At 63.0% G+C, this 56,299-nt stretch carries 54 protein-coding genes and 3 tRNA genes (1 of these 57 cut by a window edge); 21 read left to right on the top strand and 36 right to left on the bottom strand.

Translation table 11 applies throughout. The features are described from left to right. The 6 genes from Q4G20_RS09235 to Q4G20_RS09210 form a co-directional block, all read left to right on the top strand. Positions 1-1,223, top strand: the 3' portion of a protein-coding gene (locus Q4G20_RS09235; RefSeq protein WP_303343151.1) for a GGDEF domain-containing phosphodiesterase. Its footprint begins 163 nt before the window's first position; only the last 1,223 of its 1,386 coding nucleotides appear in the window; its start codon lies off the left edge, out of view; it ends in the stop codon at positions 1,221-1,223. Between the two features lie 57 nt (positions 1,224-1,280). Beyond that, on the top strand, positions 1,281-3,122 hold the full coding sequence (gene yidC, locus Q4G20_RS09230) for a membrane protein insertase YidC (RefSeq protein ID WP_303343150.1): 1,842 nt from the start codon (positions 1,281-1,283) through the stop codon (positions 3,120-3,122). 60 nt (positions 3,123-3,182) lie between these two features. After that, positions 3,183-3,407, top strand: coding sequence for a hypothetical protein (locus Q4G20_RS09225; protein WP_303343149.1), 225 nt, complete (start codon positions 3,183-3,185; stop codon positions 3,405-3,407). Continuing rightward, positions 3,404-4,054 (top strand): ribosome biogenesis GTP-binding protein YihA/YsxC, encoded by a 651-nt coding sequence (yihA, locus tag Q4G20_RS09220; RefSeq protein ID WP_303343148.1) that lies wholly within the window; start codon positions 3,404-3,406, stop codon positions 4,052-4,054. The genes Q4G20_RS09225 and yihA overlap by 4 nt, the downstream gene beginning before the upstream one ends. Positions 4,055-4,117: 63 nt before the next feature. Beyond that, complete coding sequence (gene argB / locus Q4G20_RS09215; protein ID WP_303343250.1) at positions 4,118-5,017, top strand: acetylglutamate kinase; 900 nt, start codon at positions 4,118-4,120, stop codon at positions 5,015-5,017. Positions 5,018-5,092: 75 nt separating this feature from the next. Further along, positions 5,093-5,611: a histidine phosphatase family protein gene (locus Q4G20_RS09210; RefSeq protein WP_303343147.1), complete on the top strand. Its 519-nt coding sequence runs from the start codon at positions 5,093-5,095 to the stop codon at positions 5,609-5,611. A 139-nt stretch (positions 5,612-5,750) separates the two neighbouring features. Here the strand turns inward: Q4G20_RS09210 and Q4G20_RS09205 are convergent, their stop codons facing one another. The 10 genes from Q4G20_RS09205 to Q4G20_RS09160 all read right to left on the bottom strand — a co-directional run bounded on the left by Q4G20_RS09205 (position 5,751) and on the right by Q4G20_RS09160 (position 15,687). Then, positions 5,751-6,539, bottom strand: a complete 789-nt coding sequence (locus tag Q4G20_RS09205) for an amino acid ABC transporter ATP-binding protein (protein ID WP_303343146.1) — start codon at positions 6,537-6,539, stop codon at positions 5,751-5,753. Positions 6,540-6,542: 3 nt separating this feature from the next. Next, on the bottom strand, positions 6,543-7,997 hold the full coding sequence (locus tag Q4G20_RS09200) for an amino acid ABC transporter permease (protein WP_303343145.1): 1,455 nt from the start codon (positions 7,995-7,997) through the stop codon (positions 6,543-6,545). Between the two features lies 1 nt (position 7,998). Beyond that, positions 7,999-9,255, bottom strand: coding sequence for an amino acid ABC transporter permease (locus tag Q4G20_RS09195; protein ID WP_303343144.1), 1,257 nt, complete (start codon positions 9,253-9,255; stop codon positions 7,999-8,001). A 104-nt stretch (positions 9,256-9,359) separates the two neighbouring features. After that, the gene (locus Q4G20_RS09190; protein ID WP_303343143.1) at positions 9,360-10,385 is read right to left on the bottom strand and encodes an amino acid ABC transporter substrate-binding protein; all 1,026 of its coding nucleotides are present in this window, start codon (positions 10,383-10,385) and stop codon (positions 9,360-9,362) included. A gap of 129 nt (positions 10,386-10,514) precedes the next feature. Then, positions 10,515-11,234, bottom strand: coding sequence for an ATP12 family chaperone protein (locus tag Q4G20_RS09185; protein WP_303343142.1), 720 nt, complete (start codon positions 11,232-11,234; stop codon positions 10,515-10,517). Continuing rightward, entirely contained in the window at positions 11,231-11,887 is a 657-nt protein-coding gene (locus Q4G20_RS09180) for an HAD-IA family hydrolase (RefSeq protein WP_303343141.1), read from the bottom strand. Before Q4G20_RS09180 ends, Q4G20_RS09185 begins: the two co-directional genes overlap by 4 nt. Beyond that, positions 11,884-12,933: an RluA family pseudouridine synthase gene (locus Q4G20_RS09175; protein WP_303343140.1), complete on the bottom strand. Its 1,050-nt coding sequence runs from the start codon at positions 12,931-12,933 to the stop codon at positions 11,884-11,886. Before Q4G20_RS09175 ends, Q4G20_RS09180 begins: the two co-directional genes overlap by 4 nt. A gap of 134 nt (positions 12,934-13,067) precedes the next feature. Beyond that, entirely contained in the window at positions 13,068-14,381 is a 1,314-nt protein-coding gene (locus Q4G20_RS09170; RefSeq protein ID WP_303343139.1) for a replication-associated recombination protein A, read from the bottom strand. 49 nt (positions 14,382-14,430) lie between these two features. Then, entirely contained in the window at positions 14,431-15,021 is a 591-nt protein-coding gene (locus Q4G20_RS09165) for an acyl-homoserine-lactone synthase (protein ID WP_303343138.1), read from the bottom strand. 54 nt (positions 15,022-15,075) lie between these two features. Beyond that, on the bottom strand, positions 15,076-15,687 hold the full coding sequence (locus Q4G20_RS09160; protein WP_303343137.1) for an autoinducer binding domain-containing protein: 612 nt from the start codon (positions 15,685-15,687) through the stop codon (positions 15,076-15,078). 347 nt (positions 15,688-16,034) lie between these two features. Between Q4G20_RS09160 and Q4G20_RS09155 the strand changes: the two genes are divergently transcribed. Beyond that, positions 16,035-16,463: a VOC family protein gene (locus Q4G20_RS09155; protein ID WP_303343136.1), complete on the top strand. Its 429-nt coding sequence runs from the start codon at positions 16,035-16,037 to the stop codon at positions 16,461-16,463. Further along, complete coding sequence (locus Q4G20_RS09150; RefSeq protein ID WP_303343135.1) at positions 16,460-17,227, top strand: VOC family protein; 768 nt, start codon at positions 16,460-16,462, stop codon at positions 17,225-17,227. The genes Q4G20_RS09155 and Q4G20_RS09150 overlap by 4 nt, the downstream gene beginning before the upstream one ends. Positions 17,228-17,312: 85 nt before the next feature. Here the strand turns inward: Q4G20_RS09150 and Q4G20_RS09145 are convergent, their stop codons facing one another. Then, positions 17,313-18,290 (bottom strand): helix-turn-helix domain-containing protein, encoded by a 978-nt coding sequence (locus Q4G20_RS09145; RefSeq protein ID WP_303343134.1) that lies wholly within the window; start codon positions 18,288-18,290, stop codon positions 17,313-17,315. 122 nt (positions 18,291-18,412) lie between these two features. On the opposite strand from Q4G20_RS09145, the gene Q4G20_RS09140 reads away from it, so the two are divergent. Continuing rightward, positions 18,413-19,405 carry a hypothetical protein gene (locus Q4G20_RS09140; RefSeq protein WP_303343133.1) on the top strand — a complete coding sequence of 331 codons (993 nt, stop codon included), beginning with the start codon at positions 18,413-18,415 and terminating at the stop codon, positions 19,403-19,405. A 77-nt stretch (positions 19,406-19,482) separates the two neighbouring features. On the opposite strand, the gene Q4G20_RS09135 is transcribed toward Q4G20_RS09140, so the two are convergent. Then, complete coding sequence (locus Q4G20_RS09135) at positions 19,483-20,457, bottom strand: serine hydrolase (RefSeq protein ID WP_303343132.1); 975 nt, start codon at positions 20,455-20,457, stop codon at positions 19,483-19,485. A gap of 65 nt (positions 20,458-20,522) precedes the next feature. Here Q4G20_RS09135 and Q4G20_RS09130 point away from each other — a divergent pair, with 65 nt between their 5' ends. Together Q4G20_RS09130 and Q4G20_RS09125 are read left to right on the top strand one after the other, a co-directional pair. Further along, positions 20,523-23,384 carry a valine--tRNA ligase gene (locus Q4G20_RS09130; RefSeq protein ID WP_303343131.1) on the top strand — a complete coding sequence of 954 codons (2,862 nt, stop codon included), beginning with the start codon at positions 20,523-20,525 and terminating at the stop codon, positions 23,382-23,384. 80 nt (positions 23,385-23,464) lie between these two features. Then, entirely contained in the window at positions 23,465-23,806 is a 342-nt protein-coding gene (locus tag Q4G20_RS09125) for a DUF1992 domain-containing protein (RefSeq protein ID WP_303343130.1), read from the top strand. Here Q4G20_RS09125 and Q4G20_RS09120 read toward each other — a convergent pair. Next, positions 23,803-24,234 (bottom strand): Lrp/AsnC family transcriptional regulator, encoded by a 432-nt coding sequence (locus Q4G20_RS09120; RefSeq protein ID WP_303343129.1) that lies wholly within the window; start codon positions 24,232-24,234, stop codon positions 23,803-23,805. The two genes, Q4G20_RS09125 and Q4G20_RS09120, sit on opposite strands and share 4 nt — an antisense overlap. 142 nt (positions 24,235-24,376) lie before the next feature. Here Q4G20_RS09120 and Q4G20_RS09115 point away from each other — a divergent pair, with 142 nt between their 5' ends. Next, on the top strand, positions 24,377-25,531 hold the full coding sequence (locus tag Q4G20_RS09115) for a type III PLP-dependent enzyme (protein WP_303343128.1): 1,155 nt from the start codon (positions 24,377-24,379) through the stop codon (positions 25,529-25,531). Positions 25,532-25,571: 40 nt separating this feature from the next. Beyond that, on the top strand, positions 25,572-26,588 hold the full coding sequence (locus Q4G20_RS09110) for a DUF2235 domain-containing protein (RefSeq protein ID WP_303343127.1): 1,017 nt from the start codon (positions 25,572-25,574) through the stop codon (positions 26,586-26,588). 69 nt (positions 26,589-26,657) lie between these two features. Here the strand turns inward: Q4G20_RS09110 and metF are convergent, their stop codons facing one another. Further along, positions 26,658-27,521, bottom strand: coding sequence for a methylenetetrahydrofolate reductase [NAD(P)H] (gene metF / locus Q4G20_RS09105; RefSeq protein ID WP_303343126.1), 864 nt, complete (start codon positions 27,519-27,521; stop codon positions 26,658-26,660). 89 nt (positions 27,522-27,610) lie between these two features. On the opposite strand from metF, the gene Q4G20_RS09100 reads away from it, so the two are divergent. From Q4G20_RS09100 to Q4G20_RS09090, 3 genes are all read left to right on the top strand, one after another. Continuing rightward, positions 27,611-28,525, top strand: a complete 915-nt coding sequence (locus tag Q4G20_RS09100) for a LysR family transcriptional regulator (RefSeq protein ID WP_303343125.1) — start codon at positions 27,611-27,613, stop codon at positions 28,523-28,525. A 58-nt stretch (positions 28,526-28,583) separates the two neighbouring features. Next, entirely contained in the window at positions 28,584-29,375 is a 792-nt protein-coding gene (locus tag Q4G20_RS09095; protein WP_303343124.1) for an inositol monophosphatase family protein, read from the top strand. A gap of 176 nt (positions 29,376-29,551) precedes the next feature. After that, positions 29,552-29,626, top strand: a tRNA-Gln gene (locus tag Q4G20_RS09090). Between the two features lie 886 nt (positions 29,627-30,512). Here Q4G20_RS09090 and Q4G20_RS09085 read toward each other — a convergent pair. The 14 genes from Q4G20_RS09085 to tatA all read right to left on the bottom strand — a co-directional run bounded on the left by Q4G20_RS09085 (position 30,513) and on the right by tatA (position 40,868). Further along, positions 30,513-30,588 (bottom strand) — tRNA-Phe (locus tag Q4G20_RS09085). A 74-nt stretch (positions 30,589-30,662) separates the two neighbouring features. Beyond that, positions 30,663-30,830, bottom strand: coding sequence for a DNA gyrase inhibitor YacG (locus Q4G20_RS09080; RefSeq protein WP_303343123.1), 168 nt, complete (start codon positions 30,828-30,830; stop codon positions 30,663-30,665). Next, positions 30,830-31,873 (bottom strand): ribonuclease E/G, encoded by a 1,044-nt coding sequence (locus Q4G20_RS09075; RefSeq protein WP_303343122.1) that lies wholly within the window; start codon positions 31,871-31,873, stop codon positions 30,830-30,832. The genes Q4G20_RS09080 and Q4G20_RS09075 overlap by 1 nt, the downstream gene beginning before the upstream one ends. After that, complete coding sequence (locus Q4G20_RS09070) at positions 31,870-32,466, bottom strand: nucleoside triphosphate pyrophosphatase (protein WP_303343121.1); 597 nt, start codon at positions 32,464-32,466, stop codon at positions 31,870-31,872. The genes Q4G20_RS09075 and Q4G20_RS09070 overlap by 4 nt, the downstream gene beginning before the upstream one ends. A gap of 1 nt (position 32,467) precedes the next feature. Continuing rightward, complete coding sequence (gene infA, locus Q4G20_RS09065; protein ID WP_010397442.1) at positions 32,468-32,686, bottom strand: translation initiation factor IF-1; 219 nt, start codon at positions 32,684-32,686, stop codon at positions 32,468-32,470. An 86-nt stretch (positions 32,687-32,772) separates the two neighbouring features. Then, on the bottom strand, positions 32,773-33,825 hold the full coding sequence (locus Q4G20_RS09060; protein ID WP_303343120.1) for a FliM/FliN family flagellar motor C-terminal domain-containing protein: 1,053 nt from the start codon (positions 33,823-33,825) through the stop codon (positions 32,773-32,775). A gap of 61 nt (positions 33,826-33,886) precedes the next feature. Then, complete coding sequence (locus Q4G20_RS09055) at positions 33,887-36,535, bottom strand: ATP-binding protein (protein ID WP_303343119.1); 2,649 nt, start codon at positions 36,533-36,535, stop codon at positions 33,887-33,889. Next, entirely contained in the window at positions 36,525-36,800 is a 276-nt protein-coding gene (locus tag Q4G20_RS09050) for a hypothetical protein (RefSeq protein ID WP_303343118.1), read from the bottom strand. Before Q4G20_RS09050 ends, Q4G20_RS09055 begins: the two co-directional genes overlap by 11 nt. Continuing rightward, positions 36,800-37,156 carry a response regulator transcription factor gene (locus Q4G20_RS09045; RefSeq protein ID WP_303343117.1) on the bottom strand — a complete coding sequence of 119 codons (357 nt, stop codon included), beginning with the start codon at positions 37,154-37,156 and terminating at the stop codon, positions 36,800-36,802. The genes Q4G20_RS09050 and Q4G20_RS09045 overlap by 1 nt, the downstream gene beginning before the upstream one ends. Before the next feature lie 67 nt (positions 37,157-37,223). Beyond that, a complete protein-coding gene (locus Q4G20_RS09040) occupies positions 37,224-38,465 on the bottom strand; it encodes a helix-turn-helix transcriptional regulator (protein WP_303343116.1) in 1,242 nt (413 codons plus the stop codon). A gap of 3 nt (positions 38,466-38,468) precedes the next feature. After that, the gene (locus Q4G20_RS09035; RefSeq protein ID WP_303343115.1) at positions 38,469-39,308 is read right to left on the bottom strand and encodes an ATP-binding protein; all 840 of its coding nucleotides are present in this window, start codon (positions 39,306-39,308) and stop codon (positions 38,469-38,471) included. Further along, complete coding sequence (gene tatC, locus Q4G20_RS09030) at positions 39,305-40,147, bottom strand: twin-arginine translocase subunit TatC (RefSeq protein WP_303343114.1); 843 nt, start codon at positions 40,145-40,147, stop codon at positions 39,305-39,307. Before tatC ends, Q4G20_RS09035 begins: the two co-directional genes overlap by 4 nt. Before the next feature lies 1 nt (position 40,148). Next, positions 40,149-40,598, bottom strand: coding sequence for a Sec-independent protein translocase protein TatB (tatB, locus tag Q4G20_RS09025; RefSeq protein ID WP_303343113.1), 450 nt, complete (start codon positions 40,596-40,598; stop codon positions 40,149-40,151). An 18-nt stretch (positions 40,599-40,616) separates the two neighbouring features. Further along, a complete protein-coding gene (tatA, locus tag Q4G20_RS09020; protein ID WP_303343112.1) occupies positions 40,617-40,868 on the bottom strand; it encodes a twin-arginine translocase TatA/TatE family subunit in 252 nt (83 codons plus the stop codon). Positions 40,869-41,026: 158 nt separating this feature from the next. Here tatA and Q4G20_RS09015 point away from each other — a divergent pair, with 158 nt between their 5' ends. The 3 genes from Q4G20_RS09015 to Q4G20_RS09005 are packed head-to-tail and all read left to right on the top strand — an operon-like array spanning position 41,027 to position 43,098. Then, on the top strand, positions 41,027-41,647 hold the full coding sequence (locus Q4G20_RS09015) for a MarC family protein (RefSeq protein ID WP_303343111.1): 621 nt from the start codon (positions 41,027-41,029) through the stop codon (positions 41,645-41,647). Beyond that, a complete protein-coding gene (locus Q4G20_RS09010; protein WP_303343110.1) occupies positions 41,644-42,213 on the top strand; it encodes a TIGR02281 family clan AA aspartic protease in 570 nt (189 codons plus the stop codon). Before Q4G20_RS09015 ends, Q4G20_RS09010 begins: the two co-directional genes overlap by 4 nt. 57 nt (positions 42,214-42,270) lie before the next feature. After that, a complete protein-coding gene (locus Q4G20_RS09005; protein WP_303343109.1) occupies positions 42,271-43,098 on the top strand; it encodes an alpha/beta fold hydrolase in 828 nt (275 codons plus the stop codon). A gap of 7 nt (positions 43,099-43,105) precedes the next feature. Here the strand turns inward: Q4G20_RS09005 and Q4G20_RS09000 are convergent, their stop codons facing one another. From Q4G20_RS09000 to Q4G20_RS08975, 6 genes are all read right to left on the bottom strand, one after another. Then, the gene (locus Q4G20_RS09000) at positions 43,106-44,011 is read right to left on the bottom strand and encodes an SPOR domain-containing protein (RefSeq protein WP_303343108.1); all 906 of its coding nucleotides are present in this window, start codon (positions 44,009-44,011) and stop codon (positions 43,106-43,108) included. A 69-nt stretch (positions 44,012-44,080) separates the two neighbouring features. After that, positions 44,081-44,707 carry a uracil phosphoribosyltransferase gene (gene upp / locus Q4G20_RS08995; protein WP_303343107.1) on the bottom strand — a complete coding sequence of 209 codons (627 nt, stop codon included), beginning with the start codon at positions 44,705-44,707 and terminating at the stop codon, positions 44,081-44,083. Beyond that, positions 44,704-45,663: an adenosine deaminase gene (locus tag Q4G20_RS08990; RefSeq protein WP_303343106.1), complete on the bottom strand. Its 960-nt coding sequence runs from the start codon at positions 45,661-45,663 to the stop codon at positions 44,704-44,706. Before Q4G20_RS08990 ends, upp begins: the two co-directional genes overlap by 4 nt. Further along, entirely contained in the window at positions 45,660-46,838 is a 1,179-nt protein-coding gene (locus Q4G20_RS08985) for a phosphopentomutase (protein ID WP_303343105.1), read from the bottom strand. The genes Q4G20_RS08990 and Q4G20_RS08985 overlap by 4 nt, the downstream gene beginning before the upstream one ends. A gap of 31 nt (positions 46,839-46,869) precedes the next feature. After that, complete coding sequence (locus tag Q4G20_RS08980) at positions 46,870-48,165, bottom strand: thymidine phosphorylase (RefSeq protein ID WP_303343104.1); 1,296 nt, start codon at positions 48,163-48,165, stop codon at positions 46,870-46,872. After that, positions 48,162-48,725, bottom strand: coding sequence for a cytidine deaminase (locus tag Q4G20_RS08975; protein ID WP_303343103.1), 564 nt, complete (start codon positions 48,723-48,725; stop codon positions 48,162-48,164). The genes Q4G20_RS08980 and Q4G20_RS08975 overlap by 4 nt, the downstream gene beginning before the upstream one ends. Here Q4G20_RS08975 and Q4G20_RS08970 point away from each other — a divergent pair. After that, positions 48,675-50,954 carry an NADP-dependent malic enzyme gene (locus Q4G20_RS08970; protein ID WP_303343249.1) on the top strand — a complete coding sequence of 760 codons (2,280 nt, stop codon included), beginning with the start codon at positions 48,675-48,677 and terminating at the stop codon, positions 50,952-50,954. The genes Q4G20_RS08975 and Q4G20_RS08970 overlap by 51 nt on opposite strands. 91 nt (positions 50,955-51,045) lie before the next feature. Further along, a tRNA-Ser gene (locus Q4G20_RS08965) sits at positions 51,046-51,135 on the top strand. Between the two features lie 524 nt (positions 51,136-51,659). Here Q4G20_RS08965 and Q4G20_RS08960 read toward each other — a convergent pair. Then, on the bottom strand, positions 51,660-53,825 hold the full coding sequence (locus tag Q4G20_RS08960) for a cellulase family glycosylhydrolase (protein ID WP_303343102.1): 2,166 nt from the start codon (positions 53,823-53,825) through the stop codon (positions 51,660-51,662). Next, positions 53,822-56,194 (bottom strand): hypothetical protein, encoded by a 2,373-nt coding sequence (locus Q4G20_RS08955; RefSeq protein WP_303343101.1) that lies wholly within the window; start codon positions 56,192-56,194, stop codon positions 53,822-53,824. Before Q4G20_RS08955 ends, Q4G20_RS08960 begins: the two co-directional genes overlap by 4 nt. Positions 56,195-56,299 lie beyond the last annotated feature (105 nt).

Here is a 56,299-nt window from a genome sequence, read left to right as displayed (position 1 = left end):
TGCTGGTTACGCTGTCGGTGCGGCTCAGCCGGTCGCTGCGCCCCGAAGATCCGGTGGAATTTTCCGCGCCCGGTTTCTTTGCCTTGGCGATTTCGGGACGCGGCGACGCCGATGTTCTGCGCGTCGTGGAACGGTTGAAGGAACAGGGCGAAACCGCCTTTACCATTGCGGGAACCACCGTCATCCCGGTGCTGACCGCCGTTGTCGTCACCCGGCGCGGTCATGATCTGCCCCCGGCGCAGGAACTGATGCCGCAGGCGCGGCAACGGGCCGACCATCTGCCCGAACAGGATGTCGGCAACCTGCATCTGTTTGAATATGATCAGGATATGGCCGAAGGGATGACGACCCCGTCCTTTATGCAGGCCATGACGCGCAACGAAATCCGGCCGTGGTTTCAGCCTCAGGTCAGCTGTCATTCCGGCAAAATCACGGGGTTCGAGGCTTTGGCCCGATGGGACCACCCCCATCACGGTCTGCAGGCGCCCGGTGCCTTTCTGGGGCTGATGACGGATAGCGACCTGCGGGCGCTGACGATTCACATGATCCGCCATTCGGCGCAGGCTTTGGCGGATTGGGACGCGCTCGGCTGGCATGTCCCGACGATTTCGGTGAATATCGCCACCGTTTCCCTGTCCGAACCGGGCTTTGCCGACGCGGTTTTGTGGGAATTGTCGCGCATCGGGATCGAACCCGACCGTCTGACGCTGGAAATTCTGGAAAGCGCGGCCCCCATCGCCCAAACGATCGAGGCACGCACCAATTTGCAGACGCTGACCCGGGCCGGATGCCGTATTGATCTGGATGATTTCGGGACGGGCTATGCCAGCTTGGACGCGATCCGCCATTTCGGTGTGCATCGCATTAAAATTGACCGCAGCTTTGTTCTGGGCTGCGACATCGACCCCGAACAGCAACGCATGGTGCTGGCGATTTTAGCCTTGGCGAACCGTCTGGGCATCTCCGTTCTGGCCGAGGGCGTTGAAACCCGCGACGAACATGGTTTTCTGGCCCAAATGGGCTGTGATGAGGCCCAGGGCTATGCGATTGCGCGCCCCATGCCCTTTGAAAAGGCGGTGCATTTTCTGGATGAACATGCACGACTGGCAGCGTCCTTGGCTCAGGCCGTCGCTGTGAATACCAGCGCCCCACCCTCTCAGGGCGGCACGCCGGACGGAAAGCCCATGCGTGGGAAAATGCCGCGGGGTGGCAAATCTGCTTGACCTTTCTGGGTGCCTTCTGTTGAACCGGCGCGACAGACGCGAAGACGGTGGGAACGAATGGAAGACAACAATCGCAATCTGATTTTGGCGACGGTGCTGTCGTTTCTGGTGATTTTGGTATGGTATACCATCTTTGCCCCCGACCCCGTATCTGATCAGCCGTCAGGTGTGCCGCTGGCCGAACAGTCGATTGGCGATCAGCCGCTGGCCCCCGCGGGTGCCGTTGCGGTGACAGGTGCCGATCTGGGTTCGGCGGAAACCGCTGTGGCGACCACCGAACCCGTGGGCCGCGTTGCGATTCAGTCGCAGGCATTGGCCGGATCGATTTCGCTGATGGGTGGCCGCATCGACGACCTGATGCTGAACCGTTACCGCGAAACGCAGGACGCCGATTCGCCGGATGTGCGGCTGTTGTCGCCGTCCTCGGCAACGGCGGATGACCGCATCAATGTGAACCTGACCAAACCCTATTACGCGGTCTATGGCTGGACCCCCGGACCGGGCGTTGATCCGTCGCTGGTCCCCGGCCCGTCAACCGTCTGGACCGTTGAATCGGGCGACACTCTGGCCCCCGGTCAGCCGGTCACGCTGGCTTGGGATAACGGCGCGGGCCAAATCTTCCGCCGCACCTTCGAAGTGGACGATAATTACCTGTTCACCATCGGTCAGGCTCTGGAAAACAACGGCGATACCGCATTTTCTGCCGCGCCCTATGGCATCATCGCGCGCCACGGACGCCCCGACACGCAGAACTTCTTTGTGCTGCACGAAGGTGTCGTCGGCATGCATGACGGCAGCCTGCTGGAAATGAAATACAAAGACATGGCCGGTCTGGACCCGGTCGAACGCGAAGGCCGCGCCCGTATTCTGAACGTGACGGATAACGGCTGGATCGGGTTCACCGATAAATATTGGATGACCACGCTGGCCCCCGCCCCCGGTCAAGGCTTTACCGCCGTGGTGAAATACGCCGAAGGCGCCGATATTTACCAGACCGAGGCACGCTTCCCGCTGCAAACCGTGCAGCCCGGCGGCAACATCACCGCCCAAAGCTATCTGTTCGCCGGCGCCAAGGTGTGGGAGGTGATCCGCGCCTATGAAACCACCCCCGGCATTCAGCGGTTTGTCGATTCGATCGACTGGGGTTGGTTCTATTTCCTGACCAAGCCGATTTTCCGCCTGCTGCATTTCCTGCACGGCCTGATCGGCAATATGGGCTGGGCGATCATCGCGCTGACCTTTGTTCTGAAGCTGCTGGTCTTCCCGCTGGCGCGCAAATCCTACATCTCGATGGCGAAGATGAAGGAATTACAGCCCCAGATGGAGGATATTAAACAGCGCACTGGCGACGATCGCGCGAAATTCCAGAAAGAAGTGATGGATCTGTATAAGCGCGAAAAGGTGAACCCGGCCGCCGGTTGTTTGCCGATCCTGCTGCAAATCCCGATCTTTTTCTCGCTGTATAAGGTGATTTTCGTCACTATCGAACTGCGTCACGCGCCTTGGATTGGTTGGATTCGCGACCTGTCGGCGCCGGACCCGTCCAGCCTGCTGAACCTGTATGGCCTGTTGCCCTTCGGCGTGCCGGCACAGGGGACACTGCTGCATTCGCTGACGCTGCCGGTTCTGGCGATCCTGCTGGGCCTCAGCATGTGGTTGCAGCAAAAGCTGAACCCCGCCCCCACCGACGCGACGCAGAAGATGATCTTTGCGTGGATGCCGTGGATTTTCATGTTCATGTTGGGCGGTTTCGCATCCGGTCTGGTTCTTTACTGGATCACCAACAACGTGATTACGATCATTCAGCAATACACCATCATGTCGATGCATGGGTCGCGGCCGGATTTGTTTGGCAACATCAAATCCTCGATGCCCAAACGACCGCGCCGGGACAAATAAGTGACGATCATACCGCATCACATTCGCCGCCATCCGATCATATCGGTTGGCGGCGAAACTATGACCAGCTTGGTCGCACGGCTGCGATTGACCAACGGCGCAAACCCCTTGGCCGACCGCGATTGGATCGCTAAAGTCGCCTGCACTGCTGACAACCCCACCGGGCAGACCGATATTGATATGCCCCAAACCCTGCGCCGCCTGTTTGGCCACACCGATTTCGGCGTCTTTGCCGAGGTTGTGACCGGCGGCACCATCACGACCGGCGATAAGGTGACCCTGTGAAAGTTTCGTTCCCCCCTGCCCCCGAACCCGATGCCGCCACGGCGGAAAACGCGCGGCTGTTATTCGCGGGGCCGGTTGATTTCGTCAAAGGTGTGGTCGCCATGGACGGATTGCCGCCCGCCGACCGCCCTGAGGTGTGCTTTGCCGGGCGCAGCAATGTGGGTAAATCCAGCCTGATCAACGCGCTGACCGGACGCAAAGGGATCGCGCGCGCATCGAACACGCCGGGCCGGACACAGGAAATTAACTATTTCGCATTGGGCGATCGGTCCTATCTGGTTGACCTGCCCGGCTATGGCTTCGCCAAGGCACCGATTGCGGTCGTCGCGAAATGGCAGGCGCTGTTGAAAAGCTATCTGGCGGGGCGGCCGACGCTGCGCCGGGCCTTTTGCCTGATTGATTCGCGCCATGGCGTGAAGCCGGTCGATCACGAAATCATGACCCTGCTGGATAAATCCGCTGTCCCGTTTCAGGTCGTGCTGACCAAGGCCGACAAACTGGGGCCGAACGCGATCAAACCCGTGCTGGAACAGGTCGAAACCGAACTGCAAAAACACCCTGCGGCCTTTCCGGAACTGGTCGTGACCTCATCCGAAAAGGGTCAGGGCATCGCGACCTTGCGCGCAATCATTGCCGGTCTGGACTGATCGGCGCGACCGTCCTAGGCTGCGATCCATAACCTAGGGGCCGCAAGGATGAGACCGCAGAACATGAATCGGGATTGGATCGCCACCGCACGCACGCTGTCAGAGGCGCTGCCCTATCTGCAACGCTATTCCGGGGCGGTTGTCGTCGTGAAATTCGGCGGCAACGCCATGGGCGATGATGCCGCCATGGCGGAGTTTGCGCGCGATATTGTGTTGATGAAACAGGTGGGGATGAACCCGGTCGTCGTGCATGGTGGCGGGCCGATGATCAACGATTTGCTGGGCAAATTGGGCATCGAAAGCCGGTTCGTGCGCGGCAAGCGCGTGACGACCAAAGAAACCGTGCAGGTGGTTGAAATGGTCCTGTCCGGTCTGGTGAACAAACGCATCGTGCAGGCCATTAACGACGAAGGCGGCCGCGCCGTCGGCATCTCCGGCAAAGACGACGACCTGATGGTGTGCGAGGCCGACGACCCCGAACTGGGTTTCGTCGGCCGCCCGATTGAGATGAACGTCCAGATCATCCGCGACCTGTATAACGCTGGGATGATCCCCGTGATTGCGCCGGTCGCCACGGGAATGGCCGATAACGAAACCTTTAACGTGAATGGCGACACGGCGGCGGGCGCGATTGCCGGCGCGCTGCGGGCGGATCGCCTGTTGCTGCTGACCGATGTTGCAGGGGTTAAGGATGCCTCGGGTCAGGTCGTCACGCAGCTGCACCCCGATCAGGTCCGCGCGATGATTGCCGACGGGCAGATCGGCGGCGGCATGATCCCGAAAACCGAAACTGCACTGGCCGCGATTGACGAAGGCGTGCGTGCCGTTGTTATTCTGGACGGGCGCGTGCCGAATGCCTGTCTGTTGGAGCTGTTCACCGAACACGGCGCAGGATCGCTGATCCGCTCTACCGAACCAAGGGTTAAACCGCGTGGGCTGCGGCAGGGGACGCACACGCTCTGATTGCGGCACTTGCCCCGCAGCGGGACAATGTGGCAGGCTGACGAAAACGGGACAAAACAGGAAAGGGCAATCATTATGACTCCAGCCGGGCATCGTCGTCTGATCCTGACCCGCCACGCAAAATCCGCATGGGATGACCCAACGCTGGACGATCACGACCGCCCGCTGAACGATCGCGGGCGTCGATCGGCGCGCGAATTGGGCGATTGGATGGCAAGCCGCGGTTACGAACCCGAAGAGGTGCTGTGTTCATCCGCCGCCCGCACGCAGGAAACCTGGGCGCGCGTCGCCGTTGCCCCCCTAGAGGTGCGCCCCATTCTGCGCATCGAACCCGGCCTGTATCACGCCGGCCCCGATAAAATGCTGGCCATCCTGAAAACCGCGACGGAACCCACCGTGATGATGCTGGGGCACAATCCGGGCATCGCGGAGTTTGCGGCGATGCTGCCCGCGCGCCCACCGATGGATCCGGATTTCCGCCGCTATCCCACGGCGGCCACGCTGGTCGTGGATTTCCAGATCGAGGACTGGGCCGATATCAGACCCGGCCAAGGCAGCGTGATGGATTTCGTCCGTCTGGACGGGCGCCGCTAATATCTTCTGTGTGAAAATATCCTGGGGTGAGACGGATCAGGAAAAGGTCCAGTGAACCTTTTCCCCGTCGAACGCCTGCCCTGTGGGCAGGCTGAGGGGGGCTGGCCCCCCAGCCTATCAGTCAGGCCCATCCCATCAATCAGTGTCCCAAAATCTGGCTTAGGAACAATTTCGTTCGTTCCGATTGCGGGTTGTTAAAGAACTCGGTCGGGTTGTTCTGTTCGACGATCTGCCCCTGATCCATAAAGATCACCCGGTTCGCCACGGCCTGCGCAAAGCCCATTTCATGCGTCACGCACAGCATGGTCATGCCTTCTTCGGCCAGCTCGATCATGGTGTCCAACACCTCTTTGATCATTTCGGGGTCCAGCGCACTGGTCGGTTCGTCGAACAGCATGATGCGCGGCTGCATACACAGCGACCGGGCAATGGCCACGCGCTGTTGCTGACCGCCGGACAATTGGCCGGGATATTTCCCCGCCTGTTCCGGGATTTTAACCTTTTCCAGAAACCGCATTGCGGTTTCTTCGGCCTGTTTTTTTGGCACTTTGCGCACCCAGATGGGGGCAAGGGTGCAGTTTTCCAGAACCGTCAGATGCGGGAACAGGTTGAAGTGCTGGAACACCATCCCGACTTCGGACCGCACTTTGTCGATGTTTTTGATGTCGTTGGTTAATTCGATGCCATCGACGATGATCTGGCCAGCCTGATGTTCCTCAAGCCGGTTGATGCAGCGGATCAGCGTGGATTTGCCCGACCCCGAAGGTCCAGCAATAACAATACGTTCGCCGGTGTTCACGGTCAGGTTGATGTCCCGCAGAACGTGGAAGGTGCCATACCATTTGTTCATATCGCGAATGTCGATCGCGACCTGATCGCTGACCTGCATATGGCTGCGGTCGATGGGGCGGGTGATGATTTCGCTCATGATTTACCTATGGTCACGATGCAGGCGACGCTCCAGATACATTGAATATCGGGACATGCCAAAGCAGATGATAAAGAAAATGGCGCCGACAAAGATATACGGCTCCCAGTAAATGCCCTTCCAGTCGGTCGTGGCGCGCACGGCGTCGGATGTGGATTTCAGCGGGTCATACAGCGCCACAAAGGTCACAAGGGTCGTGTCCTTGAACATCCCGATAAAGGTCGAGACGATGCCCGGAATACTGATTTTCAACGCCTGCGGCAGAATGATCAGACGCTGCGCCTTCCAGTAATCCAGCCCCAAGGCGTCGGCGGCCTCATACTGGCCCTTGGGCAGGGCGGCCAGACCGCCGCGAATCACCTCGGCCATATAGGCGGCGGCGAACAGCGTCACCATGATGATCACGCGCAGGATGATGTCGAAATTCGTCCCCGGCGGCAGGAAATAATTCAGCAGCAGCGACGCCACAAACAACAGGGTAATCAGCGGCACTCCGCGGATGAATTCAATGAACATCACGGCCAGGGCTTTGACCAGAATCATATCGCTGCGCCGCGCCAAGGCCAGCACAATGCCCATCGGCAGCGACAGCGCGATGCCCGCAACGCCAATCGTGATCGACAGAACAAAGCCGCCGAATTGGTCCGACCGCACCGCCGGAATCGCCAGCGACAGCAGGTTTTCGGCGTCCCGCGCGGCCGGCCCGGCATACAGAACCCAGAACAGCACCGGGATCAGCAGCGCCGCCGCGACCGCGACCGGGGCCGCGATGTTCGACAGAACGCGCCACGCGACCCAGCCCAGCACCGGCCCGACCAGCACAAAAATCGGCCCCCACAGCGACCCGCCCCACAGGAACCACACGCCCAACAGCGGATAGAGCGCAGAAAACGGCAGCAGCCAGCCGACATGTTTTTCCGACAAAACCAGCCCGCCGATCAGCACGATGGCCGCAAAGGCCAGCCACGCGAGCGGGGCCGACAGCGCCACCATGGCCCACAGCGTGACAACCGCCGTCACGATCAGCACCACCCGCCGGATCCCCGGAGACGGCCCGAACAACAGCGGCGCAAGCGCGACCATCAGCAACCCCACGGCCATGGTCGGACGCCAATACAGATGGCTGGGGTAAAATCCGAACAGGAACTGAGTCCACCGGTCGCGGATCACCGCGAAACAGGCTCCGCGTGCATCTGCGCCCCATGTTTCGGTGATGATCTGGCGACATTCGGCCAGACTGCCCGCGTTCCAGACGGAATGGGCGAACCAATCCCACAGATTCGCGGTGATGGCCCAGATGATGACCACGCCAAGGATGGTGAGAATCGTGTTCACCGGCCCGGCGAACAGGTTTTCCCGCAGCCACAGCACCGCCCCACCCTGCCGCGACGGCGGCGGAGCGGGCGGCAACATCGTGTCGCGGACATAGGCGGTTGTTTGGGCGCCGGTTTCGCTCATCTCACCGCTCCTTCAATTTGACGCGGGCGTTGAACACGTTCATCGCGCCCGAAATCAGCAGGCTGATGGCCAGATAGGTTCCCATCATCAGCAGCATGGATTCCAGCTCGCGCCCGGTTTGGTTCAGGGTTGTGCCGCCCAGCGTGCCGCGCAATTCCATGTAACCCACGGCAATCGCAAGCGAACTGTTCTTGGTCAGGTTCAGATATTGCGAAATCAGCGGCGGGATAATCACGCGCAGCGCCTGCGGCAGAATGACCAGCCGCATCGTGCGATTCGGACGCAGGCCAAGGGCAAAGGCGGCCTCGGACTGGCCACGGCTGACGGCCAAAATCCCCGCGCGCACGATTTCGGCGATAAACGCCGCCGTATACAGCGACAGCGCCAGCCACAGCACGATCAGCGCGTTCGACACATTCATGCCGCCGGTAAAGTTAAAGCCGGTTAATTCGGGCCGGATCAGATGCACGCCGAAAAACCAGATCAGCGCCAGCGACGGCAGCACCATCACGGCAAGGCTTTTCCACCACGTCGTCGGACGATGGCCGGTGCGGTCCTGCATCGCCTGCGCGTGACGCAAAATCGCGCGATGCACCAGCCAGCCCCCGATCAGCGCCGCGATGATCGCAATCGTGGCCCAGCTCACCGTGATGCGCGCGCCCAGATCCAGCACTCCGGGATCGTTGGACATCGCAATCGTCGGGATCGCCGTATAACGGTTGGTTAACGCCACGCTGTCAAACAGCAGCATGGACCATTCCGCGTTCTCTCCGCGATAGGCCGCAGGCGCCGGCAGCACCACCGTAAACAGCGCATAGATAATCAAAATCCACAGCAATAACGGCATGTTACGGAAAATTTCCACAAACACCGTCATCAGCCGCGCAAACAGCCAGTTGTTCGACAGCCGCGCCACGCCAACGATCACCCCGATCACAGTGGCCGTGATGCAGCCCAGCACCGACACGATCAGCGTGTTCAGCAACCCCACGACCATGGCACGCAAATGCGTGTCATCGGCGGTATAGGGAATCGGCATTTGCGGGATGTCATAGCCCGCGCGCTGAAACAGAAAGTTGAAATTGAACGTCTTACCCATCAGGGCAAGGTTGCGGATCGTGTTGTCCACCAACCACCACGCAACCGCCATAACGGCAATGAAAACAATAACCTGAAAGGTCATCGACCGATAGCGCCGATCATAAATCAGCATAGAGGGCCGAAACGACTGCCGCGCGGGCGCCGGTTGGTCTGTCATCTATGTATCCCCTGTTGCCTGCCGCCCGCTTGGCGCGGTTTGCTGGTCAGGCTTTTATAGGCCCGGATGGGCAAGGCCGGGGCGTGAACCCCGGCCATTCGTTCTTACCGGAACGGCATCGCATACAGCAGGCCGCCTTGGGTCCATTGCGCGTTCAGACCGCGCGCCAGACCAATCGGAGTCTGTTCCCCGATATTCGCGGCAAAGATTTCGCCATAGTTGCCGCCGGCCTGAATGGCGCGTTTCGCCCATTCCGCGTCCAGCCCGATCATACCGCCCAGATTGTCGGTCACACCCAGCAAACGCTGCACTTCGGGGTTGTTGGACGACCGCACCAATTCGTCGATATTGCGCGAGGTCACGCCATATTCTTCGGCCGCGATCAGCGCATACAGCGTCCAGCGGACAATATCACCCCAGTTGCTGTCGCCGTGGCGCACAGCCGGGCCAAGCGGCTCTTTCGAGATGATTTCCGGCAGGATGATATGCGCTTCGGGGTCGGCAAATGCCGCGCGGGTGGCGGCCAGACCCGATGCGTCGGTGGTGTAGGCGTCACAGGCGCCCGCCATATATCGCTGTTCCCCTTCAGCGTTGCTGTCGATGTTGACGGGGGTATAGTTCATGTTGTTGGCGCGAAAGAAATCAGCCAGATTCAGTTCCGTCGTGGTGCCGGTCTGGATACAGACGGTCGCCCCGTCCAGTTCCTTGGCCGAGGTGACGCCCAGATCGCGGTTCACCATAAAGCCCTGACCGTCATAGTAATTCACGCCCGCGAAATCCAGACGCAGGTCGGTGTCCCGCGAAAAGGTCCAGGTCGAATTGCGCGAAATCATGTCCACTTCGCCCGACGACAGGACGGTGAAGCGCGTCTGGCCGGTGGTCGGCACAAAGCGCACTTTGGCCGGGTCACCCAGCACGGCGGCAGCCACGGCGCGGCACAGCGCGACGTCGAAACCGGCCCAGTTGCCGTTCGCATCCGGTGCGGCGAATCCGACCAGACCCACATTCACGCCGCAATTCATTTCGCCGCGCTGCTGCACCTGTTGCAGGGTTGACCCCTCTTGCGCGACGGCGCCGCCCGCCAGCATTGCCGCGGCTGCGACCGTCCCCAGGAAAAGCTTTTTCGTCATATCAACCTCTGTGTTGGCCCTGCGCGATGCGCAAGATTTGGTCAGCGGACTGCGCCGCCTTTGATGTTCGGCAGCTTTCCGCCAACCGATAGGGCAATACTGTTCGGATCATGCGCCTGCGTCAAGAACCTAAGCAAGATCATTGCGCAGCAGGTGCCACAGCCGCCCCGCGGTCAGAATCGCCTGACGGCGGGTTTCGGCGGCCTCGGTCGCGTCGTCATCCGCGCCCCAGCGGCTGATCTGAAAATTTTCGTCCACGCGGGACAGATCATGCGCCTGATCCGGCGTGATGCGCCCACGGATCACCGCCAGCCCGATGATCAGCGACCCCGGCAGCGTCACCAGATCATGCAGCGCGGTGACGCCCCATATATCCAGCCCCGCAATTTCCGCCCGCAGCCGCGCCAGACTGCCCGCGTCCTGATCCACCGGGATCACACCATGCGTCATCCGCAGCGGCGCGCGCAATTCCGTGGCCGCCCAATCCATCAGAGGATCCCACGCAGCGGCTTGGGCGCGAATCAAATCCTCGGGGTCGGTGGCGCGGTAACATAACAGGTCCGTCGCGCCATATTCGGCCAGCATATCCACCACGCCATCAAATTGTGGTGCGACCTTTTCAACCGCCGAATTCACCGCGCGGGTCAGCGGCATCGTCTGCGGCTGGATTAATTCGCCCTGCGCGTTCCATTCATCCGCAACCGCCTGCGCCAAGGCCCGCGTCGGCAAAATCAGCGCATGTTTCCCCGGCGTGCGCAGGCTGCGCCCGTCCAATGCGACTTCAAACCCGCCATCAACCGCGCGGGGTTCGGCCTGTTCCCAAAAACGGCGCGCTTTCCATTCGGTCATTCCGCCCACCTTTCAATCGCTTGGGTCAGTTCGGGAAAATCCGTGGCGATCATCGCCGCGCCCGCATCACGCAGCGCCTGAACGGGGTGATAACCCCACGCGACGCCAAACCCCGCCATTCCGGCGGCGCGCGCCATATCCATGTCAAAGCTGGTATCGCCCACCATCACCGCATCCGCCGGATCGACGCCCGCATCCGACATCGCCGCAAACAGCATCGACGGATGCGGTTTGGACGGGTGGCCATCCGCCGTTTGCAAACTGATGAACCGCCCTTGCAAATCATGCGCGGCCAGCAACGCATCCAGACCACGCCGCGATTTTCCCGTCGCAACCGCCAGCAACAGATCGTCGCGCACGGCCAGCCGGTCCAGACAATCAACCGCACCGGGATAGAGAGGCGCCGCCTGCGCCATCCGCGCCTGCGCGTAAGCCTCGCGATAGCCCTGCACGACCTGCGCGCGCGTGGCCTCATCCGCATCAGGCAACAGCGTGGCCGCCGCCTCGGGCAGCGACAAACCAACGATGCTTAACACCCGTTCGCGCGGCAGAGGGTCCAGCCCCGCCGCCCGAAACGCAAACCGCATGGCGTGGTCGATCAGGCCCTGACTGTCCGCCAGCGTGCCATCGACATCAAAAATAACCAGCTTCATTCGACCTCGGCAAAGGGATCATCGGGAACGTCGTTTTCGTGCCAGCCCAGCGTTTTCCACGTCCGCACCATATGGTCGGGCAACGGCGCGGTCAGCGTGATGCGTTTTTTCGTGATCGGGTGGTCAAAGCTGATGCTGCGCGCGTGCAAATGCAGTTTGCGGCTGATTTCGCCGCCCAATTGCGCACCCCAGCCGTCGCCCAGATTTTCCTGACCCGAGCCGCCATATTTCCCATCCCCAACAATGGGATGGCCCAGTTCGGCCATATGCGCGCGCAGCTGATGCGTCCGCCCGGTGATGGGAACCAAGGCGCACCAACTGGCCCGCGTCCCCAGCGCATCCAGCACGGCATAATCGGTCGTGGCGCGTTTCGCGCCCTCGGTCGTGTCAATGTCGCGGGGCAGGACGGCGATCATCTTTTCGCCTTCACCGCCGCGACCATGACCGGGGGCCTTCACCAATCCATACCGGATCGTCCCCATGCGCGGCTGAGGCGCCCCGGCGACAGCGGCCCAGTAAATCTTGCGCGTGGTGCGCGACCGAAACGCTTCGGACAGGGCGCGGGCGATGCGATCGGTGCGCGCCAGCAACAACACGCCGGACGTGTCCTTATCCAGACGATGCACCAGTTTCGGCCGGTCCTTGAAACCGAACATCAGCGCGCCGGTCAGCCCGTCCACATGCCGGTTGCCCTGCCCGCTGCCGCCCTGACTGGGCAGGCCGGGGGGTTTGTTCAGCGCGATGATATGTTCGTCTTTCCACAAAACCGCGCGCTGAATCATCGCCACATCGCTGTCAGGCAGGCGCGGCCCGTCCGATTTCGGGCGCGCGGGCGCGGCGTCAGGCAAAGGCGGCACGCGCACCTCGGACCCCGCTTCGATCCGGTCGCCGGCCTTGACCCGCCCGCCATCCACGCGCAACTGCCCGGTGCGGCACATCTTTTCGACCGCGCCTTGCGTCAGCTGCGGAAACCGCTTTTTCAGCCAACGGTCCAGCCGCTGATCGCCTTCGTCCCGGCCAACCCGGATGGTTTGAACGCCGCTCATCCCCATAATCCTTTTCCGATGGTTAACCCCGCCCGCAGCGCGCGGGTTGCCCCCAAGCGCGCACCGGCCCGCCGATTGCGACCTGAAACACGGGATTCATCATCCCGCAGATGTCCCGCGCCACAGGGTCAAAGTCAACCGCCGCGCCGCAGCCGCTGCTGAACAAACCAGTCCAGCCGCTTTTTCAGGTCGCGTTCAAAACCGCGTTCAACCGGGACATACAGAACCGGGCGCTTCATCCCGTCGGGGAAATAATTCTGGCCGCTGAACCCATCTTCGGCATCGTGATCATAGGCGTAACCCGCGCCATAGCCTTGATCTTTCATCATTTTTGTGGGCGCGTTCAGGATATGCGCGGGCGGCATCAAACTGCCCGTGCGCCGCGCCTGATCCCGCGCGGCCTTATACGCAACGTAACCCGCATTGGATTTCGGGGCCAAGGCCAGATAAATCACCGCCTGAGCCAAGGCCAATTCACCTTCCGGGCTGCCCAGCCGTTCATACATCGCCCAGGCATCCAGACAGAACCGCGCGGCGGACGGGTCGGCCAAGCCAATATCCTCAACCGCCATACGGTTCAGGCGGCGGGCGAGATAACGCGGATCCTCGCCCCCCTCTAACATGCGGGCGAACCAATACAGCGCGGCGTCGGGATCACTGCCCCGGACCGATTTGTGCAACGCGCTGATAAGATTGTAATGTTCATCCCCGGATTTGTCATATTTCGCCGCGCGCCGCATCAGGCGCTGCGACAGCGCGGCGGCATCAAGGGGTGCCGTCAGCCGCCATGCCGCGACCTGTTCGATCAGGTTCAGCGCCGCGCGCCCGTCGCCATCCGCCATATCGAACAACGCCGCGCGCGCCTCCGGCGTCAATAACAGCGCGCGCCCCAATTCCCGTTCCGCCCGTTGTGCCAACAGTTCCAGATCGGACAGGCTTAACCGTTCCAGAACAATGACCTGCGCGCGCGACAACACGGCGGCATTTAATTCAAAGGACGGGTTTTCCGTGGTGGCGCCGACCAACAGGATTGTCCCATCCTCCATATGCGGCAGGAAACTGTCCTGTTGCGCCTTATTGAAACGGTGGATTTCATCCACAAACAACAGCGTGCCGCGCCCCTGCTGCCGGCGCAATTTAGCGGCGTCAAAGACCTTACGCAGATCCGGAACCCCGGTGAAAATCGCGCTGATCTGCACAAAGGCCAGATCGGTTTCATCCGCCAGCAGCCGCGCGATGGTGGTTTTTCCCACCCCCGGCGGCCCCCACAGGATCAGCGATGACAAACTGCCCGCGGCCAGCATCGCACCCAGCGGCCCATCCGACCCCAACACCCGGTCTTGCCCAATCACATCCGCCAAACGCGCCGGACGGATGCGATCCGCCAGCGGGCGGTTGCGCGCGAGTTCAGCACCGCGCGCCGGGTCAGAGTCAAACAGATCAGCCATAGATTCCCACAATCAGCCGCGCGATTATCGCACAGCCTTGCGGTGAACCCTAGTGCATCTTGCCCGCAAGGTTAATCATCACGCACTGGAAATAGCCGTCGTCGATCCACATTTCCGGCCCCATGGCCTTGGCTTCCAGCCCGCAGCGGCCATACCAACGCGGCCAGTTCGCCCCGGTCAGGGCAATCAGCCCCGTGGCCCCCATATCGCGCGCGGATGATGTCATCGCCTCGACCATCTTGAAATGAACCTTGCGGCGATAGGCCTGCGGGATGGCGTGGCTGACAAAAACGCGCGAACATTCCCATATCTGCGGGTCAACCGGCGCGGGATCAAACAGCAAATCCTGCGGGATACTGCCGCCCAATATCCCTTCCTGAGCGTCGCGGATCATATAGGAATAAATCCCGCAGCGCGCGGTTGTGGGCGTCAGGCGAATACCGGCCAGCACCTGCCCCATATCGTGAATGGCAATCCATCGGCTTTGCGGCGTATCATATTGATCAAATTCCATCCCTTCGGATTCGGGAAGGTTCCAGTTTTTCTGGACGATAAAACTTTGACGGCGCGCACGGAACAGGTTCGCGAACAGCTCTCCGTGTTCATGCAGGTTGGTAAATGAAAGGGTCGTGATCTGCATCCATGATCTCCTGCGTCAGCAGAACCCTTATAGGAAGGGATCGTTAACAAAATACTAAAGCAACCGATATTCTTTTGCGCGCTGCAAGGCCTCGGCGGTTGTTCGCGCATTCAACCGGTCGCGCACCGAAATAAGCCGCGCCTTGAACGCGCTTTCTGTAATGCCCAGACGGGCGGCGGCGGCGGCGTGGCGATGCCCTTCGGCCACGCAGCGCAACGCCTCGACCTGGGCTTTGGTCAGGCTGGCGGGCGGTTCCACCAATTCGTGCATGTGATGAACGATTCGCACCAGATGTTCGATTTCGTTATCCAGATATTCCCGGTCGCTGCGGGTAAAGCTGGCAATCGTACGCGAACTGATCGGGCCGCAGGACACGGTGACGCCAAAGGTCATGCCATGGGCCGCGGCCTCTTGCAGAATATCAAAGGGGTCCGGCACCGGCAGCGCGGACCATCGGCAGGCGCCAAGCGTGGAAAATCCCCACGCGATTGTCGGGTCACGCAGGGCATAGCCATTGTTGGAATAAAATTGCGACCAGTCTTCGGAATAGGTCTGAACCTGCAACAGCGGCGCGGCAAAACGAATGTGAAGTCCCAAGAAATAACCGCTGGGGGCATAACCCTCCAACTCCTTGAGGCCGGCGTTAATTTCTGGGCGAGGCGCCATAACTCTCACTCTGGTCTCATTATTATTAACGACACGATGCACACAAAAAATAGAGCCTGCATTTGTGCCCATCCATGCGCGGCGGGGCCTTGCCATACCGATTAACGTGAGGAACGCACAAAAGGCAACCCTGCACGATTGCCGACAGCCTGAAATGAAATATTCTTCCGCACGATGCACCCGACGACACAAAATATTGCGCATACATTATTGCGTTGACCAAGACGTCACGCCACGGCACGCCCGGCCTCCGCGCCACGCCCAAACCCCCCGGTCAGCACGCTTGCCAGACCGGCCCAACCTGCCGCACCATAGGGATGATTCGACCGCAGCCATAAGGATTGGTCATGAGTTTTACCCCCTATCTGTCGTTTCAGGGCGAATGTGCCGATGCCTTTGCGCGCTACGCCGAATTGTTCGGCGGCACGGCGCAGGTCATGCGCTTTTCCGATGCGCCGCCCAATCCGCAAATGCCCGCATTGCCCGATGATCAGAAAAACTGGGCGATGCATGCGCAACTGACGCTGCCGGATGGCGCGGTTCTGATGGGCGCGGATATGCCGCCGCAATTTGGCGGCGTGCCGCAGGCGGGCGTGTCAATCGCTGTGTCGCGCGACACAGACGACGCCGCCCGCGCCCTGTTTGACGGATTGGCGCAAGGCGGCACGGTCATCATGCCCTTTCTGCCGACCTTTTTCGCCAAAGGCTTTGGCATGTGCAAAGACCGTTTCGGCACCAGCTGGATGGTCAGCTTCGGGATGGAGGATACCAAATGACCCACCACGGCACACCGTTCTGGTATGAACTGACAACCACCGACCTGCCCGGCGCAGGGGCCTTTTACAGCGATATTCTGGGCTGGGACGTCACCGATTCCAGCTCCGCCGACATGACCTATCATCTGGCGCGCACGCCTGCGGGCATGGTCGCAGGGATCGCGCCGCAACAGGACACAGATATCCCGCCGAACTGGCTGATCTATTTCGCAGTCGATGACTGCGACGCGGCCGTGCAGGCCATCACCGACGCAGGCGGCCAGATCCTGATGCCCGCCATGGACATGCCGGGAACGGGCCGCTTTGCCGTGGCGACCGACCCGCAGGGCGCGGCCTTTGGCCTGATGCAGCCCGAACCGATGGAGGACGGCACCGGAAACGCGGCCTTTGACCAGTCCCGCGCGGGTCATGGCAACTGGAACGAGTTAATGACCACCGACCCCGCCGCGGCCCTGTCATTCTACGGCGCACTGATGGGCTGGACGCCGGGCCAAGCCATGCCGATGGGCAGCATGGGAACCTATCAACTGTTCCACCACGCCGGTGCCGATATCGGCGCGATCATGGGACTGGGCGATGCGCCGATGCCGGTCTGGCTGCCCTATTTCGGGGTCAGCGATCCGGTCAGCACCGTGGCCGAACGCATCACAGCCGCAGGCGGTGCCATCCACCACGGCCCGGCCGAAGTCCCCGGCCCCGCCTATATCACCGTGGCCACAGACCCACAGGGCGCATGGTTCGCCATCGTCGGCACCACCAAATAACGCCGAACCTCAGCACAGCCCCATCTATCTTCTGTGCCAAAATATCCCCGCCGGAGGCACCCGCCCCCGGCGCATCCCCTTCGGATCAAACCCGCGCCCGCCACTGCCCCGGCGGCATCCCCGCCACGCGCAGAAATTCGCGGTTGAAATTGGACTTGGTGTTAAACCCGCTGTCCAGCATGGCGTCGGTCACGCTGCGCCCCTGATCCAACAAATCGCAGGCATGACGCACCCGCCAGCCGTTGATGTATCGTGACACATTCCCGCCACTGACCCGGTTCACCGCCGCCGATAACCGCTTATCCGGCAGGCGCAGCCGCCGCGCCAGACGGGCCAGCGTCAGGTTCGGGTCCAGATGCACCCGGTCGCGGGTCAAGACCTCATCCAGACGCGCAACAATGTCGACATCATCCGCATCCGCGACCACCGGCGCCGGTGCGGGTTCGGGGGCATCGCCGCCGCTGGCCTCGGGCAGGGCCGACAGCGCGCCGATGACCAAAATCGACAGCGACGATCCCAGACTGATGACCAGCTCCGCCAGATCGGGCCGCCCGACCCCATAGGCCAGCCCGATCAGCACATCACTGACGCCCGAGGCAATCAGCGCCCAGCCCAAGCCCCGCCAGATGCGCGCGGGCCACTCCCCCGCGCTGATCCGCGCCTGCGGCAAATCAACCGCCCCGCGCAGCCGCCACAAAATCGCACCGCCATAGCCCGCAAACAGCAGCGGGATCACCGCATCCAAGGCCACAGGCAGCACCAGCCGACAGACCAGCACCGCAACCGGCCCCGCCAGATGCGGCAGCATCGCGCGCCCACAGACCGCGCCCATCATCCCCACCCGCAGCGTGATCCAGGCCAGCGGCGGAATCAGCGCCGCCGTCACCGGGGCAATAGGACGCAGCGCGTCCACCCCCCACCCCGCAACCAAGGCCACGACCAGCGATTGCAGCGCGCAGGCCCCCAAAAACAGCGCCAGCAGCCGCCGATCTGCCAGCATGGCCCGGATCGCCAACCAGATCAGGATAACCCCGGCAAAGGCGGGAATGGGCAGCATAATCATGAATCACCTCTGGCCCGGTTATGGTCCGAAATCGCGATAGTGGCGAACTGAATCCGGGATCTGGGACGCCACAGCCGCCGCAATCCCCCATCCTGACCCCATCCAACACATCAGAGGACACCATGAAACACATCGCAATCACCCTGATTCTGGCTACCCCCGCCGCGGCGGATATTGCGGGCTATGACCGCTTTGATCTGGATGCGGCGCATCGGGCGCGGCCGGTCGCGGCTTCGGTCTGGTATCCGGCGGGCGGGCGCAGTTATGTGATGCCGATTGGCGGCAATGCGCTGTTTGAACCGACGCCGGCCTTTGTCGGCGCGCCGATTGCGCCGGGGGCGCATCCGCTGGTGCTGCTGTCGCATGGATCGGGCGGCAATGCCGACGGTCTGGGCTGGCTGTCATCAGGTCTGGCGCAGCGCGGCGCGATTGTGCTGGCCGTCAATCACCCCGGATCGACCAGCGGCGACAGCTCGCCCCGCCGCTCGACCGACCTTGCCGCGCGGGCCAATGACCTGACCGCGGCACTGGACGCGGCTCTGGCCGACCCGTCCTTTGCCCCCTTTATCGACCCGGAGCGGGTGTCGGTCCTGGGCTTTTCGCTGGGGGGCGCCACGGCGTTGAATCTGGCGGGCGTCCGGTTTGACGGCGCAACGCAACAGGCCAACTGCACCACCGGACCCGACGCCGCCGATTGCGGCTGGTTCCTGCGCGGAGGGGTGGATTTCAGCACCGCCCGCGGTTTTGGCGACACCACCCGCGACCCCCGCATAAGCCACGCCGTCGCGGTCGATCCGGGCTTTGGCGGCGCGGTTGCCGACCTGACCGACACAGCACCGATCCATTTCATCAATCTGGGCGATGCCGAAACGCGCATGAAGGCTACCGATGTCGGACCGGATGGCCACAACCTGATCGCCCGCATCCCCGGCGCAACCTATTCCGAATTTGCGCCCGCGTTCCATTTCACCTTTCTGAGGGTCTGCACGGAACAGGGGGCCATGCTGCTGGAACAGGATGACGACGACCCGATTTGCACCGATCCCCCCGGCACTGACCGCGCCGCCACGCACAACGCACTAATCGCAGACATCGCCGACGCGCTTGGACTATAGCACCGCCCACATATCTTCTGTGCCAAAATATCCCCGCCGGAGGCACCCGCACCCGCCTCCGGCGCCCCCGTCGGGGATCAAACCCGCGCCCGCAGCTTGGCCGCCAGACGGAACCCCGCTCCGGGGCGCTGCGCTTGGTTCGTGGTCAGCGCGATAAAAAAACCACTGGACGGGGCGGCGAAGAGCAGCGTCCCGTTCAGCCCGCTATGACCGATCAGAGGCTCTTGCCGCCGAAACCCGGTCAGGATGCGCGGCAGTGCGAACCGCATCAGCCCGGTGCCATAGTCCAGCGGAAAAAACATCGGTCGCCACTCCATCAGCTCCGCCAGATCGCCCGGATCAAAAAACGCCCCGCCGAAAAACCCGCGCAGAAAGGCCAGCCCGTCGCGCGTTGTGGTGACCATGCCGCCATCGGCCTGCGTGCTGGCCATGGCTCGGGGAATGTCCACGACGCGCGGCCCAAACCGCAGCGGCGCGGGCCGCGTATCGCCCGCATCGTCGTAAATCCATGTCTGCGCCAGCCCCAGCGGCGCAAACAGGTGATCGCGGCAGATCGCGGCAAAGGGCGCACCCTGCGCAACCTCAATCACGCGCCCCAGCAATTGATAATTCGTGTCGGAATACCGCGCGCGACGCAGATCGCCGGGGCGGGCGACGGGGCCTTTGTTGCGCGCGATGTCCAGCACCTCGGGCAATCCCCACGCCCGATCCCGCCCCGCGCGCAAATCACCCACAACCGCGTCGAAATAATCGGCCAGCCCGCTGGTATGCGCCATCAGATCGCGCAGCCTGACCCCGGTCAGGTCCAACCCGCGCAGATCAACGCCCGGCAGATGCGCGCCCGCCGGATCGTCCAGCCGCCACAGCCCATCAGCCTGCCCGCGCAGCATCAGCGCAGTGACGCACAGCTTCGTCGCCGATGCGGCGAAAAACGCGCGATCCGAGGTCAGATCGCCCGCGCCCAGATGCCATTCCTGCGCGCCCTTTGCCATCGACACCGCCGCCCCGGTCACGAATCGCCCGTCAATCGCGCGTTCCACTATGCGTTGCATCGCCCGCCCCCTTGGCCTTTTCCCGATCACCCGTTATCCCAAACGCAACGCCAAGGGGAACAAAAATGACGATGGACAAAAGTTTTGACGCCGCGACTGCGGAATCGCGCATTGCGGCGGATTGGGAACGCATGGGCGCCTTTGCCGCCGGGGCGAATGCCAAACGGGCCGAGACCTTTACCGTCATGATCCCGCCCCCCAACGTCACCGGCAGCCTGCATATCGGCCACGCGCTGAACAACACCTTGCAGGATATTCTGGTCCGCTGGCACCGGATGCGGGGCTTTGATACGCTGTGGCAGCCGGGGCAAGACCATGCGGGCATCGCCACCCAGATGGTGGTGGAACGCCAGATGGCCGAACGCCAGGAACCCAACCGGCGCGACATTGGCCGCGACGCCTTTCTGGAAAAGGTGTGGTCGTGGAAACAGGAATCCGGCGGCACGATCATCCATCAGTTGAAACGGCTGGGGGCATCCTGCGATTGGTCGCGCAACGCCTTTACCATGTCCGGCGCGCCCGGCGCCCCTGCGGGCGAAGATGGCAATTTCCACGACGCCGTGATCCGCGTCTTTGTTGACCTGTATAACAAGGGCATCATTTATCGCGGCAAACGGCTGGTGAACTGGGATCCGCATTTCGAAACCGCGATCAGCGATCTTGAGGTCGAAAACCGCGAAACGCCGGGCCATATGTGGCATTTCAAATACCCTCTGGCCGGGGGCGAGACCTATGAATACATCGAACGGGACGCCGACGGGAATGTGACGCTGCGCGAAACCCGCGACTATATCAGCATCGCAACGACGCGGCCCGAAACCATGCTGGGCGACGGCGCGGTTGCGGTTCATCCCGACGATGCGCGCTATGCCCCGATTGTGGGCAAGCTGTGCGAAATTCCGGTCGGTCCGCGCGAACAACGCCGCCTGATCCCGATCATCACCGACGACTATCCCGACCCGCATTTCGGTTCCGGCGCGGTGAAAATCACCGGCGCGCATGATTTCAACGATTACGGCGTGGCGATGCGCAATAACATCCCGCTCTATGCGTTGCTGGATACGCGCGGGGCGATGCGCGCGGACGGTCTCAGCTATGCCGACAGCGCCGCGATTGCGTCCCGTGCGGCGCGGGGCGAAGATGTGGGCGATGTGTCGAACGTCAATCTGGTTCCCGAACATCTGCGCGGGTTGGACCGGTTCGATGCCCGCCGCGCGGTGATCGACGACATCACCGCCGAGGGTCTGGCCGTCACCTATCTGCACAAAGAAATCGACCGCGAAACCGGGGCCGAACATCTGGAACGCCGCCCCGTGGTGGACGCGAAACCGATCATGCAACCCTTTGGCGACCGGTCCGGCGTGGTGATCGAACCCATGCTGACCGATCAGTGGTTCGTCGATACGCAACGCATCGTTGGCCCAGCATTGGAGGCCGTGCGCGACGGCCGCACCCAGATTCTGCCCGAACAGCATAAAAAGGTGTATTTCAACTGGCTGGAAAACATCGAACCGTGGACGATTTCCCGCCAACTGTGGTGGGGCCATCAGATCCCGGTGTGGTATGATGACGACGGCAACCAATACTGCGCCGCGACCGAGGCCGAGGCGCAGGCCCAAGCCCCCGGCAAAACCCTGACCCGCGATCCCGACGTTCTGGATACCTGGTTCAGTTCCGGCCTGTGGCCGCTGGGAACGCTGGGCTGGCCGAATGACACGGCAGAGCTGAAACGCTATTTCCCGACCGACGTGTTGGTCACGGGCTTTGACATCATCTTTTTCTGGGTCGCCCGGATGATGATGATGCAGCTTGAGGTCGCCAAGGATGTGCCGTTCCGCACCGTTTACGTTCACGGGCTGGTGCGCGACGAAAAAGGCGCGAAAATGTCGAAATCCAAGGGGAACGTGATTGATCCCCTGACCCTGATCGACGATTTCGGCGCCGACGCGCTGCGGTTTACGCTGACCAGCATGGCCGCTATGGGCCGCGACCCCAAACTGGGGCCGAAGCATGTCGAGGGCAACCGCAACTTTGTCACGAAAATCTGGAACGCGACACGCTTTGCCGAAATGAACGGCGTGCGCGGCGGCGCGGCGCGGCCCGACCCGCAGCACACCGTCAACCGCTGGATCATCAGCGAAGTGGCGCGCATCCGCATGGCCACCGACGACGCGCTGACCGCATACCGGTTCAACGACGCGGCGACGGGGTTGTATGCGTTTGTCTGGGGCAAGGTCTGCGATTGGTATGTGGAATTCGCCAAGCCTTTGTTTGACGGCGACTATGCCGATGAAACGCGGGCCACGATGGGCTGGGTGCTGGATCAGTGTTATACTCTGTTGCATCCGATCATGCCGTTTGTGACCGAAGAATTGTGGTCTCTGACCGGCGACCGCGCCGGGATGCTGGTTCATGGCGACTGGCCGGAATACGGGGCCGAGTTGATCAACGCCGATGCCGACCGGGAAATGAACTGGGTCATCGCGGTGATTGAATCGGTGCGGTCCGCCCGCGCGCAAATGGGCGTTCCGGCGGGGGCCAAGCTGGACCTGATCGTGACGCAGGCCGATGACGCCGCCCGTGCGGCGCTGACGGCGAACAGCCCGCTGATCGAACGGCTGGCGCGGGTCAATGCGCCGGTGGATGGCGCTGCGGCGCGCGGCATGATCGCGGTGTCGGCTGCGGGCGCGTCATTCGCCCTGCCCATCGGGGACGTGATCGACGTGGCCGCCGAAACCGCACGGTTGCAAAAATCCGTTGCCAAGGCCGAAAAAGACGCGGGCGGTCTGCGCGGGCGTCTGGCGAACCCGAAATTCGTCGAAAACGCCGATGCCGAGGTGATCGAGGAAACGCAGGCCAAACTGGCCGCGCTTGACGACGATCTGGCCCGCCTGCGTGCGGCCTTGGATCAGCTGGCGGCGATGTAAGCGCAATCCGCATCCGTGGCGTGAGGCTGTGGGTGCGGATGCCTCCGGCGGGGATATTTACGCACAGAAGATAGGCGCGGTTGCGTCAGTTTGGGGGGCGGGTGCATTGGTTTGAACGCGTGGCGCAGCGCCAGATTGATGCCGCCGAGGCGCGGGGCGACTTGCGCGGGCTGGCGGGCGAAGGTCGTCCGCTGGACCCTGAACGCCTGCGCGAAAGCGCCGATGACGTGCTGCATCGGATGATGGCCGATAGCGGTTATCTGCCGCCCGAGATTCAGCACGCCAAGGACGTGGCCGCGATGCGGGCGACCCTGGCCCAGATCGACGACCCGACCGAGCGCGCCGCTCTGTCCCGCCGCATTGCCCTGACCGAGTTAAAACAGAACATCGCCGCCGATGCGCGGCGGAGGTTTGCGCGTTAGGTCGCGCGGTCCAGTTTGGTTGACAGATGGATCAGGCTTTCGGACGACCGGACGCCTTCAATCCCGCCGATGCGGTCCAGCGTGTCGTCCAGTTCCGCCGTGGAATCTGCGACCAGTTGCAGCAGCAGATCAATCCGCCCGCTGGTGGTGTGGATGCGTTCGACCTGCGGCAGCACCCGCAGGCGCGGCAAAATCGCGGGCAGGCTGCGCGGTTCGGTCGCCAGCAACACGGTGGCGCGGATGCGGCCCGCCTGCGCAGTGTTGCCCAGCCGCAGGGTGTAGCCCGCGATGATGCCGGTGCTTTCCAACCGTTCCAGCCGCGCCTGCACGGTGGACCGCGCCACCTTAAGCCGCCGCGCCAGCACCGCCACCGACAGCCGCGCATCGCCGGACAATTGCGCCACGATATTTCGGTCCAGATCGTCCATTGCGCGCCCATTTCGTCAAATTGACATGATTTTCGGCATAATAACGACAGTTGCGCGCGATTCTACCCTTTTCATCGGTGAAATCGGAACCGAAAAGCGCCATTCTGTTTTGAAACGCTGACCCCGCGCGAAAGGAACCGCAATGGAAGAACATAAGACCGTCTGGGACAACCCGGCCGACATCATCCGCCGCCTTGCCCCCGAAGATCCGGTCATGGTCTTTGCCCCCACCGTTTTGCAGGAACGGGCGCGGTTGTTTCTGAATGGCTTTCCGGGGCTGGTCACCTATGCCGTGAAATCCAACCCGGATGAGGCCGTGATTCAAAATCTGGTCACCGCCGGTCTGCGCGGGTTTGACGTCGCGTCGCCGTGGGAAATTGACCTGATCGGCCGCATGGCACCCGGTGCCGCGCGCCATTACCACAACCCCGTCCGGTCGCGCACCGAAATCAAAGCCGCGGTTGATGCCGGGATTCTGGCCTGGTCCGTCGACAGCACATCCGAATTGAACAAGCTGTTTGAACAGGTGCCGGTCTCGGTCGATGGGCAGCCGGTCGAAATCTCGCCCCGGTTCAAATTGCCGGTGATGGGCGCGGCCTATGACTTTGGGTCGAAATTCGGCGCGACGCCGGAACTGGCGGCGGAATTGCTGGCCGCTGTGGCCGCGCGCGGCTATGTGCCGTCGCTGACCTTCCACCCCGGCACGCAATGCACCGACCCGATCGCGTGGGACAGCTATATCCGCGTGGCGCGCGACATTTGCGACATGGCGGGCGTGCGGGCGAAACGGCTGAATGTCGGTGGCGGCTTCCCGTCGTTCCGCGTGCAGGGGGTTGAACCCGATTTCGACGCGATCTTTGCCAAAATCGGCGAAACCACGGCGGAAATGTTCGGCGATGACGCGCCCGCCTTGGTGTGCGAACCGGGCCGCGCGCTGTGCGCCGATGCCTTTGCCCTGATCATTAAGGTTAAGGCCGTGCGCGACGGCGGCCCGATTTTCATGAATGACGGCGTGTATGGCGGGCTGACCGAATTGCCCATCGTCGGCAATCTGGACCGGATCGAGGTCGTGGACCCCCAAGGCACCCCCCGCACCGGTGACCGCCAGAACCGCGTGATGTTCGGCCCGACCTGCGATTCGGTGGACCGTCTGCCGGGCGAATTGTCGCTGCCCGCCGACGTGGCCGAAGGGGATTATCTGATCTTCCACGGCGCCGGAGCTTATTCGACGGTCACGAACACCCGGTTTAACGGGTTCGGCGATATGCAGCGGGCGACCGCGATGTCGCTGGTCTGACGCATCTGGTCTGACGCCGCGACCATGGTAACGTCGGGGGATGACGATTCGCCCCCCGACGATCCACGTTATCCTGATGGACGGCACCTTTGCATCGCTGATGCAGGGGCGGCGCAGTTCCATCGGACGCATCCGTGACCTGCTGACACCGGCACAGGGCGCGGGGCTGCGGCTGTATTACGGCATGGGCCAGCAATGGGCGCGATGGCAAACCTTGCCCGATCTGGCTCTGGGGCGGATGATTGAAGCGCGGATCATCGACGCCTATGGCTGGCTGGCGGGGGCCTATCGTCCCGGTGACGCGGTGTTTTTGCTGGGTTATTCGCGGGGCGCATTTGCGGCGCGCAGTCTGGCGGGGATGATTGGCCGGGTCGGGCTGGTCCGGCCCGAATACGCGACGGAACGCTATGTGCGGCTGGCGTGGCGCTATTACCGGCAGGGCGCAGGTCCGGGCGTGATCGCCACCTTTCACCGCCGCCGCTGCCATGCCGCATCCCCCATCCGCATGGTCGGCTGCTTCGATACCGTCACCGCCTTCGGGCTGCGGCTGCCGCTGTTGTGGATGCTGACCGAACCCCGGTTCCGGTTCCACGACGCGCATCTGGGGGACGGAGTCGAACACGGCTTTCACGCGCTCGCCTTGGATGAAACAAGGGCGGCCTTCGCGCCGCTCTTATGGGATGATGCGGGCGATATGCGGGTGGAACAGGTCTGGTTTCGCGGCGCACATGGCGACATCGGCGGGCAGTTGGGCGGATATGAACCCGCGCGCCCGCTGGCCAATATCCCGCTGGTCTGGATGCTGGACCGCGCCGAAACGCTGGGCCTGCCGCTGCCCGATAACTGGCGCGCGCATATGACCACCGACCCCACATCGCCATCCGTCGGATCATGGCGCAACTGGGGCAAGGCGTTTCTGGTCCGCGCCCCACGTCTGGCCGGCCAATACGACAACGAATCACTGCACGAAACCGTGCCGCGCCCCTATCCCGGCCCCGCATTGCTGACCGGCCACCTGACCGATGACGCCGCAACCCCCATCCGACGCCGGGCGTAACGCCACAAATCTTCTGTGCAAAAATATCCCGCGGGGGTCTGGGGGCGCGAAGCCCCCAGCCTCACCCCATCACGCCACGGCCCGCGATTTATCCGCCACCACGCCCAAAGCCGAACACACCGCCGCCGTCATGTCCGGCCGGTTCAGCGTGTAAAAATGCAGCCGGTCCACGCCGCCCGCGATCAGTTTCTGGCACAGATCGACGCACATATCGGTCGCCAGTGCCGGATGATCGGCGGCGTCGGCGGCGCTGAACGCATCTTCGGCCCATTGCGGCACGGTGGTGTTGCAGGTCGCGGCGAACCGTTTCGTTCCCGCCCAGCTTTGGATCGGCAAAATCCCCGGCAGGATCGGGGCCGAGATCCCCGCCGCCGCGCATTTGTCGCGGAACCGGAAAAACGTATCAGCGTCAAAGAAAAACTGCGTAATCGCGCTGTCCGCGCCCGCGTCGATTTTGCGTTTCAGCCACGCCACATCGGCATCGGTATCGGCGCTGTCGGGATGCGGTTCGGGATAGGCGCCGACGCGGATCGTCATATCGCCCCGCGCGGCAATCGCCTCGATCAATTCGATCGAGTTCGCGAACCCGTCAGGATGCGGCGTGAACCGGGTCTGCCCCTTGGGCGCATCCCCGCGCAGCGCGACAATCTGGTGAACGCCCGCATCGGCATAATCCTGCACGATCTTCATGGTGTCGTCGCGGGTCGCCTCGACACAGGTCAGGTGGGCGGCGACCTGCAACCCGTAATGGCGGCTGATCGTGGTCACGGCTTCGTGCGTCAGTTTGCGCGTGGTGCCGCCCGCGCCATAGGTCACGGATACGAAATCCGGCGACAGCGGCGCCAAAGCGCGCGCGGTTTCCCACAACCGGAACGACGCATCCAAAGTCTGCGGCGGGAAAAATTCCAAACTGATCTGCGGCGCGGCGGTCATAGCGAATCCTTATTTTGTTGCCCGCCTTGTGTCACACCCCCAAGCGTGAGACAAATTCATAATGTTCAACATGAACTTGAAGGCGGCTCATGCATCTTGAATTGCGACATCTGCGGACGGTCCGCGCGATCCATGAACAGGGCGGTCTGGCGCGCGCAGCGGATGTGCTGAACATCACGCAATCCGCCCTGTCCCATCAGATCAAAGCGTTAGAGGAACAGGCCGGCGTCGAATTATTCGTGCGCCGCGCGAAACCGATGCGGCTGTCGGCGGCGGGGATGCGGCTGTTGCGGCTGGCCGAACAGGTGTTGCCGCTGGTCTCTGCGACCGAAGCCGAATTTCGCGGCGTGACGGCGGGCCGCGTGGGGCGGCTGCATATCGCCATGGAATGTCACGCCTGCTTTGACTGGCTGTTGCCGGTCTTGGATATTTTCCGCCGCGCCTGGCCCGATATTGACGTGGACATCCGGCAGCGTCTGGCCTTTGGCGCTCTGCCCGCTTTGGTGCGGGAACAGGTTGATTTCGTGATCTCATCCGACCCCGAGGATTTGCCCGACATCACCTTTCAGCCGCTGTTTGATTATTCGCCGACGCTGGTTGTTCCCGCCGGTCATCCGCTGGTGGCCAAAGGCTGGGCCGATCCCGCCGATCTGGCGACCGAAACGCTGATCACCTATCCCATGGACCGGGCGCGTCTGGATGTGTTCAGCCAGTTTCTGACCCCCGCAGGCGTGGAACCCGCGCATCAACGCACCGTCGAACTGACCGCGGTGTCGCTGATGCTGGTCGCGTCCGGGCATGGCGTTGCGGTGATGCCCGACTGGGTGCTGCGCCGTGAACAGGCCAATCCCGAACTGGCGATGCTGCCGCTGGGACGCGGCGGCGTGTCGCGCCGGTTATACGCCGCCGTTCGCGCAAACGATCTGGCGCAACCATGGATGGCGCATGTGCTGCGCCTGTCGCGGACCGAACCCTTACGAATGCTGCGGGGGGCGGTTGCGTGACCCTTTTCTTTTGCGGCGCAAGGCCCTATGACGCCCCAACCCCAAACACCCGGAGCATATGATGGCAAGCGCCAATCTGAACGTCATGATCAAGGCCGCCCGCAAAGCCGGTCGCAGTTTGGTCAAAGATTTTCGCGAAGTTGAGAACCTGCAAGTCAGCGTAAAGGGCGCAGGCGATTTCGTCAGCCGCGCTGACCGCGAGGCCGAACGCATCATCAAAGAAGAACTGCGCACCGCCCGCCCGAATTACGGCTGGCTGGGCGAAGAAACCGGCGAAGAACCGGGCGAAGACCCGACCCGCCGCTGGATCGTGGACCCGCTGGACGGGACGACGAACTTTTTGCACGGCCTGCCGCATTGGGCCGTCAGCATCGCCTTGGAACACAAAGGCGACATCATCGCCGCCGTGATCTTTGACGCGGCCAAGGATGAACTGTTCGTCGCGGAAAAAGGCGGCGGCGCGTTCATGAACGACCAGCGTTTGCGCGTGTCGGGCCGGTCGCGGATGATCGACTGCATTTTCGCAACCGGCATCCCCTTTGCCGGGAACGGCCCCCTGCCCGCATCACTGCAAGATCTGGCGCGCCTGATGCCGTTCACCGCAGGCGTGCGCCGGTTCGGCGCAGCGGCGCTTGATCTGGCCTATGTCGCGGCGGGGCGTTACGACGGCTATTGGGAACGCGCGATTAAACCGTGGGACGTGGCCGCCGGTATTCTGATGGTGCGCGAGGCAGGCGGTTTCGTGGACGGCATCCGCGACGGCGACAGCCCGCTGGAATCGGGCCGCATCATCGCCGCCAATGCCGCGATCATGGAGCCCTTCGCCAAGGTGATCCGCACCCGCGACTGATGCGCACCGCATCACCACACCATCCGCCGGGGCAGCCGCAGGGCCGCCCCGGCTTTTTCATGGCCGCATACGCGACGAACAAAAAGCCGCATACGCGACGAACAAAAAAATGTCACATTTTACGCAATTCCCCCCTTGCACCCCCCGAACTGTATGAGTAAACACCGCTCCACAGTTGGGGCGTGGCCAAGTGGTAAGGCATCGGTTTTTGGTACCGTGTACCGTAGGTTCGAATCCTACCGCCCCAGCCAACTTCTTCAGATAAAACGATAAATGCGGTTATAAACGCCATGTGTGTTGGCGAATCGCATCTGGCACGAACGGAACGGTTCAGCCCTGCGCCAGACGCCTTTCCCTTTACACGAACGAACAACACCTGCCGCCGCACTTTGTTTTGCCCTTCGCCCATCGGCCCTATCAAAGCGGGCCCCGTCACGACTGCGCACAACGATCGGTCGAATCGCTGTGCACGCAGCGGCTGGTCAAAGGTCGGCACGGGCATGGCAATGCCAGCGTCCTGCTGGTCGACGCTCCGATATGGGCCAGACGCACCGCCCATATGGCGCGTCTGGCCCGTATTACGACCGGCAGCCATAGGAACTGGCCTCGGCGCCGCACCACCGGCCAACGACGCCGCCGCGATTGCCATACCCTCACCATTTGCGCGGAGGATTGCGCGTTGCTGCCGCGTGCAGCGATATGGCCCGTGGCTCATTCTGGGGCGGCCGTTGATGACTTGCGGCGCTTTCACGCGCCCGCCGATATGGCTGCCGATGATGACGCCGGGTTCAATTGCGCCACCCCGTTTCCATCGGGTCGCGTTTCTGCGGAAAGGGTGGTCGGCGTGGTCTAAGCCGGCACCCTACGGATCAAAGGGACGGTGGGCGCTTTTTCAACAAAGAGGTTGGCCATCGCGGCGATCCATATCGCCCCCGGAGCGCCAAACCCGGTCGGGGCGCCTGGCTTTGGGGCGCGGCAGTCTCGCGGGTGCAGGCTTGGCGACACGCCGATGACCTTTGTCGCGGCGGGCTTGGCTTATGGTTGCTGCTGCGTCGGGTGGGGCGACATGATGGGCGGTTCGGGTCGTCAAGAAACCTGAGCCGAATTGCGCATCAGACGAAAAAAATCAGGAAGAAATGGTGCCCGGAGACGGATTTGAACCGCCGACACGCGGATTTTCAATCCGCTGCTCTACCAACTGAGCTATCCGGGCATCTGTGGCGCCGCGTTCGGCGCCGGGTGAAGGGGTGTTTACGGGCAGTTGCGCGCCCTGTCCAGCCCTAATCGTCAGATTTTTTTATCTTTGTCGTCATCGCTGGAAACATCGTCCAAAACCGGGCCGGGGATGACGTAATCCCCCCGCAGCCATTTCGCCAGATCCACATCCGCGCAGCGTTTGGAACAAAACGGGCGATAGGCCGGAACCCCCGGTTTTTGACAAATCGGGCAGGCCATTACGCACCCGCCAACAGCGACAGCGCCACGCGGTCGCGTTTTCGGTTCAGCTCATACAGGCCCATTGCGGTCCAGCCGATCAGCGTGGTTTCCGTGCCGTCGCCCCGGAACGACGCGCGCAGCACCTGATCCAGCGTCGCACGGTCGCGTTTGGGCATGGGCGCGAAATCAATCACCACCTGCCCGCCCAAACCGCGCAGCCGCAACTGGCGCGGCAGATCGCGGGCGACGGCGATATTCGCCTTTAACGCGGCGGCGGGGCTGGTGTCGCTGCCGGTGTTCACATCCACGGCAATCAGCGCGCGTGTGGCTTCGATCACCGCCGACCCGCCCCCCGGCAGCGGGATCTGAGACGACAGCAGGGCCTCGATCGCGTCGGTCACGCCGTGATCGTCAAAGCTGTGATCGCCTTCGTCGATAGCGTCGGGGGCGGGGTCGCCCCATTCCATCCACGCCTGTTCCCACGGCCCCGGCGCGTCCAGCAGCAATTCGGGGTCGCCCTGCCCTTCGGCCATGATGCCGTCGGCCAGATCCAGCAATTGGGCCAGTTCGGCGGTGATGTCGTCATCGTCCAACTGGTCCGCGATGCTGCGAATGATGACGCCGTGGCTGCGGTCGCCCAGCACCGACTGACCCAAAGTCGTCAGATGGTCGCGAGTCTCATCCTCGCGGATTTGGCGCGACACATTCACCCCCGGCGCGCCCGGCGTGACCAAGGCGGCACGCCCGCGAAACAGCAGCCGCGTCGATACCGGGATCGCCTTGCCCTCATCCGCCACGCCCGCGATTTGCACCAGAACCGGTTTGCCTTCGGGAACGCCTTTGCGGTCGCGCAGGTAGCCGGTCTGCCCATCGGGCAGACGCAGGAACGCGCCGCCCTGCCCCTTCATCAGGCGGTCGGTGACGCCACGGCAAATCGCGCCGGGCGGCAGCGGCGTGACGCGGTCGGTCGCGATCAGGATATCTTCCAGCTGGCCATCCACCATCAAAGCCGCAGCCTCGGCCCCAAAGATGCGGCCCAGAACAACCTGCCTGCCCTTCATTGTGGTGATCCTTTTTGTGGGTAAATGCCGATGGCGGCCAGCATCGCGGCGGTTTCCGACAAAGGCAGCCCGACAACGGCGGAAAACGAGCCCTGAAGCCACGGAATAAACGCCGCCGCCGCGCCCTGAATGGCATAGCCGCCGGCCTTGCCCTGCCAATCGCCGGCATCCAGATAGCGTTCCAGCGACGCCGCGTCGATAACCCGCATCCGCACCGTCGTTTCCACCAGCCGCGTACGGACACGCCCCTGATAACGCAGCGCCATGGCGGTTAACACGACATGCCGCCGCCCGGACATCAGACGCATGAACTGCGCGGCCTCGGCCCGATCAACAGGTTTGCCCAAAATGCGACGGCCCACAGCGACCGTGGTGTCGGCGGTCAGCGCCGCTTCGTCATCGGCCAGCGGGATCGCCGCCGCCTTTTCGGTCGCCATACGCTGAACATAGTCGCGGGCGCGTTCGTCGCGGCGGGGCGTTTCGTCAATATCAGCCGGGCGCAAACCATCGGGAACGATGCCGATTTGCGCCAACAGCTCCAGCCGGCGCGGGCTGGCCGATCCAAGGATCAGCCGGGGCGCGCCGCCGGTCACATCACTTAAAGCGGTAATTGATCCGCCCCTTGGTCAGGTCATAGGTGTTCATTTCCACCTGAACCTTGTCCCCCGCCAGAACACGGATGCGGTTTTTCCGCATCTTGCCTGCCATATGCGCGATAATTTCATGGCCGTTTTCAAGCTCGACCCGGAATGTCGCATTTGGCAAGAGTTCCTTCACGACGCCGGGGAATTCGAGCATTTCTTCCTTGGCCATGGTCACTCCATCAAAAAGTCCCGTCAGATTCGGGACGCAAGCTAGATGCGTCCGAAAAGTGAAAATTTCAAGAAAAAAGCGTCATATCACGCCGACGCCGCGACAGTTAACGCATCTTTGCGGCTTTCGGGCGCAGGTTCGGGCGCGCGGAACGGGTCAGGCTGGGCCAAATCGCCCACCGGCAGCGCGTCATTGCGCGGCTGCGCCGAACGCAGCGGCGGGGTGTCGGCACGGGCTTTGGGGTCACGCAGACGGATGGCGTGGCAGCCGTCGGCCTCACCGAATTTGCCGGTGGCCAGCAATTGCCCGTCGCGGGTTTCCAGACGCGCCTCGGCCAGGGTCACGCGCGGCAGGGTCAGCATCCGCCCCGCCGTCAGCGCGCGCAATTCGCCCAAACTCATCTGACGACGGCACAGGACGCCGACCACCTCGACCGGGGCGGTTTGCATTGGCATGTGCAGGCTGGGCTTGGGCGGGGTGGCGGTCACGGGCGCGGCAATCGCAGGCGCGGTCGTCACCACGGGCGCATCCGACAACGGCAGCGCCAGCATCAGCGAGGCCGCCCGTTCGCCCGCCGCGCCGAATTTCACGTCGAACGTCAAGCTGCGAAACGCGCGGTCATCCAGCATCAGCGACAGCGGGCGCGGATCGTCCAGATAGCTGGCAAAGCGAAATTCGCCCATCTGATCAAAGCCATCCACCCCGGCCATTTCCACCCGCAATTCCGCCAGCAGCGCGTTGACAAAATCGGCGCACAGCATCGCATCGCTGCGCGACGGACGGCGGCGTTCCAACGGGCGGGCGGTGACGCGGCCCAGTGTCTGAACCTCGATCAGCGCGGAAACCGCTTCGGGCGACAGAGCCAGCACGCCCAGCGATTCGCCCGGTCCCTGCAACACGGCCAGCAACGGCAATTCCGGCAACAGTTCCGGCAATTCGGCCAGCGTCACCGCGCCCGGATCAACCGCAACGGGCTGCACCGGCAACCCATACAGCCGATCCGCCGCGCGCCCCAGTGCCGTGGCCGCCGCGCGCGCCGGAGTTGGCGGCGCGGGTTGCGGCAGAGGCGCGGCATCACGCACCCGCATCAGCCGCCGCAGCACCACATTCCCCGCATTGTTCATATCTGCCTGCGTCATCGCCATTGCCCGATTCGTCCCAGTTCCCCGGCACTGTCGCACGAACAGGTTGATAAATCCTTTACGCCGCCCCGCTTTGACGCGGGGGACGGCGCGGCACGGTCACGCGGAACGCAGCCCCCCCTTGCCCCGGCAAATAGGCAATGTCACCGCCCAAAGTCACCATGATTTCCCGGCAAATCGCCAACCCCAGCCCCGCACCACCGGCCCGCGCCGGGTCATTCAGCCGCGCGAATTTTTCGAAAATCAGCGCCTGACGCGAACTGTCGATGCCGCTGCCATTGTCGATAATGTCGATCAGAGCGCCGCCTTCGGGCGGTTTTTGCACGCGAATCGTCAGGGCCGGGCGGTCGGCATCGCAATATTTGCGGGCATTGGTGATGACGTTAATCAACACCTGCAACAGCCGATCCGAATCGGTGATCAGCGCCACATGTTCCGTTGGCTGATCGCGTTCGATGGTAAAGCGCCGTTCCGGCCGCGCCGCCGATGCCGCATTCAGCGCGCGTTCGATCAGATCGTGCAAATTGGCCGCAGAAACAGAAAGTTGCGCCCGCCCGCTTTCCAAAACCGACAGGTCCAGCAGGTCATCCAGCAGGCGGGTCAGACGCCCGGCCTCGGTATGGATAATTCCGGCAAAGCGCAGGCGTTCATCGGCGGATAAATCCGGCGTTTTCAGGATTTCGGAAAACGCCCGAACGGATGTCATCGGCGTGCGCAATTCATGGCTGATCTGGCTGAGAAACGCATCCTTTTGCACCGATAACGCGGTTAATTTGTCGTTTGCTTCGCGCAGTTGGCGGGCGGTGCGGTCCAGTTCGTCGCGCGCCACCGACAGGCGTTGCGTTTCTTGCTGGGCGCGCTGCGCCTCATCCGCGACTTGCAGCAGGTCAGTCATGGTTAACGACACGCCGCCCGCCACGCGGTCAATCATCGCATGGGCGGTTGCCGATCCGATGGACCCGGCCAGCCTCCGTTCTAACCCTGTGACGAATTGAGGCGTTAAATCAGGCAGATAGCCGGATTTTCCCTGACCCCGCGCCGCCGATTGGAAATAACGCAGCGCCGCATCCGCGCCCAAGACCCGCCGCGCCATGGCCAGCAATGGTTCGGCCCGATCATCGGTGCGGGCCATGCGGCTGTGACGGATAGGTTCGATCGAGGACACGAAAGAAAGCCCCTGCATCCGTTCCACCGGATCCGGGAAGGAAAACACCGACACCGCGATAAAGGCCAGCGTATTCAACGCCAAAGCCACAAACACCGACAGCGCCCACGGGTCCACCCCCGCCGGCGCAGGCAGGTGCGACCCAACCCCGACCGAGGGCAGAAACAACAGCGCAATCCACACCGCAAAGCCCGTGCCAACCCCGGCATAGGCCCCCCGCCTGTTCGCCCCGCGCCACAGCAGCCCGCCCAGCATCGCGGGCATCACCTGCGCCATGCCGGTAAAGGCAACCAGCCCCATCGCTGCCAAAGCCGCCGTTCCGCCCGACGCCTGATGGTAAATCCACCCCGCCGCCATCACCGACAAAATCGCCAGCCGTCGCGCGTTCAGAACGAACCGGCGCAGGTCTTGCAAATCTTCGCCCGCCGGACGTTGGCGCAATGCCAGCCAGGCCGGGACGATCCAGTGGTTCGAAATCATCGTCGCCACAGCAATCGCCGCGACCACCACCATGGACGTTGCCGCCGAGAACCCGCCCAAAAACACCAGCAACGCCAACAGGTTCTGCCCCTGCGCCACAGGCAGGGTCAGAACGAACAGATCGGGATTCGAACCTGCGGGCAGCAATTCGCGCCCCATCACCGCGATGGGCAACACGAACAGCGACATGGCGAACAGATAGGCCGGAAAGGCCCAGCCAGCGACGTGCAGGCGGTCTTCGTCGGCGGCCTCGACCACCATGACCTGAAACATGCGCGGCAGGGCGACGATGGCAATGGCCGACACGATGTTCAGCATGATCCAGCGATCCGGGCGCAGCGCCCAGCCATCCGCGATCACCGGATCATTCGTGGCCGCATCAATCCGGCGCAGAATATCGGCGGGACCATCCGCCAGCCCCCAGACCACAAACACGCCCAAGGCGACAAAGGCCAACAGCTTGACCACAGCCTCAAGCGCAACCGCCGTGACAACGCCGTGATGGCGTTCATCGGCGGCCAGATTGCGCGTGCCGAACAAAATCGCAAACAGCGCCAGCCCGGCGGCCAGCCACAGCGCGGTTCCCCCGAATGCGCCGCCGCCCGTGCCGGGATCATGGGTCGCAAAGACCTGAAACGACAGGCTAACCGATTGCAATTGCAGGGCAATATAGGGCGTCGCCGCGATCACCGCCAACAGCGTGACCAGTGCCGCCAGCGGGTTCGATTTCCCAAAACGCGCCGATACCAGATCGGCAATCGACGTGACATGATGCATCCGCGCGACGCGCACCAGACGACGCAGCCCCCACCACGCGGCGGTGAACACAATCGTCGGCCCCAGATAAATCGTCGCAAATTCCAGCCCCGACCGGCTGGCATAGCCAACGGCGCCGTAAAACGTCCATGCCGAACAATAGACCGACAGCGACAGCGTATAGACCAGCGGATGATCCAGCCACCGCAGCCGCCCCTGACTGGCCGCGCGATCCGCCGCGAAGGCCACGCCAAACATCAGCGCGACATAGCCCAGACAAACGGCGATCAGGGTTTCAAACGGCATCGCGATCCTCGGCGGCCTGTGATGCGCGGATGGTTTCGGCCTCGGCCCGCAACAGCGCGCGATGCAGCGCCCAGATCGCCACGACCAGACCGGCCCAGAGCGCAAATAACCACACCGCCCCAAAGGCATAGCTGACGGCCAAGGGCGCCCACAGCACCGGCAAAATCAACGCAAATGCCGACAAAAACGGCAAGACCCGCGCCGCGTCCCCCAAACGGCGGCGGCGATACGACGCGCGTTCCAGAAACAACGGGCGTTCCGGCATCAGGTCAGCATCCGGCGCACGGTGACGCGCAGTTCTTCGTTGTCGAACGGCTTGGCCAGCACCTGATCGGCCTGTTCGGCCCCGGTCGCGCCCTGCCCCCGCGCGGTCAGCATCAGCACAGGCGTTCCGGCCAGCCCGCTGTCGGTTTCGCCGCGCAGATCGCCCAGAATCTCGGCCCCGGACCGTCCCGGCAGCATCTGATCCAGAATAATCAGACGCGGGCGATGCGACCGGATCGCCTCGATCCCGCCGTCGCCATCGGGATGAACCGTCAAATCCCAGCCCTCGCGGGTCAGGATAAAGCGCACGGCCTCGGCGATGTTGGGTTCATCCTCGATCATCAAAATGTCGGACATGTGCGGCGGCCCCTCCCCTTGCTGCTGCGAAGACAGTTTGAACAGCAAACCCCGCGACTGTCAAAGGTTAGAAACCACGCGGCCCCGTTGACAGGATCGAGGGTTCACGCCGCGCCGGACACCCTCCGCGCGGGCAAATGCGACAGGCCGGACCGATGGGGGTTGCCGCCCCCGCCCCCGGCGGCACCGGCACCAGCAACATCTGCGCCTGCGTCAGAACCGGGCCGTCCAGCCCCAGCGGCTGATGACGGGTGGCCAGGCTGATGCTGCGGAACCGGCGGCCTTCGGGCGTGACCAGATCGCGGGATATGGCGACATGCGGCTGGGCAAGCGCCTGATAAATCGGCCATAATGCGCAACCATCACCCGGACGCGGCAGGGCAAAGCCCGCCGCCGCCAACCGCAGCGTCAGCGCACCGGACCCGTCGCAGACCAACAGCCCCGCCGCATCAAACCCCGCTGGTCGCAGCACCGCCAGCCGCCGCAGCACCCGATCCAGCGGCTGCCCGACCGCCGCCGCAATGCGCAGCGGATCGCCCAATTCCGCCGCGTCATGCAGCTGCGCATCCGGCAACGCGTCCCGATCCGCGGCCATCCGCGCCGCCACATCCGCCGCCAAAGCCCGCCCCGCATCCGACACCAAATCCGGCGCATCTTCGACAGGCGGGCTGCCGGCGTTTAACCATGCCTCAACCTCTTCTTGCGGGGTGGAGATGGTGGTGTCGGTCTCGAACCCTTCCAGATAGGCGACAAGGGCCTGCGCGGTCGTGGTTAACCGCCCGCTGTCCTGATGCAGATTTTCGTGAAACCGCGCGCGCCAATCGGCGGGAACATCCGGTTCCTGATGCAAAATCGCCGCCGTGGACCGGATCGCCGTCACCGCCGACAACACTTCGTGCAGGGTCGCCAGCAGATGCGGATCCTGCGTCATGCGGTCAGACAAATTCACCAATTGCCGTTCCAGACCCCCGGCCCGGCGCGCGCCCGCAATCAGCAATTCCGCCCATCCGGGGAAACGCGCCAAAAATTCCGCCACCTGATCCAGTTCGGGCGCGACATGCGGCAGGGTGGCGGCGGCTTCGCGCAGGGCCGAGATGCGCGCCTCGGCCCGACCCTCGGCCAGTTCGTCGGGCGGCACGTCCAAAGCCTGCGCCAGCCGGTCAATCAGATCGGCCCCAACGGCGCGGCGGTTATGTTCAATCAGGTTCAGATAGGCGGGCGAAATCCCCGCATCGCGCGCGACATCGGCCTGACGACGGCCCAACAGCATCCGCCGTTCGCGGATGCGCGTTCCCGTCAGATCGCCCAAGCGTTACACACGGACGCCATGCCGCCCCGCCAGATCGGTGAAAAACTGCCACGCCACGCGCCCCGACCGCGCGCCCCGCGTCGCCTGCCATTCAATCGCCTGCGCGCGTAAATCCGCCGGATCAACGGCCAGCCCATAGGCCGCGCAATAGCCGTCAATCATCGCAAGATAGTCGTCCTGCGAACAAGGATGGAATCCCAGCCACAGACCGAAACGGTCGGACAGGGACACCTTTTCCTCGACCGCTTCGCCGGGATGGATGGCGGTTGCGCGTTCGTTGTCGATCATGTCGCGCGGCATCAGGTGACGCCGGTTTGACGTAGCGTAAAGAACCACATTTTCCGGTCGCCCCGCAATGCCGCCATCCAGCACCGCCTTGAGCGATTTATATTGCGCGTCGTCATGGCTGAACGACAGATCATCGGCGAACAGCACAAAGCGCCGATCCCGCGCCGCGCCCAAAATCGCCAGCAGACGCCCCACCGATGACAGATCATCGCGCGCAATTTCGACCAGCACCAGCGGCAAGCCCTGCGCAACCGCCTGCGCATGAACCGCCTTGACCAGCGACGATTTCCCCATCCCCCGCGCGCCCCACAACAGCGCGTTATTCGCGCCAAAGCCCTGCGCGAATTGCAGCGTATTGGCCAGCAAGGTATCGCGCGCGCGGTCAATCCCGATCAGTTGCACCAAATCCACGCGGTTGACGCGGGCGACAGGCTCCAGCCGGTCGGGGTCGGGATGCCAGACAAAGGCGTCCGCGCCGCCAAAATCCGGCGCGGGAACGGGCGGCGGGGCCAGCCGGTCCAAGGCGTCGGCAATGCGGATCAGGGGGTCGGTCACGCCTCATCCTCGGGCGTCAGACCTTGGGCGCGCAGTTCGGCATCGCGGCGTTTTTCGATGCGGGCGACGATCTGGATGCTGATTTCATACAGCCCGTAAATCACCGCAAACAGCACGATCTGCGACACGACATCCGGCGGCGTCGCAATCGCGGCCAGCACCAAAATCCCCACAATCGCGTAACGCCGCACCGCGCCCAGCCCCTCGGCCGAAACCAGCCCCGCCTTGCCCATCAGGGTCAGCAGAACCGGCAACTGAAAGCTTAGCCCAAAGGCCAGCAGGAATTTGATCGTCAGGTTCAGATATTCCTGCATCGACCCCTGAAAGGCGATACCCGCGACATTGCCGGTCGTCGTGATTTCCGCCGCCGTCGCCACCACCGGCGCCTGCTGAAAGCCCAGAAAGAAATCATAGGCCATCGGCAAAATGACGTAATAGGCAAAGCTGGCCCCGATCAGAAACATCACGGGCGAGGCCACCAAAAACGGCAAAAACGCCGCCTTTTCCGACCGATACAGCCCCGGCGCCACAAACCGCCACAGCTGATAACCGATAATCGGAAAGGCCAGAACGAAACCGCCGAAAAAGCTGATATTGATGGCGGTAAAGAACCCCTCTTGCAGCTTGATGATCTGCAAATAACAGTTCTGCCCCCGCGCATCCAAGGCCGAACAAATCGGCACGGTGAGGAAATTATAGACCGGCTTCCACACCGTGAAACACAGCACCATGGCCGCGACGAAGGCCAAGAGCGACCAGATAATGCGCGTGCGCAACTCCGCCAGATGTTCGATCAGCGGGGCCGACGTGTCGTCGATGTCGTCAGATTTCGCAGACAATTCAATCGTCTTTCATATCAGACCGGCGCACGGCACGCAGGCGGCGCGGCGATTTGGTCGGGGCCGGTTGGGCATCCGCCGCAGGGGCCGCTGCGGGCGATGCAACCGCAGGCGCGGCATCCGCCGCCGGGTCGGGCTGGGCGCGGCGGGTCGGATTGGGTTTGGTCGGGTCCCATTTTTCGAACCGATCCGCGGCCTTATCCAAGGCATCCAGCCCCAGCGATTTCTTCGACGCCACATCTTTAAGGTCACGCAGCGATCCCGCCGCCTGATCCAGCCCGGTATCCTTGGCCGCGTCCTCCATGGCGGTGCTGAATTCGCGCGCCATGCTGCGCACCCGCGCCATGATCCGACCCAAGGCGCGGAACAAATGCGGCAAATCCTTGGGGCCAACCACGATCAGCGCGACAATGGCGATCAGTAACAGCTCGGACCAGCCGATATCCAGCATGGGGCGCGCCTTTCGGAATTAAACGCGGTCGTTGGGACGCCCGGCCGGATCGACCGGCTGATGCGGCGTCACGTCATGCGCGGTTTCACCCGGCAGCGGCGCCTTGGCGTCGCGTTCGATTTCGTCCTGACCGTCCTTCATGCCGCGTTTGAAGGCGGTGATTCCCTTACCGACTTCGCCCATCAGCGACGACACTTTACCGCGCCCGAACAGCACCAGAACGACCACGGCGATCAGCAAGAGGCCCGGCAGGCCAATATTGTTCAGCATGAGTTACCTCCGTCAGCGGGCGTTTTTGCCCGCGACAAATACTTAGGCCCTTACCCGCCGGATTGCAAAGCGATTTGACACCGCCCCCATGACCAAAGCGTGACCATCACCGCGCTGTCGCCCCTTGGCAGACGGCCGGCAACGGGCAATAAGGTGATATGGATCTGACGCTGTATATCACAACTTTTGTCACGTTATTCGTGATTATCGACCCGATCGGGCTGTCGCCGATTTTCGTCGCTCTGACGCCGGGCATGTCGGCGCAGGACCGGCGGCGGGTGGCGATGCGCGCGCTGTTCGTGGCGGCGGTGCTGCTGACGCTGTTCGGGCTGGTGGGCGACACGCTGCTGAACGCGGTCGGCATTTCGCTGTCGGCGTTCCGAATCGCCGGGGGGATGCTGCTGTTTCTGACCGCATTGGATATGCTGTTTGAACGCCGCACCGAACGCCGCGAAGGTCAGGCCGACAGCGCCCCGCCCGCAAATGACCCGTCGGTCTTTCCGCTGGCCATGCCGCTGATTGCGGGACCGGGGGCGCTTGCATCCATGATCCTGCTGGTGGGCGAAGGTCAAGGCGTCGGCCATATCGTCATGGTGCATCTGGTGATGCTGTCGGTGCTGGCGATTGCAATGGTGTTTTTCATGCTGGCCACGCCCTTGGCGCGCGCCTTGGGCCGGACGGGAACCATGGTGGTCACGCGCCTTTTGGGGATGCTGCTGGCGGCGCTGTCGGTGCAGTTCGTGATTGACGGCATCAAAGGATCGGGCCTGATCGGATGATCGAAGATGACTGGGGCCGCCTGATTTTCTATGTCCTGCTGCTGATCGTGATCGGCGGCGCGATGCTGTTTGAACTGGCAGGGCGCGGCGGTCAGATGATCCGGCAACTGGTGCTGTGGGTGGTCATTTTCGCAGGGCTGGCCTGGGGCGCCGATTGGTGGATGGAACAGAACGCCCCCCGCCAGCAGGTGCTGGACGGCGGCCGGATCGAGGTTCCCATCGGTCGCGGCGGTCATTTCCATGTGGACGCGGCGCTGAACGGCACTACGGTTCGGTTGATGGTGGACACGGGCGCAACCACCGTCGCCTTGGGCCAACGCGACGCGCGCCGCATCGGCATTGACCCCGACACGCTGGCCTATACCGGCATCGCGATGACCGCGAATGGACAGGTGCCAACGGCAAACGTCACCATCCGCGAATTTGCCATCGGTGACATTGTGGACCGCAATGTGCGCGCCGTGGTGATTGGCGGCGATATGGACGGGTCGCTTTTGGGGATGTCCTATCTGCGCCGCTTTGCCCGCGTCAGTTTCGAATCCGACCGGCTGATTCTGGAACGCTGACAACGGCTTGCGCCGCGCGCGCCCTCGGTGCATCCTGCCCAAAACCCGGAGGATGATATGCCCTTTTTCACCACCAGCGACGGCACAAAACTGGCCTATTCGGACGAGGGGCGCGGCATCCCGGTTCTGTGTCTGGCCGGGCTGACGCGGAACATGGCCGATTTCGATTATGTCGCCCCGCATCTGCCCGATTGCCGCCTGATCCGCATGGATTATCGCGGGCGCGGGCAGTCGGACTGGACCGGCGCCGCGACCTATACCATCCCGCAGGAAGGCCGTGACGCATTGGAATTGCTGGATCATCTGGGGCTGGACCGGGTGGCCGTGCTGGGGACCTCGCGCGGCGGGCTGGTCGGTATGTGGCTGGCGCAGGCGGCGCATGACCGGCTGTCGGGGCTGTGCCTGAACGATATCGGGCCGGTGATTGACCGCGCGGGGCTGGACCGGATTTTTCATTACATCGGGCGCAATCCGACGCTGCCATCCTATCAGGCCGTTGCCGATCTGATGCCCGAACTGGTGCAAGGATTCAGCGATGTGCCGCCCGGACGCTGGCTGACCGACGCGCATCGCCATTTTCACGCCACCCCGCAGGGGCTGGCCAACAATTACGACCCGGCGCTGCGGGATAGCTTTGTCGACGCGTTTAAGTTGATCGACCAGGACGGCTGGGCGCTGTGGCGGGCGACCGGCGATCTGCCGGTGGCCGTGATCCGAGGCGTAAATTCCGATCTGCTGAGCGCGGACACCGTCGATCAGATGCACCAGATCCGCCCTGACCTGATCGTGGCAGCGGTGCCGGGACGGGCGCATATCCCCTGGCTGGACGAAGCCGAATCGCTGGCCGCGATCCGCGCATGGCTGGACGCTGTGGCGCGGCTCTGACGCGGCATCACCGCGCCACGGCATTCGGCCAGCCATTGCCGCGCAGCCGGTTCAGCGCCGCAATCAGCGCCTGACGATCCGCGAATGGCCCCGCCATGACGACGCGCGCGGGCGCATCGCCGCCGGGCGTCCGCCCCTGGGCCACGGGATAGCCCAGCGATGACAGGCTGCGGATGACCACCTGCGCGTTGCCCGCGTCCTGATACACCCCCACCTGAACATAGCGTGCGGATGCGGGGATCATCTCGGGCCCCGGCTGCGCGGTTGGGGCGGCGGCAACACGCACGGGGCGCGGCGGCTGGGCGGCGGGTTTCGCGCGGGGCGGCGCGGGTTTGGCGGCCACAACCGGCGCGGGTTTGGGCGTCTCTGCCCCCTGCCCCGCCACCGTCCGAGGCTGCGGCAAAGGCGCGCGCATCCCCGGGCACAGCCCCTGCGTCACATCGCCCGTCAGCAACGGCTGCGCCCCCGGTTCGACCCGATAGCCCAGCCGCGCGCACACATCGGACCCCGGCACCGGCGCCGACAACGCCTGTTCAACCGCACGCTGCGCCACGGCCATTTGCGCCAATTGCTGTTGCGCGTTCAGGGTGCCGTCGGGGCGCGGGCCGTCCGCGATCTCGGCCGGGGCGCGGGGGTCGGCCTGCCATTCGCCCTGACGCAGACCCGCCGACAACTGTTCCATCACCGCATCTTGCGGCGACATGGTCGCGACCGGAGCGTCAACAAAACTGGGCGGAAATCCACAGACCGGCGCGCCGCTGCGATCGCGCCGCGCGGTCCAGCCGTCGCCGTCGCGCAGCATCACACAGCCCGCAGCGTCAATATACTGCGCCCCCGCGAAATCATCGGGCGGAGCGGCCCAAACCGCCGCCATCATCGCCCATAACCCCGCCAAGATTCCGAAAAACCGCATCCGCACCATCCGATTCGCACCCTTTCCCCCGTCATAGGGGCAAAAGCTGAACCGCCGGTTAACGCGCGCCTATTTTGTGCCGAACATCCGGTCGCCCGCATCGCCCAGACCGGGGACGATATAGCCGTGATCGTTCAGTTTTTCGTCCAATGCGGCGGTGAAAATCGGCACATCCGCGTGCGCCTGTTGCATCCGTTCCACGCCTTCGGGGGCGGCCAAGAGGCACAGGAAACGCAGGTTTTTCGCGCCCTGTTTTTTCAGCAAATCAACCGCCGCGACGGCTGAATTGCCGGTCGCCAGCATCGGATCCACAACAATCGTCATCCGCGCATCCAGTTCGCGCGGGACTTTGCAATAATATTCAACGGGTTGCAGGGTGTCCGGGTCGCGATACATCCCGACAAAGCCCACACGCGCACTGGGGATCAGTTCCAGAATACCGTCCAAGAGCCCGTTCCCGGCGCGCAGAATGGAAATCAGGGCCAGCTTTTTGCCCTCTAACGTCGGGGCGTCCATGGTGCAGATCGGGGTTTCGATCCGGGTCGTGGTCAGTTCCAGTTCGCGCGTCACCTCATACGCCAAAAGCAGGCTGATTTCGCGCAAAAGGCGGCGAAAACCGGCCGTAGACACGTCTTTTTGCCGCATAATGGTCAGTTTGTGCTGAACCAAAGGATGGTGAACAACGGTCAGGGTCATGCGAGTTCCTTTCGTAACCGGTCGCGGGTGGCGGGGTCGCAGAATGCGGCCTCGGCAGCCCATTGGTTGATCTGCCGAAATTCGGCGTCACCCCAGCCGAACACATCCGCCAGCCGGTCATATTCCTGCGTCATCGTGGTGTGGAAAAAGGGCGGGTCGTCGGTCGATACGGTCACGCGCACGCCCGCATCGGCCAGCCGCGCGATCGGGTGATTGGCCCAGTCAGCGACCGCGCGCAGGGCGATGTTGGAACCGGGGCAGACCTCTAACACGGTGCCTCGGTCCGCCAATTCGCGCATCAATGCGGGGTCATCCGCCGCGCCGATGCCGTGGCCGATGCGGGTGCAGCCTAACTCTAATGCCTGCCGCACGCTGTCTGGGCCGCACCATTCGCCCGCGTGGCAGGTCAGACCCAGACCGGCTTCGCGCGCGCAGTCGAACGACCATGCGAAATCGGTGGCAAGCCCCACGCGTTCATCCCCGCCCATGCCGAATCCGGTGATCCAATCGCCTGCGGTTTCTGCCGCGCAGATGGCCGATGCGCGCGCCCGGTCGGGGCCAAAGTGGCGAATGGCCGTGACGATCCCCCGGCTGTCGATGCCCTGCGCGCGCAAGGCGGCGGCGGTGTCCGTCATCGCGGCCAGATAATCGCGCCACGCGCCCAGATCAGCGCCGCCGCAAAATTCCGGCGACACGAACAATTCCGCGTAAATCACCCCATGTTCGGCGCAATGGTCCAGCACGGTTTCCACCAGCCGGGCGTAATCGCGCGGGGTTTGGATGACGGATGTTGCGGCCTCATACACGCGCAGGAAGCCGGGGAAATCGGCATAGCTGTAATGCCCGAGATCATCAAAAATCCCTGACAGATCAACGTGCTTTTCCCGCGCAAGGCCTCGGATAAAGGCGGGCGGGGCCGCGCCCTCCAGATGCAGATGCAGTTCGGCCTTTTTCACAGAAACGACACCCCCCGATGCGTAGAGGGCAAGCCCAGATGCGCCGCAACAGACGCGCCAATATCGGCAAAGCTCACCTGACCAATCGCCCGCGCGCCCACGCCCCAGCCCAGAACCGGCACCCGTTCGCGGGTGTGGTCGGTTCCGGTCCAACTGGGGTCATTGCCGTGATCGGCGGTGAAAATCGCCAGATCGCCGGGGCGCAGCGCCGCCATGAACCGGCCCGCCACGGTGTCGAACCATTCCAGTTGCGCGGCATAGCCCGGAATATCGCGCCGGTGGCCATAGACGGAATCAAACTCCACAAAGTTGGCAAAGGTCAGGCTGCCGGGTTCGGCGTCCTGCGCCAGCCGGATCAGATGGTCGGCCAGATCGGCGTCATTCGCGCCTTTGTGCAGATGAGCGATGCCTCGGTGGCTGAAAATATCGCCAATCTTGCCAATGGCATGGGTGACGCGCCCCGCCTGTTGCGCGATGTCCAGAAGGGTATCGGCGGGCGGCGCAATGGCGAAATCGCGGCGATGCGGCGTGCGGGTGAACGCGCCGGGTTCTCCGACGAACGGGCGCGCAATCACCCGGCCCACGCGCATATCATGCAGCATCGGAGCCAGATCGCGGCACAACGCAATCAGCCGGTCCAGCCCAAAGGCGCCTTCATGCGCGGCGATTTGCAGCACGCTGTCGGCCGAAGTGTAACAAATCGGCCAGCCTGTGCGCAGATGCTCGGCCCCGTATTCGTCAATCACCTGCGTTCCTGACGCGTGGCAATTGGCCAGAATCCCGTCCGTTCCGGCCAATTCGCAAATCCGCGCGGTCACGGTGTCGGGAAAGGCGGGCCGAGTGTCGGGGAAATAATGCCAATCCCACGGCACCGGCACGCCCGCGATTTCCCAATGCCCTGACGGGGTATCCTTGCCGCGCGATATTTCCGTGGCGGCACCCCACAACCCGGTGGGTTCCGCCATCAGCCCCGGCGCTTCACGGCCCGAGGCCAGCCGCACCGCCGCCCCCAGCCCCAAACCCGCCAGATGCGGCATGGTTAACGGGCGCGCAGCGACGATATGGGCCAGCGTGTTCGCGCCGGTATCGGGGCGGCCATCGTTAAAGAACTGATCCGCGTCCGGCGCGCCGCCGATGCCAACGGAATCCATGACGATCAGAAATGCGCGGGTCATTGTGGCCTCAACAGTTGTGCGGTCGCGGATGTTAACCGCCGATATGGTCAAAGACCAGCGGCGCGGGTGTCAAAGGGTCGGGGCTGATCGTGTAACATTGCGTCAACTGCCGCGCCACGTCGCGGGCGCGGTCAGCATCGGCCAGATGCACCTGCCCCACGGCGCGCGCGTCCAGATGATCGCCCACCCGCGCCAGCCCCGACAGGCCGACGCTGTGATCCACAAGGTCCGTCACGCGCAGCCGACCGCCGCCCATCCGCACAACCAATTCGCCAACCGCGCGCGTGTCAATCGCCGCGACCCAGCCCGTCACGGGCGGACCATCCACGGCGGGTGCAATCGTCAACCCCGCATCGGTCAGCACATCCGCAGGCCCGCCCAGCGTGGCGACCATGCGCCCGAACCGATCCGCCGCAGCGCCCGTATCAATCGCCGCGCGGATTTGCGCCGCGCCGTCCGCCGCATCCGCCGCCAGCCCCGCCAGCATCAGCGCCTGCGCCCCCAGTGCCACGGTGACCTGAATCAGAGGGCTGTCGTCGGGGTCACGCAGCAGGGCAATGACCTCGGCCACTTCGATCGCGTTGCCGGCGGTGCGGGCCAGCGGGCTGTTCATATCGGTGAGCAGCGCCGCCGTGCGGCACCCGGCCCCGTTCGCCGTCTGGACCAAAGCGCGCGCCAAATCCTGCGCCTGCGCCCGGTCGGTCATGAACGCACCCGACCCGAATTTCACATCCAGAATCAGCGCGCCCAGCCCCGCCGCCAGTTTCTTGGACAGGATCGACGGCGTAATCAGGTCGATGCTTTCGACCGTCGCCGTCACGTCGCGGATACCATACAGCCGCCGATCCGCAGGCGCGATGTCGCCCGTCGCGCCGACAATTGCACAGCCCGCCCGTGTCAGCGCGCGGTCCAAATCCGGCTTATCAATCAGGGCGTTATAGCCGGGGATCGCCTCCATCTTATCCAGCGTGCCGCCGGTATGGCCCAAACCGCGCCCCGAAATCATCGGGACATAAGCCCCGCAGGCCGCCAATGCGGGCGCAAGGATCAGCGACACGCTGTCGCCCACCCCTCCGGTCGAATGTTTGTCCACAATCGGCCCCGGCATGTCCCAAGACAGCACCGATCCCGAATCCCGCATCGCCTGCGTCAGCGCCACCCGGCCATCCGCGCCGATCCCACGCAGCAGCACCGCCATGGCAAAGGCCCCCGCCTGCGCGTCATCGACCGCGCCATCGGCCAGCCCGCGCGCGAACCACGCGGCGTCGGTTGCGTTCAGCCCGCGCCCGTCGCGAATGGCGGCGATGATGCTGCGCGCGTCGGTCATTCCGCGCGCTCCATATGAGCGGGGTCGAACCGGCCGGGCAGCAATTCGCCAATCGTCGTCGGCGTCGTCGCGCCGTCCACCGTCGCCATCAGCACCGGCGTATCGCCGCGCCCAAATTCAGCCAGTTTCTGACGGCACCCGCCACAAGGCGGCACGGGCGACGGAGCGTCGGCGATCACCGCAACCTCGATCAGCTGGGTTTCACCGGCGGCGACCATGGCGGCAATGGCCCCGGCCTCGGCGCAGGTGCCTTCGGGATAGGCCACGTTTTCGACATTGCAGCCCGCGTAAATCCGGCCTGATGCGCCACGCACCGCCGCACCCACCTTAAACCGGGAATACGGGGCATAAGCGGCTTCGCGCACCTGACGGGCGGCATCCAGTAATGACATGGCACATCCTTTCTGATGTGTCACAGTTTTGCGCGACACGCCCCGACGCGCAAGGCGTCCCTTTGTTTTTTCAGATGGATGGTTTAACCGTGAACCACCGAACCGCAGGGGGACATGATGGAAGAACGCCGACAGGACAACGCCCGCCAAGCCGCACTGGATTACCACGAATTCCCCCGTCCGGGTAAGCTGGAAATCCGCGCCACGAAACCGCTGGCCAATGGCCGCGATCTGGCCCGCGCCTATTCCCCCGGCGTGGCCGAAGCCTGTCTGGAAATCAAGGCCGACCCCGCGACCGCCGCGCGCTATACCAGCCGGGGCAATCTGGTGGCCGTGGTCAGCAACGGCACCGCGGTTCTGGGGCTGGGCAATATCGGTGCCGCCGCGTCCAAACCCGTGATGGAGGGCAAGGCCGTTCTGTTCAAAAAATTCGCCAATATCGACTGTTTCGACATCGAGGTGAACGAACCCGACCCGCACAAGCTGGCCGATATTGTGTGCGCCCTGGAACCCACCTTTGGCGCAATCAATCTGGAAGATATTAAGGCACCCGATTGTTTTATCGTGGAAAAGCTGTGCCGCGAACGAATGAACATTCCGGTGTTCCACGACGATCAGCACGGCACCGCGATTGTGGTTGGCGCGGCGGCGACGAACGCGCTGCATGTCGCGGGCAAGGCGTTTTCCGACGTCAAGGTCGTATCCACCGGCGGCGGCGCGGCGGGGATCGCCTGTTTGGATATGCTGCTGAAGCTGGGCGTCAAACGCGAAAATGTCTGGCTGTGCGACATTCACGGGCTGGTCTATCAGGGCCGCGAACTGGACATGACCCCGCAAAAGGCCGCCTATGCGCAGGCCAGCGATCTGCGGACGCTGAGCGACGTGATCGGCGGCGCGGATTTGTTTCTGGGCCTGTCGGGTCCGGGCGTGCTGACGCCCGAGATGGTGGCGAACATGGCACCGCGCCCGATTGTCTTTGCCCTTGCCAATCCGACGCCGGAAATTCTGCCCGATCTGGTGCGCAGCGTCGCCCCCGATGCGATCATCGCCACGGGCCGCAGCGATTTCCCGAACCAAGTCAACAACGTGCTGTGTTTCCCGTTTATCTTCCGCGGCGCGCTTGACGTTGGGGCCACCACGATCAACGACCAGATGGAACTGGCCTGTATCGAAGGCATCGCCGCCCTCGCCCGCGCGACCACGGCCGCCGAGGCCGCAGCCGCCTATCGCGGCGAAACCCTGACCTTTGGCCCGGAATATCTGATCCCGAAACCCTTTGATCCGCGTCTGGTCGGCGTCGTCAGTTCCGCCGTGGCGCGCGCCGCCATGGAAACCGGCGTGGCCACCCGCCCGATCGCGGATCTCGAAGCGTATAAGCAGCAACTGGACGGCTCGGTCTTTAAATCCGCCATGATCATGCGCCCCGTATTCGAGGCCGCCGCGACCGTCAGCCGCCGCATCGCCTTTGCCGAGGGCGAAGACGAACGCGTCCTGCGCGCCGCCAATGCCATGATCGAGGAAACGACCGATATTCCCATTCTGATCGGTCGCCCTCAGGTCATCGCGGATCGCTGCGAACGCGCGGGCCTGCCCATCCGCCCGGAAAAAGATTTCCAGATCGTGAACCCGGAAAACGACCCGCGTTATCGCGATTACTGGGAAACCTATCACGGTTTGATGGCCCGGCGCGGCGTCACCCCCGACATCGCCCGCGCCATCATGCGCACCAATACGACCGCCATTGCGGGCATCATGGTTCACCGGGGCGAAGCCGACAGCCTGATCTGCGGCACCTTTGGTCAATATTCATGGCATCTGCGCTATGTGCGCGAGATTTTGGCCCGCGACGGGCTGCATCCGGTGGGCGCGCTGTCCATGGTCATCCTTGAAGACGGCCCGCTGTTCATCGCCGACACGCAATGCCACAACGACCCGACGCCCGATCAGGTCGCGGAAACCGTGATCGGCGCCGCGCGCCATGTCCGCCGCTTTGGCCTGACGCCGAAAATCGCGCTGTGCAGTCATTCGCAATTCGGCAATCTGGACAGCTATACGGGCCGCAAAATGCGCGACGCCATGCGTCTCTTGGACGCGGCCGAGGCTGACTTTATGTATGACGGCGAAATGCATGTTGATGCGGCACTGGATGCGGGTTTGCGCGAACGCGTGTTCCCCGGTTCGCGTCTGTCGGGCGCGGCGAATGTGCTGGTGTTCCCCAGCACCGACACCGCATCCGCCGTTCGCAACGTGCTGAAAATGCGCGCCGGCGGGTTAGAGGTCGGGCCGATCCTGATGGGCATGGGCAACAAAGCCCACATCGTCACCCCCGCCATCACCGCCCGCGGCCTGCTGAATATGAGCGTGCTGGCCGGAACCCCCGTCGCGCATTACAGCTGACCGGCGGCGGGCGACCGCGCCCGCCCCAAAAGCCGACTTTTTTATGACGCCCCCCTTGTGCCGCCGGTGATTGGTCCATATACCCACCGGCGGAGATGTGGCCGAGTGGTCGAAGGCGCTCCCCTGCTAAGGGAGTAGGCGGGAAACCGTCTCGAGGGTTCGAATCCCTTCGTCTCCGCCATTTTATTTTCCAAATAACTTCAATGATTTGCAGATCGCGCTGTGATCTTGCACAGCGACTGCCCCATACATCAGGGCAGCTTAACCGCGCAGAGCAAGCATAAAGAAAGCCAAGGCGTTGGGGCTTTGCGTTGTGGCGGCGCAGGTGTCTAAGTGATTCTTAGGGTTAGCCTAAAATGCCGTGCAGAATTAGCCTAAAATGCCGTGCAGAACGGGTGTGTATGCGACCTTGGCTTGCGCACCGTCCTGTCCGCCATCATCAGCCGTATAACAGGGTGCTGGCACCCGGATCACGCCGCGCCTGTTCTGCGTGATCGGATCGCCATTGCCTGCAAACGCCGACACTGCCCCCACGGCTGCCGCGCACCGCCATTGCGCCCACAGCGCCCTGTTTTCAGTTCACCAGATACTTTGCGTTCTTTGCGTGACGCTCGGCCAGTGTAGCGTGACACGGATTTTTGCACAGTTTGACACGGATTTTTGCAGCACGGCGTTTTTTGTGCAAAGCGCGTTTTAACGCCCCTTTTACGCAGCCCTTGATGTAACCGCGCGACCGCTTCGGTCGACCAGTGTCAGCGGCACCCCGTTTCGATTGACCCACGGCGTTTCATCCGCGCTTCCGATCTGGGGCGGGAGGATGGGGATCGGGTTGGTAAATTCGTCCTCGTGATAGTCGGCTGGCTCAGTCCAGCCTTGGCCATACCAGCCATCGGTAAAATCCAGCACATGATTGTGCAGCCGGTTGGCCAGATGGCCGCTGTCGACCATCAGCAGCCGGCCGCCGTCGGGTAAGTCGATCACAATATCACGCCCCTTGATCGCCGCCTGATTGTCAACCACCTGCATTGATGCGCGCAATTCTATGGCCGACTGAAACGCGCCTTTGAATGACAGCGCATCGCCTTTGCTCGGATCAAAGCCATAAAGCTGCACAACTGCGGTCGGATCGACGATGATCCGGTTGTGCCAGCCATAGGGGATCGCGATGACCGCGTGGCCACGATTTTTGACATAGCCGAACTCCTCTAGGGCAGTATCTGGTGGGGCGTCCAAATCGGAGGCATATGTGTAGATGACGGCCTTGCCGCCCTTGGACATCACAACATGCGAACCATGACCAAGACGCACCACGCCGCCGCCTTCGCCGAGGTGGAAGTGGTTGTATTGATAGGTCCGGTTGTTCTGGGCGTGGATGATGGTTTTGCCGTCTCCACCCTCGACCTGAAGCGTATAATCGCCGTCGTAGTCGCGGCAATCATGCAGGGTCGTGCCGGAGCCGCCATAGGATATCATCCAGCCAGCCAGATCTTTTGCCACATAGCGATTGGGGATGTTCATGCGCGCCAGCAGGTGCCAGCCATCCGGTTCGAAATGCGCCGGGTCCATGCTGTTATTGGGCCGAATTGTGTGCGCCTGCCACCCCTTGCGCCCCGATTGCGCGCCGTCAAACCAATGTGGATGGTTCCCAAGCGACCAGTGATGGATGGCGGCCGCGGTTGAAAATCTGCGCTGCAACACCGGCTGATCAGTCCCGAGCGCAATGCGGATCGCTGATGCCTGCGCCCAGTTCACGCCCGGCCACCATGACAGCCCCCATGCCTGCTTTCCCGGCCATCCCGCCACATCCGCCGTCAGCCATTTTGTATGCCGGTGGCGGAAAAAATGCCGGTAAGACTGGCCTTGGCGCGCGGGGTTGTGAACCTCGCCGAACACGTTCATTTCGGTGACGCAGACCGGATCGCGGCCCAGACTGCCCCAGCGGGTGACCAAGGCGCGATCATGCGCGGCCTGCGTCGCGACCTGCGCATCAAAGCCCACATAAAAATGGATCGACCAGATCAGCCGGTCGCCGATGACGTGGCGGAATTCGTCCAGACCACTGCGCCCGGACGGCAGGATCGTGTCATTCAAAATCTGCGCCTGTCCGTTATAGGCCCAAGTTGGTGCCAGGATGAACTTGCCCGGATCATGGCGGTCGATCACCCGAACGATGGCCTCGTTATGATCCAGAAAGCGGCCAACGAAATACTGTTCCCATGTCCCGCCATTGGGGGCGGGACCGCTGCCCCGGAACATTTTCAGGCCATGGTCATAGGCCGCCGGTTCGTTCATCAGCTCATAACCGATGGTCTGGCGCTGCAAAGAGGGTCGGTCGTTAAGCCATTCAAACAGCATTTCCCACGCGGCCACCTGCCGCGCCCCCAGCAGAATGGACGAGGCGTGCCAGTCATCGAAATTCTCGATCAGGATAGGATAGCTGTCCGGCCATTGGGCGTGACGCGATCTCTCTTGCATGATCTGGGTCGGGCCATCGTGAAAATCCCAGCATATCTGCCAGTTCGACCGGGTGGCGGCGCATTCGTCGAAAAACGCCTCCATTGTCGGGTGCATGTGCAATTTGCCGTGCGCATCGCGGGTCCAATAATGCTGGTTGAAGGGCACACGGATAATGCGCAACTTGGGGAACGCGTTGCGCATCCCCCGGCAGAACGGGACCGGGCTGTCATACATACCCCAGAACACCTGCTGCATTTCTCCATGCCACATGTTCTCCAGCACTTCGCCCGCATCAATCCGGGCCTGCTGTTCATCATTGGGCACACCCCAGATTTGCGGGCCGATCATGTGCAGCGGGACAGCGGCTGGCCCCGTATAGGCCATGGATTCGGCGTTCAGGGTGGGGTCGATCATCGCGCATGCCCCAGAACAAGGTCGCGAAACCGCGTGTTCGAAACGGCGCCGCCACTGGTCACAAATGCATAGACCTCGGGGTAGCCATCGGACAGCGCGGCGGCTGGATGGTCAGGGGACAGCTGATGCTCAAGAACGGTCTGCAAACGGACCCCAACCGTCACCATGTCACCCACCCGCTTGATTTCAGGCATGAATGGATAGGACCATGTTTGATTATGTTCAGCCAACAACTGGGCCGCGCCGACCGGTGGGCGGTAAAACAGCCGGACGCCATCCCGGCGGAACAGCGCATAAATGACGGCCCGCGTTTGGGGGTTGAAATTCACGCCCAGTCCGATGCCATCAAGGCCGCCTGAATGCGCGCGGTCATCCAGACTTTCGATGGTCATGCGGGCCATTTGGTTCGTTTTGAAATAATCGCGATAGGCAAAGCGATACATCTGGTTGGTATGGGACGGGCGGGCGACACCAGCCGCGTCACAGGTAAAACCGCGAGCATTGGGCACGTCCAGAATGTTAACCCAATGATCCGGGCGGATCGCGGGGATATTGCCCGGCCCGTTCAGGTTCACCAAAATGTTGGCGGCATCGACGGTTGCGGCTTTGGGCAGGCTTTCCAAACCAGCCCCAACGAAATTACGATAGCGAATATTAACAGGATGCAGGCCCGCGCTCAGCCCGCCGACGATATATGTTCCGGGCTTGCTGTCAGACAGCGCGACCGGCCGCGCTGTTTCGGTCGGCCCGATCAGTCGATCAATGCCGGTCACAGGCGGGGTCTGGTTTTCAACCTCGTGGATGACAATGGCGAGGCTTTGGCCGTCACGGGCGTTATAGACGCTCCATGACGCTGGGTCGGGGGCGTCAGGTTCGCCCGGATAGGGCAGCACAAAACGCACGTCATCCGGTCCCATCATCGCGCTGGGATCGTCCCATGTGACCCACTCAGCCATCGGCCAGACATCGACTGGCGGACGCTCTGGCAGATTCGGCCCGGTCTGCGTCAGCACATACCGGGTATTTTGGCGCAGCGTTTCGGTCGCCGCCATCAGCTGGCCAATCGTCAGACCGGCAGCAACCAGATCGCTCTGCGCAGCTTTGGACAGCTGCAATTCGCGGATATCGCTGCCCCGACCAATTTCGGACCAGCTCGACCAAACCCCATCCACACACCGTCGTTCGAATGTCTGGGACGGGGCGCGCCATGTCTGAACGATCCCCGAGGCGCTCGCCTCGACGGTGACGTCAAATGTCAGTGGCTGCGGCAAGCCGGCAGGCGCATTCCCGATCCGCAGATCAGACCCGCTGTAATATGATGGGGTGGCGATCCAGTTGTTTGCGTTCAGGTCGCGCGCGGGGCTGTCGGACGAGACGGTTATACTTTGGGGCGTCAGCTCTTTCAGCGCGGCGTCGAAAACATCCCTCGTCACGTCGCCACCCACAACACGCAGCACGTTGCCGGCGCGAGATAAAACATAATCGCGACCGGCTTCAAACCCCTGCGCCGGCCACGTCGCACCGGCCCCACCGCGGATGTTAAAGGAAGTGGACCCGATGGTCATTTTTGGGTTGGCGGCCGTGTTGGCTGCGGCGGCCCGAAACGTGATATGTGCATTGGCTGGCAGCGACGTGATGCCTGCCGTCAAAAAACTAGTTGCCAAATCGGCGGTGATCAGATCGCCGGTCCCGCCGATATTGGTCAAAGGGATTTGAGTTTCACGCAGCGCATTGATGGCCAGGGCGTCATCATATTGTCGTGCCGTCTTTTCTGCCGCAATCTCGTTTTCCCGCGCCGTCTTTTCTGCCGCAATCTCGTTTTTTCGCGCCTGTGTCTCTGTCTCAATGGCGCTTTTCCGGGCTTTCACCTCTGCGGCAATCGCACTTTTACGCTCGGCCGTCTCTTTGGCCATATCGTTTGTCCGTGCCTCTGCCTCCGCGGCAACGTCCAGTCGCAGCACTACACCCCAATGTGGCGATACGGATGACAGCGGATCATTCTGCGTCCAGTTGCGACGACGAAAGACCAGCGCGGTGCCTTCGCGGTTCACAATATGAAACAGCGAAGATGGCAAATCGGCACTGGCCGCAACCGCTGCGTCACGCGATACAAAAAACGGCGTTGCGCGCCAGTCAATCGCGTCGAGCGCCGCTTTGCGGGCAGCCGTTTCGGCTTCGAGCAGCGCCAGCTCGACGGCACCGGTTGGCAGATCACCAACGCGGCTCCATGCCCCGCCACCGGAAGCACCGGTTTTTTTATAGACGCCGTTGCGGGACGCGGTGCTGTCACCCCGAACGTAACCGACGGACTCGGCGGGCCAATTCAGGTCGGCATAAAGCTGCGCGCGGGCTTCATAGGTCGGCCCCATCTGTGCAGACACCTGCGCCGCCAGACGCGTGACCGGGATGCGGACGGTGTCCCCGCCAGAATTGCCGATGACATCATCGGCGATAACCGCCTGTGGCAGGTTGGG

Origin of the sequence: Paracoccus sp. (in: a-proteobacteria) (genome assembly GCF_030538495.1) — a bacterium.
In the GTDB taxonomy this organism is placed as follows: Bacteria; Pseudomonadota; Alphaproteobacteria; order Rhodobacterales; family Rhodobacteraceae; genus Paracoccus.
Note: the sequence above shows the minus strand (reverse complement) of the source record. Positions and strands in the feature narration are given on the sequence as shown.

What these genes read in the sequence shown, in the direction of transcription:
- yidC (WP_303343150.1), top strand. Translation starts at nt 1,281, where the DNA reads ATGGAAGACAACAATCGCAATCTGATTTTGGCGACGGTGCTGTCGTTT.
- Q4G20_RS09225 (WP_303343149.1), top strand. Translation starts at nt 3,183, where the DNA reads ATGACCAGCTTGGTCGCACGGCTGCGATTGACCAACGGCGCAAACCCC.
- argB (WP_303343250.1), top strand. Translation starts at nt 4,118, where the DNA reads ATGAATCGGGATTGGATCGCCACCGCACGCACGCTGTCAGAGGCGCTG.
- Q4G20_RS09210 (WP_303343147.1), top strand. Translation starts at nt 5,093, where the DNA reads ATGACTCCAGCCGGGCATCGTCGTCTGATCCTGACCCGCCACGCAAAA.
- Q4G20_RS09205 (WP_303343146.1), bottom strand. Translation starts at nt 6,539, where the DNA reads ATGAGCGAAATCATCACCCGCCCCATCGACCGCAGCCATATGCAGGTC.
- Q4G20_RS09200 (WP_303343145.1), bottom strand. Translation starts at nt 7,997, where the DNA reads ATGAGCGAAACCGGCGCCCAAACAACCGCCTATGTCCGCGACACGATG.
- Q4G20_RS09195 (WP_303343144.1), bottom strand. Translation starts at nt 9,255, where the DNA reads ATGACAGACCAACCGGCGCCCGCGCGGCAGTCGTTTCGGCCCTCTATG.
- Q4G20_RS09190 (WP_303343143.1), bottom strand. Translation starts at nt 10,385, where the DNA reads ATGACGAAAAAGCTTTTCCTGGGGACGGTCGCAGCCGCGGCAATGCTG.
- Q4G20_RS09185 (WP_303343142.1), bottom strand. Translation starts at nt 11,234, where the DNA reads ATGACCGAATGGAAAGCGCGCCGTTTTTGGGAACAGGCCGAACCCCGC.
- Q4G20_RS09180 (WP_303343141.1), bottom strand. Translation starts at nt 11,887, where the DNA reads ATGAAGCTGGTTATTTTTGATGTCGATGGCACGCTGGCGGACAGTCAG.
- Q4G20_RS09175 (WP_303343140.1), bottom strand. Translation starts at nt 12,933, where the DNA reads ATGAGCGGCGTTCAAACCATCCGGGTTGGCCGGGACGAAGGCGATCAG.
- Q4G20_RS09170 (WP_303343139.1), bottom strand. Translation starts at nt 14,381, where the DNA reads ATGGCTGATCTGTTTGACTCTGACCCGGCGCGCGGTGCTGAACTCGCG.
- Q4G20_RS09165 (WP_303343138.1), bottom strand. Translation starts at nt 15,021, where the DNA reads ATGCAGATCACGACCCTTTCATTTACCAACCTGCATGAACACGGAGAG.
- Q4G20_RS09160 (WP_303343137.1), bottom strand. Translation starts at nt 15,687, where the DNA reads ATGGCGCCTCGCCCAGAAATTAACGCCGGCCTCAAGGAGTTGGAGGGT.
- Q4G20_RS09155 (WP_303343136.1), top strand. Translation starts at nt 16,035, where the DNA reads ATGAGTTTTACCCCCTATCTGTCGTTTCAGGGCGAATGTGCCGATGCC.
- Q4G20_RS09150 (WP_303343135.1), top strand. Translation starts at nt 16,460, where the DNA reads ATGACCCACCACGGCACACCGTTCTGGTATGAACTGACAACCACCGAC.
- Q4G20_RS09145 (WP_303343134.1), bottom strand. Translation starts at nt 18,290, where the DNA reads ATGATTATGCTGCCCATTCCCGCCTTTGCCGGGGTTATCCTGATCTGG.
- Q4G20_RS09140 (WP_303343133.1), top strand. Translation starts at nt 18,413, where the DNA reads ATGAAACACATCGCAATCACCCTGATTCTGGCTACCCCCGCCGCGGCG.
- Q4G20_RS09135 (WP_303343132.1), bottom strand. Translation starts at nt 20,457, where the DNA reads ATGCAACGCATAGTGGAACGCGCGATTGACGGGCGATTCGTGACCGGG.
- Q4G20_RS09130 (WP_303343131.1), top strand. Translation starts at nt 20,523, where the DNA reads ATGACGATGGACAAAAGTTTTGACGCCGCGACTGCGGAATCGCGCATT.
- Q4G20_RS09120 (WP_303343129.1), bottom strand. Translation starts at nt 24,234, where the DNA reads ATGGACGATCTGGACCGAAATATCGTGGCGCAATTGTCCGGCGATGCG.
- Q4G20_RS09115 (WP_303343128.1), top strand. Translation starts at nt 24,377, where the DNA reads ATGGAAGAACATAAGACCGTCTGGGACAACCCGGCCGACATCATCCGC.
- Q4G20_RS09110 (WP_303343127.1), top strand. Translation starts at nt 25,572, where the DNA reads ATGACGATTCGCCCCCCGACGATCCACGTTATCCTGATGGACGGCACC.
- metF (WP_303343126.1), bottom strand. Translation starts at nt 27,521, where the DNA reads ATGACCGCCGCGCCGCAGATCAGTTTGGAATTTTTCCCGCCGCAGACT.
- Q4G20_RS09100 (WP_303343125.1), top strand. Translation starts at nt 27,611, where the DNA reads ATGCATCTTGAATTGCGACATCTGCGGACGGTCCGCGCGATCCATGAA.
- Q4G20_RS09095 (WP_303343124.1), top strand. Translation starts at nt 28,584, where the DNA reads ATGATGGCAAGCGCCAATCTGAACGTCATGATCAAGGCCGCCCGCAAA.
- Q4G20_RS09080 (WP_303343123.1), bottom strand. Translation starts at nt 30,830, where the DNA reads ATGGCCTGCCCGATTTGTCAAAAACCGGGGGTTCCGGCCTATCGCCCG.
- Q4G20_RS09075 (WP_303343122.1), bottom strand. Translation starts at nt 31,873, where the DNA reads ATGAAGGGCAGGCAGGTTGTTCTGGGCCGCATCTTTGGGGCCGAGGCT.
- infA (WP_010397442.1), bottom strand. Translation starts at nt 32,686, where the DNA reads ATGGCCAAGGAAGAAATGCTCGAATTCCCCGGCGTCGTGAAGGAACTC.
- Q4G20_RS09060 (WP_303343120.1), bottom strand. Translation starts at nt 33,825, where the DNA reads ATGACGCAGGCAGATATGAACAATGCGGGGAATGTGGTGCTGCGGCGG.
- Q4G20_RS09055 (WP_303343119.1), bottom strand. Translation starts at nt 36,535, where the DNA reads ATGCCGTTTGAAACCCTGATCGCCGTTTGTCTGGGCTATGTCGCGCTG.
- Q4G20_RS09050 (WP_303343118.1), bottom strand. Translation starts at nt 36,800, where the DNA reads ATGCCGGAACGCCCGTTGTTTCTGGAACGCGCGTCGTATCGCCGCCGC.
- Q4G20_RS09045 (WP_303343117.1), bottom strand. Translation starts at nt 37,156, where the DNA reads ATGTCCGACATTTTGATGATCGAGGATGAACCCAACATCGCCGAGGCC.
- tatB (WP_303343113.1), bottom strand. Translation starts at nt 40,598, where the DNA reads ATGCTGGATATCGGCTGGTCCGAGCTGTTACTGATCGCCATTGTCGCG.
- tatA (WP_303343112.1), bottom strand. Translation starts at nt 40,868, where the DNA reads ATGCTGAACAATATTGGCCTGCCGGGCCTCTTGCTGATCGCCGTGGTC.
- Q4G20_RS09015 (WP_303343111.1), top strand. Translation starts at nt 41,027, where the DNA reads ATGGATCTGACGCTGTATATCACAACTTTTGTCACGTTATTCGTGATT.
- Q4G20_RS09010 (WP_303343110.1), top strand. Translation starts at nt 41,644, where the DNA reads ATGATCGAAGATGACTGGGGCCGCCTGATTTTCTATGTCCTGCTGCTG.
- Q4G20_RS09005 (WP_303343109.1), top strand. Translation starts at nt 42,271, where the DNA reads ATGCCCTTTTTCACCACCAGCGACGGCACAAAACTGGCCTATTCGGAC.
- Q4G20_RS09000 (WP_303343108.1), bottom strand. Translation starts at nt 44,011, where the DNA reads ATGCGGTTTTTCGGAATCTTGGCGGGGTTATGGGCGATGATGGCGGCG.
- upp (WP_303343107.1), bottom strand. Translation starts at nt 44,707, where the DNA reads ATGACCCTGACCGTTGTTCACCATCCTTTGGTTCAGCACAAACTGACC.
- Q4G20_RS08985 (WP_303343105.1), bottom strand. Translation starts at nt 46,838, where the DNA reads ATGACCCGCGCATTTCTGATCGTCATGGATTCCGTTGGCATCGGCGGC.
- Q4G20_RS08980 (WP_303343104.1), bottom strand. Translation starts at nt 48,165, where the DNA reads ATGACCGACGCGCGCAGCATCATCGCCGCCATTCGCGACGGGCGCGGG.
- Q4G20_RS08970 (WP_303343249.1), top strand. Translation starts at nt 48,675, where the DNA reads ATGGAAGAACGCCGACAGGACAACGCCCGCCAAGCCGCACTGGATTAC.
- Q4G20_RS08960 (WP_303343102.1), bottom strand. Translation starts at nt 53,825, where the DNA reads ATGATCGACCCCACCCTGAACGCCGAATCCATGGCCTATACGGGGCCA.
- Q4G20_RS08955 (WP_303343101.1), bottom strand. Translation starts at nt 56,194, where the DNA reads ATGGGGCCGACCTATGAAGCCCGCGCGCAGCTTTATGCCGACCTGAAT.